The 57,671-nt window shown below is 72.9% G+C and carries 38 protein-coding genes (1 of these 38 running past the window's edge); 17 read left to right on the top strand and 21 right to left on the bottom strand.

The window, feature by feature from the left end; all coding sequences use genetic code 11:
* The 9 genes in view from ACIBD9_RS14485 to ACIBD9_RS14445 are tightly spaced (at most 17 nt apart) and all read left to right on the top strand, a layout consistent with a single transcriptional unit that may run on beyond the window.
* A protein-coding gene (locus tag ACIBD9_RS14485) for an ABC transporter substrate-binding protein (protein WP_396717636.1) crosses the window boundary here: on the top strand, nt 1-799 show its final stretch. Its footprint begins 845 nt before the window's first position; only the last 799 of its 1,644 coding nucleotides appear in the window; its start codon lies off the left edge, out of view; the stop codon is at nt 797-799.
* 1 nt (nt 800) lies between these two features.
* Entirely contained in the window at nt 801-1,736 is a 936-nt protein-coding gene (locus ACIBD9_RS14480) for an ABC transporter permease (RefSeq protein WP_396717634.1), read from the top strand.
* Between the two features lie 5 nt (nt 1,737-1,741).
* Entirely contained in the window at nt 1,742-2,629 is an 888-nt protein-coding gene (locus tag ACIBD9_RS14475; protein WP_396717632.1) for an ABC transporter permease, read from the top strand.
* Nucleotides 2,629-4,272, top strand: coding sequence for a dipeptide ABC transporter ATP-binding protein (locus ACIBD9_RS14470; RefSeq protein ID WP_396717630.1), 1,644 nt, complete (start codon nt 2,629-2,631; stop codon nt 4,270-4,272). Before ACIBD9_RS14475 ends, ACIBD9_RS14470 begins: the two co-directional genes overlap by 1 nt.
* A complete protein-coding gene (locus ACIBD9_RS14465) occupies nt 4,269-5,474 on the top strand; it encodes an LLM class flavin-dependent oxidoreductase (RefSeq protein WP_396717629.1) in 1,206 nt (401 codons plus the stop codon). Before ACIBD9_RS14470 ends, ACIBD9_RS14465 begins: the two co-directional genes overlap by 4 nt.
* 15 nt (nt 5,475-5,489) lie before the next feature.
* Entirely contained in the window at nt 5,490-6,845 is a 1,356-nt protein-coding gene (locus ACIBD9_RS14460) for an NtaA/DmoA family FMN-dependent monooxygenase (protein WP_396717627.1), read from the top strand.
* Nucleotides 6,842-7,183 carry a GNAT family N-acetyltransferase gene (locus ACIBD9_RS14455; protein WP_396717625.1) on the top strand — a complete coding sequence of 114 codons (342 nt, stop codon included), beginning with the start codon at nt 6,842-6,844 and terminating at the stop codon, nt 7,181-7,183. Before ACIBD9_RS14460 ends, ACIBD9_RS14455 begins: the two co-directional genes overlap by 4 nt.
* On the top strand, nt 7,180-8,247 hold the full coding sequence (locus tag ACIBD9_RS14450; RefSeq protein ID WP_396717623.1) for an LLM class flavin-dependent oxidoreductase: 1,068 nt from the start codon (nt 7,180-7,182) through the stop codon (nt 8,245-8,247). The genes ACIBD9_RS14455 and ACIBD9_RS14450 overlap by 4 nt, the downstream gene beginning before the upstream one ends.
* A gap of 17 nt (nt 8,248-8,264) precedes the next feature.
* On the top strand, nt 8,265-9,389 hold the full coding sequence (locus tag ACIBD9_RS14445) for an LLM class flavin-dependent oxidoreductase (RefSeq protein ID WP_396717621.1): 1,125 nt from the start codon (nt 8,265-8,267) through the stop codon (nt 9,387-9,389).
* 24 nt (nt 9,390-9,413) lie between these two features.
* On the opposite strand, the gene ACIBD9_RS14440 is transcribed toward ACIBD9_RS14445, so the two are convergent.
* The 4 genes from ACIBD9_RS14440 to ACIBD9_RS14425 all read right to left on the bottom strand — a co-directional run bounded on the left by ACIBD9_RS14440 (nt 9,414) and on the right by ACIBD9_RS14425 (nt 14,599).
* Entirely contained in the window at nt 9,414-10,532 is a 1,119-nt protein-coding gene (locus ACIBD9_RS14440; RefSeq protein WP_396717619.1) for a sulfite oxidase, read from the bottom strand.
* Nucleotides 10,533-10,644: 112 nt separating this feature from the next.
* Entirely contained in the window at nt 10,645-11,301 is a 657-nt protein-coding gene (locus ACIBD9_RS14435; protein ID WP_396717617.1) for a response regulator, read from the bottom strand.
* The gene (locus tag ACIBD9_RS14430) at nt 11,298-12,593 is read right to left on the bottom strand and encodes a sensor histidine kinase (RefSeq protein WP_396717615.1); all 1,296 of its coding nucleotides are present in this window, start codon (nt 12,591-12,593) and stop codon (nt 11,298-11,300) included. The genes ACIBD9_RS14435 and ACIBD9_RS14430 overlap by 4 nt, the downstream gene beginning before the upstream one ends.
* A 41-nt stretch (nt 12,594-12,634) precedes the next feature.
* Nucleotides 12,635-14,599: a serine hydrolase domain-containing protein gene (locus tag ACIBD9_RS14425; RefSeq protein ID WP_396717613.1), complete on the bottom strand. Its 1,965-nt coding sequence runs from the start codon at nt 14,597-14,599 to the stop codon at nt 12,635-12,637.
* Nucleotides 14,600-15,007: 408 nt separating this feature from the next.
* Here ACIBD9_RS14425 and ACIBD9_RS14420 point away from each other — a divergent pair, with 408 nt between their 5' ends.
* Nucleotides 15,008-17,029, top strand: a complete 2,022-nt coding sequence (locus ACIBD9_RS14420) for a PQQ-dependent sugar dehydrogenase (RefSeq protein WP_396718026.1) — start codon at nt 15,008-15,010, stop codon at nt 17,027-17,029.
* Here the strand turns inward: ACIBD9_RS14420 and ACIBD9_RS14415 are convergent.
* The 4 genes from ACIBD9_RS14415 to ACIBD9_RS14400 form a co-directional block, all read right to left on the bottom strand.
* On the bottom strand, nt 17,026-17,895 hold the full coding sequence (locus ACIBD9_RS14415; protein ID WP_396717611.1) for a hypothetical protein: 870 nt from the start codon (nt 17,893-17,895) through the stop codon (nt 17,026-17,028). The two genes, ACIBD9_RS14420 and ACIBD9_RS14415, sit on opposite strands and share 4 nt — an antisense overlap.
* A gap of 26 nt (nt 17,896-17,921) precedes the next feature.
* Nucleotides 17,922-23,195: an AAA family ATPase gene (locus ACIBD9_RS14410; RefSeq protein WP_396717609.1), complete on the bottom strand. Its 5,274-nt coding sequence runs from the start codon at nt 23,193-23,195 to the stop codon at nt 17,922-17,924.
* Between the two features lie 3 nt (nt 23,196-23,198).
* Complete coding sequence (locus ACIBD9_RS14405) at nt 23,199-23,570, bottom strand: hypothetical protein (RefSeq protein WP_396717607.1); 372 nt, start codon at nt 23,568-23,570, stop codon at nt 23,199-23,201.
* A 220-nt stretch (nt 23,571-23,790) separates the two neighbouring features.
* Entirely contained in the window at nt 23,791-26,094 is a 2,304-nt protein-coding gene (locus ACIBD9_RS14400; RefSeq protein ID WP_396717604.1) for a BTAD domain-containing putative transcriptional regulator, read from the bottom strand.
* 299 nt (nt 26,095-26,393) lie between these two features.
* Here ACIBD9_RS14400 and ACIBD9_RS14395 point away from each other — a divergent pair, with 299 nt between their 5' ends.
* From ACIBD9_RS14395 to ACIBD9_RS14380, 4 genes are read left to right on the top strand one after another with little or no spacing between them, the layout of a single operon-like run.
* Nucleotides 26,394-28,952 (top strand): amino acid adenylation domain-containing protein, encoded by a 2,559-nt coding sequence (locus ACIBD9_RS14395; protein ID WP_396717601.1) that lies wholly within the window; start codon nt 26,394-26,396, stop codon nt 28,950-28,952.
* Nucleotides 28,949-32,245: an amino acid adenylation domain-containing protein gene (locus ACIBD9_RS14390; RefSeq protein WP_396717599.1), complete on the top strand. Its 3,297-nt coding sequence runs from the start codon at nt 28,949-28,951 to the stop codon at nt 32,243-32,245. Before ACIBD9_RS14395 ends, ACIBD9_RS14390 begins: the two co-directional genes overlap by 4 nt.
* A complete protein-coding gene (locus ACIBD9_RS14385; RefSeq protein ID WP_396717597.1) occupies nt 32,242-35,328 on the top strand; it encodes a type I polyketide synthase in 3,087 nt (1,028 codons plus the stop codon). The genes ACIBD9_RS14390 and ACIBD9_RS14385 overlap by 4 nt, the downstream gene beginning before the upstream one ends.
* A complete protein-coding gene (locus ACIBD9_RS14380; RefSeq protein ID WP_387165550.1) occupies nt 35,321-35,527 on the top strand; it encodes an MbtH family protein in 207 nt (68 codons plus the stop codon). The genes ACIBD9_RS14385 and ACIBD9_RS14380 overlap by 8 nt, the downstream gene beginning before the upstream one ends.
* Before the next feature lie 36 nt (nt 35,528-35,563).
* On the opposite strand, the gene helR is transcribed toward ACIBD9_RS14380, so the two are convergent.
* The 13 genes from helR to ACIBD9_RS14315 all read right to left on the bottom strand — a co-directional run bounded on the left by helR (nt 35,564) and on the right by ACIBD9_RS14315 (nt 55,383).
* Nucleotides 35,564-37,699 carry an RNA polymerase recycling motor ATPase HelR gene (gene helR, locus ACIBD9_RS14375; RefSeq protein ID WP_396717595.1) on the bottom strand — a complete coding sequence of 712 codons (2,136 nt, stop codon included), beginning with the start codon at nt 37,697-37,699 and terminating at the stop codon, nt 35,564-35,566.
* 145 nt (nt 37,700-37,844) lie between these two features.
* Nucleotides 37,845-39,053 carry a 2-oxo acid dehydrogenase subunit E2 gene (locus ACIBD9_RS14370; RefSeq protein WP_396717593.1) on the bottom strand — a complete coding sequence of 403 codons (1,209 nt, stop codon included), beginning with the start codon at nt 39,051-39,053 and terminating at the stop codon, nt 37,845-37,847.
* The gene (locus tag ACIBD9_RS14365; RefSeq protein WP_396717591.1) at nt 39,046-40,059 is read right to left on the bottom strand and encodes an alpha-ketoacid dehydrogenase subunit beta; all 1,014 of its coding nucleotides are present in this window, start codon (nt 40,057-40,059) and stop codon (nt 39,046-39,048) included. The genes ACIBD9_RS14370 and ACIBD9_RS14365 overlap by 8 nt, the downstream gene beginning before the upstream one ends.
* A complete protein-coding gene (locus ACIBD9_RS14360) occupies nt 40,052-40,990 on the bottom strand; it encodes a thiamine pyrophosphate-dependent dehydrogenase E1 component subunit alpha (RefSeq protein WP_396717589.1) in 939 nt (312 codons plus the stop codon). Before ACIBD9_RS14360 ends, ACIBD9_RS14365 begins: the two co-directional genes overlap by 8 nt.
* Complete coding sequence (locus ACIBD9_RS14355; RefSeq protein ID WP_238661465.1) at nt 40,987-41,235, bottom strand: phosphopantetheine-binding protein; 249 nt, start codon at nt 41,233-41,235, stop codon at nt 40,987-40,989. Before ACIBD9_RS14355 ends, ACIBD9_RS14360 begins: the two co-directional genes overlap by 4 nt.
* A complete protein-coding gene (locus ACIBD9_RS14350) occupies nt 41,228-43,111 on the bottom strand; it encodes an HAD-IIIC family phosphatase (RefSeq protein WP_396717587.1) in 1,884 nt (627 codons plus the stop codon). Before ACIBD9_RS14350 ends, ACIBD9_RS14355 begins: the two co-directional genes overlap by 8 nt.
* Nucleotides 43,112-43,192: 81 nt before the next feature.
* Nucleotides 43,193-44,224 carry a 3-oxoacyl-ACP synthase III family protein gene (locus ACIBD9_RS14345; RefSeq protein WP_396717585.1) on the bottom strand — a complete coding sequence of 344 codons (1,032 nt, stop codon included), beginning with the start codon at nt 44,222-44,224 and terminating at the stop codon, nt 43,193-43,195.
* A complete protein-coding gene (locus ACIBD9_RS14340) occupies nt 44,221-45,792 on the bottom strand; it encodes a hypothetical protein (RefSeq protein WP_396717583.1) in 1,572 nt (523 codons plus the stop codon). Before ACIBD9_RS14340 ends, ACIBD9_RS14345 begins: the two co-directional genes overlap by 4 nt.
* Nucleotides 45,789-46,019: an acyl carrier protein gene (locus tag ACIBD9_RS14335; protein WP_396717581.1), complete on the bottom strand. Its 231-nt coding sequence runs from the start codon at nt 46,017-46,019 to the stop codon at nt 45,789-45,791. Before ACIBD9_RS14335 ends, ACIBD9_RS14340 begins: the two co-directional genes overlap by 4 nt.
* Nucleotides 46,016-47,404 carry an MFS transporter gene (locus tag ACIBD9_RS14330; RefSeq protein ID WP_396717578.1) on the bottom strand — a complete coding sequence of 463 codons (1,389 nt, stop codon included), beginning with the start codon at nt 47,402-47,404 and terminating at the stop codon, nt 46,016-46,018. The genes ACIBD9_RS14335 and ACIBD9_RS14330 overlap by 4 nt, the downstream gene beginning before the upstream one ends.
* Before the next feature lie 11 nt (nt 47,405-47,415).
* The gene (locus ACIBD9_RS14325) at nt 47,416-54,042 is read right to left on the bottom strand and encodes a condensation domain-containing protein (protein WP_396717575.1); all 6,627 of its coding nucleotides are present in this window, start codon (nt 54,040-54,042) and stop codon (nt 47,416-47,418) included.
* Entirely contained in the window at nt 54,039-54,887 is an 849-nt protein-coding gene (locus ACIBD9_RS14320; RefSeq protein WP_396717573.1) for a thioesterase II family protein, read from the bottom strand. The genes ACIBD9_RS14325 and ACIBD9_RS14320 overlap by 4 nt, the downstream gene beginning before the upstream one ends.
* A 115-nt stretch (nt 54,888-55,002) precedes the next feature.
* Entirely contained in the window at nt 55,003-55,383 is a 381-nt protein-coding gene (locus tag ACIBD9_RS14315) for a YccF domain-containing protein (protein WP_387166802.1), read from the bottom strand.
* 130 nt (nt 55,384-55,513) lie between these two features.
* Between ACIBD9_RS14315 and ACIBD9_RS14310 the strand changes: the two genes are divergently transcribed.
* The 3 genes from ACIBD9_RS14310 (at nt 55,514) to ACIBD9_RS14300 (ending at nt 57,543) form a co-directional block, all read left to right on the top strand.
* Nucleotides 55,514-56,281 carry a glycerophosphodiester phosphodiesterase family protein gene (locus tag ACIBD9_RS14310; RefSeq protein ID WP_396717570.1) on the top strand — a complete coding sequence of 256 codons (768 nt, stop codon included), beginning with the start codon at nt 55,514-55,516 and terminating at the stop codon, nt 56,279-56,281.
* 1 nt (nt 56,282) lies between these two features.
* A complete protein-coding gene (locus tag ACIBD9_RS14305) occupies nt 56,283-56,831 on the top strand; it encodes an SLATT domain-containing protein (RefSeq protein ID WP_396717568.1) in 549 nt (182 codons plus the stop codon).
* 124 nt (nt 56,832-56,955) lie between these two features.
* A complete protein-coding gene (locus ACIBD9_RS14300) occupies nt 56,956-57,543 on the top strand; it encodes a hypothetical protein (RefSeq protein WP_396717566.1) in 588 nt (195 codons plus the stop codon).
* Nucleotides 57,544-57,671: the final 128 nt, after the last annotated feature.

Below are 57,671 nucleotides of genomic sequence, written 5' to 3'. Positions count from 1 at the left end.
GCGCCTGAGCCGCGAACTCAACTCCGGCTCCGCCTACTCGTACTACTTCAACACCTCGCACGCGCCCTTCGACGACCTGCGCGTCCGGCAGGCGTTCCAGGAGGCCGTCGACGTCGAGACCGTTCTGAGGTCCGTCTACCGCGACACCGCCACCCGCGCCTGGAGCGTGATCAGCCCGTCCAGCCCGCTCTACGACAAGCGCCTCGAAGGCGGCTACAGCGGCGACACCGCCACGGCGAACACCCTGCTCGACCAGGCCGGCTGGGCTGCCCGGGACGCCGACGGCTACCGGGTGAAGGCGGGCAAGCGGCTCACCGTACGGCTCGTGCAGTCCGCACCCTTCGTCCGGGACCGCCGCGACGTCCTGGCCCAGGCCGTGCAGGCCGCCGTCAAGCGGAGCGCCGGCATCGACCTCAAGGTGTCGCTTGTCGACCAGGGCACCGCCACCGACGCGTTCCAGCGCAACGAGTACGAGGTCTTCGACAACTCCCGCGCCGACACCGACGCCGGCGCCGCGCTCAACCTGCTGCTGCACTCGAAGGGCGGCATCAACCGGACCCAGGTCAACGACCCGCGAATCGACCGGCTCCTGGAGGCCGGTCAGGCCGCCGCCGACCCGACGAAGCGCGCCGGCATCTACGCCGACCTGCAACAACAGGTCGTCGCCGACCAGGCCCTCCTGCTGCCCCTGTACGCGCCGGCCGACCAGATCGCCGCCAGCACCGGCGTCGGCGGAGTGCGCTTCGAGCCCACCGCCGGGGTGCCCGCCAGCGCGTACGACCTGTGGATCGGCAAGTGACATGAGCCGCCCACCCGTACGTGCCGTGGCTCGCCGGCTCGGTGCCGGCCTGGTCGTCCTCTGGGTCGCGGCCACCGCCGCCTACCTGGCGCTGCTGGCCGCCCCCGGCGAAACCGTGGACAACATCGTCGGCGACGGTGCCGACACCCCGCAGATCCGTGCCGAGATCATCGCCGAGTGGGGCCTGCAGCGGCCGGCCGTCGTGCAGTACCTCGACTACCTCGGGCGACTCGGCGGCGGCGACCTGGGCCGCTCGTACCTGTTGCAACGCCCCGTCGCCGAGGTGATCGGGGAACAACTCGCCCCGACCCTCACCCTCGCGGTCGCCGCCGCCGGCCTCGGGGTGCTGCTCGCCCTGCTCGTCGCGGTGGCCACCGCCGGTGACCGGCGACCGTGGCTGCGCCGGGTCAGCTCCGGCACCGAACTGCTGCTGGTCTCCTCCCCACCGTTCCTGATCGGGCTCCTGCTGCTCAGTGTGCTGTCGTTCCGGTTCGGGCTCTTCCCGGTCTCCGGTGACCGGGGGATCGCCGCGTTGGTGCTCCCCGCCATCACCCTCGCGCTGCCCATCGCCGGACTCCTGGCCCAGGTGCTGCGCGACGGCATCGACAGAGCCCTCGACGAGCCCTTCGTGCTCACCGCCCGCTCCCGGGGCCTACGGGAACGAACGGTGTTGGTGCGACACGCGATGCGGCACGCCCTCCTGGCGGCCGTCAGCCTGGCCGGCTGGGTCTTCGGCATCGTGGTCGGCGGCACCGTCATCGTCGAACAGGTCTTCGGCCGGCCCGGCCTCGGCCAGGTCACCCTCACCGCGGTCACCACCCGGGACATGCCGGTGGTGCTGGCCGTGGTCACCCTCTCCGCCGCCGGCTACGTCGTGGTCAACACCGCAGCCGACCTGGCTTACCTGCTGGTCGACCCGCGTCTGCGAAGGAGCTGACCACGATGACCGTCACCCTGGGCCCCCCACTCACCGACGCCCCGGCGCCGACCCTCGCCGACCCGACCGAGCGGGCCGTACGCCGACGGCCCCGACCCCGGCCCGGCCTGCTCGCCGCCGGGGCGTACCTCACCCTGCTGGTCGTCGCCGCGGCCTGGCCGGCGGCGCTCGCCCCCGGCGACCCGCTCGCGGCCGACCCGCTCGCCGTGCTCAGCCCGCCCGAGGCGGCGCACTGGTTCGGCACCGACCACCTCGGCCGAGACGTCTGGACGCGGGTGGTGCACGGCGCCGGCCACTCGCTCACCATCGGTGTGGCCGCCACCGCCATCGCGGTGACCGGCGGGGTGCTGCTCGGCCTGCTCGCCGGTCTCACGCACCGGGTCGCCGACGAGGCGCTCAGCCGCACGTTCGACGCGCTGTCGGCATTTCCCATGCTGCTGCTGGCCCTGCTGTTCATCGCCATCGCGGGCCCCGGCACGGCCAGCCTGATCGTCGCCATCGGCATCGCCACCCTGCCGCACCACGCCCGCGTGGTCCGTGGTCAGACGCTCGTCGTCCGCCGTTCCGGCTACGTCGAACAGGCCGTCACCTTCGGCCGGTCCCGGCCCCGGCTGGTGCTGCGGCACGTGCTCCCCAACGTGGTCGGCCCGGTGCCGGTGCTCGCGGTGATCGGGCTCGGTGAGGCGATCCTGGCCGCCGCCGGGCTCAGCTTCCTCGGCATGGGTCCGCAGCCGCCGTCGCCGGAATGGGGCGCGATGCTCTCCGAGGGCCGCAACTACCTCCAGGTGGCCTGGTGGATCACCATCCTGCCCGGTCTGGCGGTCACCGCCACCGTGGTGTCGCTGACCGTCGTCGGCCGGCGCTGGCAGGCCCGCTTCGACGGGAGGCGCTGATGGCACCCCTGGTCACGGTCGAGGACCTGCACGTCGACTTCGACACCCCGACCGGCCCGGTGGCCGCCGTACGCGGGATCAGCTTCACCGTCGAACGGGGCGAGTGCGTGGCCGTCGTCGGGGAGTCCGGCTCCGGCAAGAGCGTCACCGCTCGTACCCTGGTCGGTCTCGCCGGCCCGGGCGCGCGGATCCGCGCCGCCCGGCTCGAACTGGCCGACCAGGACGTGCGGGGCCACCGGCCGCGGGACTGGCGGCGGGTCCGTGGCCGCCTCGCCGGGCTGGTGTCGCAGGACGCGCTCGTCTCCCTCGACCCGTTGCGCACCGTGGGCGCCGAGATCGGTGAGGTGCTCAGCACGCACGAGATCGTCGGTCGCCGGGAACGGGCCGGCCGGGTCACCCACCTGCTCGACGAGGTCCACCTACCGGAGCCGGAGCGCCGGGCCCGGCAGTACCCGCACCAGCTCTCCGGTGGGCTGCGGCAGCGCGCGCTGATCGCCTCGGCGATCGCCGGGGAGCCGGCCCTGCTGATCGCCGACGAGCCCACCACCGCGCTGGACGTCACCGTGCAGGCGCAGATCCTGCGGCTGCTCGCCGAGCGGCGCGCCGCCGGGGTGAGTCTGCTGCTGATCAGCCACGATCTGGCGGTCGTCGCCCAGGTCGCCGACCGGGTCCTGGTGCTGCGTGACGGTCGGATCGTCGAGCACGGCCCCACCGAGCGGCTGCTGCGGGCACCGGCACACCCGTACACCCGGCAGTTGCTGGCCGCGGTGCCCTCCGCGACCTCGCGGGGCCGCCGGCTCGCCGCGACGTCGCCGGCCGGGGACGCACGGGCGGCGCTGCCCGCCCGGCCCCAGGTCCGCGCCGACGACACCGTGCTCGACGCGGGCGGCCTGACCAAGAGGTACGGCGAGCACACCGTCGTGCGCGACGTCTCCTTCACCATCGCGCGGGGCGAGACGCTCGGCCTGGTCGGGGAGTCCGGCTCCGGCAAGAGCACAGTCGCCCGGATCGTCGCGGGCCTGCTCGACGCCGACGCGGGCACCGTCACCTTCGAGGCGACGCCGTGGGCCGGCGTGCCGGAGCGGGCCCGCCGCCCGCTGCGGCGCAGGTTGCAGCTCATCTCGCAGGACCCGCTGAGCTCCTTCGACCCCCGCTACACGGTGGGGCGGGTCGTCGCGGAGAACCTCGACCCCGACGTCGGTCGCGCCGACCGTCGCGAGCACGTCGTCGACCTGCTGCGTCGCGTAGGTCTCGGCGCGGACCTGTTCGACAGGCACCCCCGGCAGCTCTCCGGAGGGCAGCGGCAGCGCGTCGCCATCGCCCGCGCCATCGCTCCCCGACCCAGCCTGATCGTCTGCGACGAACCGGTCTCCGCCCTCGACGTCTCCGTGCAGGCCCAGGTCCTCGACCTGCTGGCCGAGCTGCGCGCCAGCGACGGCACCGCCCTGCTCTTCATCTCCCACGACCTGGGCGTGGTGCACCACCTCAGCGACCGGGTGCTGGTGATGCACCAGGGCGCGGTGGTCGAGCAGGGCCCGGTCGGCGACGTCTTCACCTACCCCCGACACGACTACACGCGGTCCCTGCTGAACGCGCTGCCCACGCTGGTCACCGCCGGCCGACCGGAGGAGAGACACCCATGACCGAGAAGAGCCTGCACCTGGCCGTGGCCCTCGACGGCCTCGGCTGGCACCCCGCCGCCTGGCGGCTCTCGCACGCCGACGCGACCGCGCCGTTGACCGCCCGCTACTGGACCGCCCTCGCCGGCGAGGCCGAACACGCGGCACTGGACCTGCTCACCATCGAGGACAGCCTCGACCTCCAGTCGTCGCGGCCCGACGGCCCGGACGACCGCGCCGACGAGGTCCGGGGCCGCCTCGACGCGGTGCAGATCGCGTCCCGGCTCGCCCCGTTGACCCGGCACATCGGGCTGATCCCGACCACCAGCACCACCCACACCGAACCGTTCCACCTCTCCACGGCGATAGCCACCCTCGACCACATCAGCGGCGGGCGGGCCGGTTGGCGGCCCCGGGTCTCCGCGCGCAGGGCCGAGGCCGGGCACTTCGGTCGCCGCGACGTCCCACCCCTGGACCTGGCCCGGCTCGACGAACCGGAAGCCGTACGGGTCGTCGGCGACCTCTTCGCCGAAGCCGGCGACGCCGTGGAGGTGGTCCGCCGGCTCTGGGACAGCTGGCAGGACGACGCCGTGATCCGGGACGTGCCGACCGGCCGCTTCGTCGACCGCGAGCGGCTGCACTACGTCGACTTCACCGGCCGGTGGTTCTCCGTCAAGGGCCCGTCCATCGTGCCCCGGTCCCCGCAGGGGCAACCGCTCGTCGCCGCGCTCGCCCACTCGTCGGTGCCGTACGCGTTCGCCGCCCGGCACGCCGACATCGTCTTCGTCACCCCCACCGACCGGGAACACGCCGCCGCGATCGTGGCCGAGGTGCGGGCGACCGAGGAGACCGTCGGCCGGGCGGGCCCGCCGCTGCGGGTCCTCGCCGACCTGGTCGTGCTGCTCGACGAGACGTCGACGCTGGCCCGCCACCGCGGGACCCGCCTCGACGAGCTGCACGGCGCGCGGTTCACCTCCGACGCGTCCATCGTCACCGGCACCCCGGGCGAGTTGGCCGACCTGCTCGCCGAGTGGCACCGCGCCGGAGTGGACGGTTTCCGGCTGCGACCCGCCGTGCTCCCGGACGACCTGACCGCGATCACCCGCGCACTGGTGCCGGCGCTGCGCGACCGGGGCCTGTTCCGGGCCGGCTACCCCGGCGGGACGCTGCGCGACCTGCTCGGTCTGCCCCGACCGGCCAGCCGCTACGCCGTCGCGACCGCCTGAGCACTGGAGACCATCATGCCCAAGCAGATCATCCTGGCCGCGCACTTTCCCGGCGTGAACAACACCACCGTGTGGAGTGACCCCGCCTCCGGAAGTCAGATCGACTTCTCGTCCTTCGTCCACCTGGCCCGCACCGCCGAGCGCGGCAAGTTCGACTTCTTCTTCCTCGCCGAGGGGCTGCGACTGCGCGAACAGCGGGGCCGCATCCACGACCTGGACGTGGTCGGACGCCCGGACACGTTGACCGTGCTCGCCGCCCTCGCGGCGGTCACCACCCACCTCGGGCTGGCCGGCACCCTCAACGCCACCTTCCGGGAGCCGTACGAGCTGGCCCGGCAGTTGGCCAGCCTCGACCACCTCTCCGGCGGGCGGGCCGCCTGGAACGTCGTCACCACCTCCGACGCGTTCACCGGGGAGAACTTCCGCCGGGGCGGCTACCTCGACCGCGCGCTGCGCTACGACCGGGCCGCCGAGTTCGTGCGTACCGCGCGGCAGCTGTGGGAGTCGTGGCCGGCCGAGGCGATCGCCGGCGACCGGGACGGAGGCCGGTACGTCACCGAGGCCGCGCCCGGCGCCTTCGCCCACCACGGCGACCAGTTCGACATCGCCGGGCACTTCACGGTGCCCCGCAGCCCTCAGGTGCACCCGGTGATCCTGCAGGCCGGCGACTCTCCCGACGGTCGCGAGTTCGCCGCGTCCAGCGCCGACGCGATCTTCTCCCGGCACGGCACCCTGGAGGACGGCCGGGAGTTCTACCGGGACGTGAAGTCCCGGCTCGCCCGGTACGGCCGCCAACCCGGCGACCTGTTGGTCATCCCCGGTGTCACCTTCGTGCTCGGCGACACCGACGCCGAGGCGCAGGAACGCGCCCACCACATCCGCCGGCAGCAGGTCAGCCCGCAGACCGCGATCCTGCTCCTCGAACAGCTCTGGAACCGGGACCTGTCCGGGTACGACCCGGACGGCCCGCTGCCCGCCGAGGACCCGGACGTCTCCGGTGACGCGATCAGCCAAGGCCGGGCCGGGATGTATCCCGACCCGGTCGGCACCGCCCGGCAGTGGCGGGCCCTGGCCGAGGAGAAGGGGCTGGGCATCCGCGACCTGATCATCGAGGTGACCGGCCGGCAGTCCTTCATCGGCACCCCACAGCAGGTCGCCGAGCGGATGAACCACTTCGTGCAGTCGGACGCCGCCGACGGGTTCATCCTGGTGCCGCACCTGACCCCGGGTGGGCTCGACGACTTCGTCGACCGGGTGGTTCCGCTGCTCCAGGAACGTGGCGTCTTCCGTGCCGAGTACACCGGCACCACCCTGCGCGACAACCTGGGCCTCGGCCCTGCCCGCCCGGTCAGCCAGGCCGGTGCGGTGTGACCCCGCCGGCCACCGTCTGCCAGCGACGCTGGAACGACCCGGACGCCATCGCGCTGCGCGCCGCCATGACCGGGGAGATGCGCCAGCGGTACGCGGACCGCCTCGCCGACCCGATCCACCTGCCGGACGCGCAGGCGATCGCCCCGACCTCGGTCGCCTGGACCGGCGTGGCGTACACCGCCGACGCCACCCCGGTCGGGCACGCCGCGCTGCGCTGGCACGGCGCCGACCTGGAGCTCAAACGGATGTACGTGCTGCCCGCACATCGGGGGCGCGGCGTCGCCCTGGTGATGCGTCCGGCCCTGACCCTGCCCGCGAAAGTGACGGTCCCGGCGTGAAGTTCCTGCTGATAACGCTCATCACCCACCTGCCCGACCCGGTCACCGGCCACCAGAGGAGCACCACCGAGCGCTTCCGGGAGGTGGTCGACACGGCCGTCCTCGCTGAGGAACTCGGGTTCGACGGGTACGGCGTCGGCGAACGACACGAGCGCCCGTTCATCTCGTCGTCGCCGCCGGTGGTGCTGAGCCACATCGCGGCCCGCACCTCCACCATCCGGTTGTTCACCGCGGTCACCACGCTCAGCCTGCTGGACCCCGTCCGCGCGTACGAGGACTACGCCACCCTCGACCACCTCTCCGACGGCCGACTCGAACTGATCATCGGTAAGGGCAACGGCACCGCGCAGGCGCAACTGTTCCACGTCACCGCCGAGGACCAGTGGGACCGCAACCGGGAGGGCTACGAGCTGTTCCGCCGGCTCTGGCGAGAGGAGAAGGTCACCTGGTCCGGGAGGTACCGACCGTCGCTCACCGAGGCCGAGACCTGGCCACGCCCGCTCCAGCAGCCCATCCGGGTCTGGCACGGCAGTGCCACCAGCCGAGACTCCGTCGACCTCGCCGCCCGGTACGGCGACCCGATCTTCTCCGCCAACGTCACCAACCCCATCGAGCCGTACGCCGAACTCATCCGGCACTACCGGGAACGGTGGGCGCACTACGGGCACGACCCGGCTGACGCCCTCGTCGGCGCCGGCACCGCCGGCTTCTACGTGGCCCGCACCTCGCAGGAGGTCATCGAGCGGTACCGGCCGATCTTCGACGCCCGGCTGGCCGCGTTCCGGCGGCTCGGCGTGCCACCGGTCTTCGACACCCTGGAGGACGCCCTGGACCGCAGCTCGATCCTGGTCGGCAGTCCACAGCAGCTCGTCGACAAGGTGTTGCGCTACCACGAACAGTTCGGCCACGAGGTCATCCACCTCCAGGCCGACCACGACGGGCTGACCGACAAGCAGCACCGGGAGAGCCTGGAGTTGTTCCAGGCCGAGGTGGCGCCGGTGCTGCGCCGGGAGATCCCCAGCCGTCCCTTCCACCCGCCGGTGACCGCAGCCGCCACGGCCTGAACAGAACGGGGACCACCATGCCCTCCACGCCCCTGTCCATTCTCGACCTCTCTCCGGTGCCCGCCGGCGGCACCGTCACCGACGCGCTCCGCAACACCGTCGACCTGGCCCGTCGGGCCGAACAGTCCGGCTACCACCGCTACTGGCTGGCCGAGCACCACCTCGCCGCCGGGGTGGCCAGCTCCGCGCCGGCCGTGCTCATCGGGCAGGTCGCCGCGGCCACCAGCGCGATCCGTGTCGGGTCCGGGGCCGTGCAGGTCGGTCACCGTACCGCCCTGTCGGTGGTCGAGGAGTTCGGCACCCTCGCCGCGCTGTACCCCGACCGCATCGACCTCGGGCTCGGTCGATCCGGTCAGCGGCGCGTCGAAGCAGCCCGGGAGATCGCCGCGCCCACCGCGGCACCGGTCGAGGCCCGGGTGGTCAAGGGACTGCTCATCCCGCCGCCGTTCTCGTACGCCCAGGTGCTCGCCTCACCACGCTTCGCCCTCAGCAGCGCCCTGCTGCACCAGCCAGGTGCCCAGCCGCCGCCCTTCGCCGAACAGGTGGCCGACGTGCTGGCTCTGCTGCGCGGCGACTACACCGACGCCGACGGTCTGGACGCGCACGCCGTGCCGGGGGAGGGCACCGATCTGCAGGTGTGGCTGCTGGGCAGCAGCGGAGGGGAGAGCGCCCAACTCGCTGGCGCGCTGGGCCTGCCCTTCGCGGCCAACTACCACGTCAGCCCCTCCTCGGTGCTCGACGCGGTCGCCGCGTACCGGGCCGCGTTCCAGCCTTCGGCCGCGCTCACCGAGCCGTACGTGGTGGTCTCCGCCGACGTGGTCGTGGGCGAGACGGACGACGCCGCACGACGGCTGGCCGCACCGTACGGCCCGTGGGTGCGCAGCATCCGCGGTGGCGAGGGAGCGATCCCGTTCCCGAGCCCGGAGCAGGCCGTCGCGTTGCCGTGGACCGACGACGACCGCGAGCTGGTCGCCGACCGGGTGGACACCCAGTTCGTCGGATCGCCCGCGACGGTGGCCGAGCGGCTACGGACCCTGCGGGACGTCACCGCGGCCGACGAGCTGCTCGTCACCACGATCACCCACGCCCACGTCGACCGGGTCAGCTCCTACGAACTGCTCGCCAAGGAGTGGAACGACTGATCCGGACGGGTGGGGCGGCGGTGGTCAGTAGACCGTCACCGGGTGCCGGACGACACCGTCGAACAGGTACCCGAGCGCGTTGGGGCGGGCCTGGTCCGGCTGGCCGGCCCCGGTGACGTCGGTGGCCCGAGCCCGCAGGGTCCACCGGCCGGGCCGCGGCGGGCGCCAGAGCGTCGTCCAGCGCTGCCAGACGCCGCCCTCGTCGTCGGGGTCGAGGTCGGCGGGTCGCCAGGTCGCCCCGTCGTCCGTGCTGACGTCGACCCCGCGGATCGGACCGTTGCCGGACCAGGACCGGCCGGCGACCAGCACCTGCTCGCCGCTCGGGAAGCGCACGTCCCATGGCAGCTCGAAGGCGCTCTTGACCACCGGGGTCGTCACGAGCCTCCCGTCGACCGGGTGGCCGGGCCCGAACATTCGGTAGAACCGGGTGCTCCACGGTGAGGACAGGGGAGTCGCCGAGACCTCGATCGGGCCGACCCACTTGATGGAGGAGATGCCGATCCAGCCCGGCACCACCACCCGCACCGGGAAGCCGTGGTCGACCGGCAGCGTCTCCCCGTTCATCTCGTACGCCAGCAGCACGTCGTCGAGGGCCTTGGCGATCGGTATCGGGCGGCGCACCCGGCCGAGAGTCTCCCCGCCGGTCACGAAGTCCGGGTCCAGGCCCTCGGGCTGCACGTCGACCGCGTCGTCGGTCAGCCCGGCATGACGGAGGACGGTCGACAGCCGTACGCCCCGCCAGCGCGCCACCCCCACCGCGCCCAGACCCCACGGCACCCCCGGCGCGGGGTCGGCCTGCTGGGAGGCGAAGAAGCGGCGACCGTTGCCCGCGCACTCCAGCAGGGCCGCGGTCTCCTCGGCCGGCATGGCGCGCAGGTCGCCGTAGTCGAACTCGACCGCGTCGGCCAGGGTCGGCGAGCCCCGCAGGCCGGTGCCGAACAGGCGCAGACGCCACGTGTCGACGTCCAGCAACGGACTCCGGGTGTGGTTGCGGACGAAGAACCGGTCGGTGGGGACCGCGAAACCCTGCCCGGCCAGGGCCTCCCACCGCATCTCGGCGTTGCCGTCGCGGAGGGTGAGCAGTCGGGGGGACAGCGGCTTGACGATCGTCGCGGCGGCGCGGGACGGGAGGGAAAGCGTCACCCGGATCCTCCCTACGAATCGTTTGTTGGCAAGTCCTATTGAATCAATAGGACTTGCGGCCTGGCCAGCATGGCCCCGACGTGCGCGTGGCGAGACCTGTGCGGGGTCGCTGTCACCGGTGCACCACCCCGTTCTGGTACGCCCACACGACGGTCTGTAGCCGATCCCGTGCGCCGATCTTCGCCATGGCGCGCCCGAGGTGCGACTTGACCGTGCTGGTCTCGATGAAGAGCCGCTCGGCGATCTCGACGTTCGACAGACCCTGCGCGAGCAACTCCACGATCTCGGTCTCCCGCGCGGTCAGCTGGTGCGCCGCCGCCGCGTCGGAACGGGGAGCGGGCGTACGCCTGGCGAACTCCGAGATCACCCGCCGGGTGACGGCCTGGTCGACGAGCCCATACCCGCTCGCGAGGCGACGGATCGCCTCGATCAGGTCCTCGGGCTCACAGTCCTTGAGGATGAACCCGCTGGCGCCGGACTCCAACGCGCCGAAGACGTACTCGTCGAGGTCGAAGGTCGTCACGACCAGCACCGCCGGTGGCGTCCCGGTCGCCTCGGCGACGATCTGCCGGGTCGCGGTGAGCCCGTCGCCGTGCGGCATCCGGACGTCCATGCAGATGACGTCCGGTTGCAGCCGGCGGGCCAGCTCGACGGCTGCGGACCCGTTCGACGCCTCCGCCACGACCTCGATCTCGCCGGCCTGCTCCAGGATGACGCGGAAGCCGGCGCGCACGACCGCCTGGTCGTCGACGAGCATCACTCTGATCATGCCGGGGCCTCTTCCTTCGGTCGCGGGGTGGCGGGACCGTTCGTCGGGAGGGTGGCGGCGACCGACCAGCCACCGGCCGCCGTCGGGCCGGCGGTGAACGTCGCCCCGATCAACTGGGCGCGCTCGCGCATACCCACCAGGCCGACGCCGCCGGTCCGTGCCGCCGGTACGCGTCGCGGCGCGGCGGGTTCGTTCACCACCTCCAGCGACACCGAGCGGGGCGCGAAGCGGAGCACCACCCGCGCCGGCGCGCCAGGGGCGTGCTGGCGGGCGTTGCTGAGCGACTCCTGCGCGATCCGGTAGAGCGCGACGTCGGCGATCGGCGACACCTCGCGCTGTTCGCCCTCCCGGACGAACTGCACCGGGCCGGCGAGGTTGCCCGCGGTGCGGACGAGGTCGTCGAGCATGCCCAGCCCCGGCACCGGGGCGGCACCATCGCCGCCCTCGTGCCCGGGCCTGCCGCGCAGCACACCGACGACCAGCCGCAGGTTGTCCAGGGTCTCCTTGCCCTGGCTGCGGATCCAGGCCACACCGGCCTTCGCGGCCGCCGGGTCCCGGTCGATCAGCCGCTCGACCGCCGCCGCCTGCACGACCATGCCGGAGAGGTGGTGGGCCGCCACGTCGTGCAACTCCCGGGCCATCCGGGAGCGCTCCGCGCCGATCGCCGCCTGGACCTTCGTGTGCTGCTCCCGGATCGCCTCGTCCGCCCGGACCCGGACCAACTCGACGTAGCGCCGGTAGGTGGCCACGTAGCCGCCGACGAAGGTCGCGCTGGCGTAGGTCAGGGCGCTCGCCGAGACGTACGCGATGGCCGTCAGCAGATCCGGGGTGACCACGACGGCCGCCGCGACCGACTCCACCACCACGACCGCGCCGACGGCCAGCAGTGCACGCCGAACCGGCAGCAACGACCCGACGGTGTACGCCACGACGAACGGTGCGAGGCCCCGGATGGTCGCCTCGGGCAGGGAGAAGCCGATGATGGGCAGTTGGAGGCCGACGACGAGCGCGAGGCAGAGCAGTGGCCGGACCCGGCGCAGGCACAGCAGCATCGCCTGCGCGCAGCAGATGGCGACGAGCAGCCAGGCCCGCGCCGGGTCGAACGACACCCCGTCCTCCGGTGCCACGAACCAGAACAGCGCGGTGAGCAGCACGAACGTCAGGACGGTCAGCACTGCGGCCAGCAGGCAGTCCCGTGGGAACACTCCGGTCACCCCGAGCCGGGTGAGCCGTCCGTCGAGCCACTTCGTCAGTCGTGGTGTGCCGGGTTCGGTGTCGGCGTGGTCCCTCATGGGGTGCGCATCCTTGCTCCGGATCGTCCCGGGTCGGGGGGTCAGTAGGAGATGCTAGGCGCGAGCAGGTGGAACTCCACGGCGAACCAGCCCGCGCCGGCGAGAGCCGACAGGATCAGGCCGCTGGCGGTGATCCGCCGCCAGCCGAGGTGGCGTCGCACGTCGTCGACCAGCCGGACCGCGGCGGGCAGCACTCCGAGCAGACCGACCAGTTGCAGCACCTGGATGGCGCGCAGGACGGGCCCGGGAACGTCCTGCAGGCTCATGATGCTGCCGATGCTCAGCACCCAACCGGTGAACGCGAGCAGCGTGCCGGCGACGGCGGTGCGGCTCAGGATCCGCGCGGTGCGCCCCGCCCGCTCCCGGGGAGCACGGCCCAGCCGACGGCGCACGATCGCGCCGACCGGCCAGGACAGGACGGCGAGCAGCAGCACGACGGTGGACAGGACCAGCACCGGAACGGCCACCATGGAGGCGCGGGCTGGCTCGACGGGCAGCAACGCGAACGCCGAGTCGAAACTGATCGCCTCGACCCGGTCATCGGTCGCCCGCATGGCGATCGTGCGTTGGCCGCCGACCTCGCGCCAGACCCAGGGCGCCACCTCCTCGTAGAGGGCGGGGGAGTCCGACAGCGGGCCCGGCTCCACCAGCAACCGGTCACCGTCGGTGACGCTGACAGTGGTCCGACCGACCAGGCCGATCGCCGTCAGGAAGTTGCTCTGTATCGCTCGCGAGGACTCGTACGTGCCGGCGGCCAGCGCGGCGTGCCTGGCGGTGGTCGCCGGGTCCACACCGGCGGTCGGCTGGTCGTCGCGGGCGGGGAAGTAGCGGTCGGCGAAGCCGTTCACGACCGACTCGCGAAGCTCGTGGCTGTCCAGGGCGCCGGAGCCGTTGCTGTTGAGGGACAGGAAGATGCCGGCCCGGTCGTCGGGGTAGATCTGCAGGTGGGAGTGGAAGTACTTGGTGTCGCCGCCGTGACCGAGGATCCGGTGGCCGTTGCGGTCCTCGGCGAAGAATCCGAGGGTCATCCGGGGCCCGTCGGCCAGCGTGCCCAGCGACGTCGCGTCGAGTGCCGGCCGCTGCATCAGCTCGCGGGTCGGTTGGTCCAGCAGGGGCGCGAAGCCCACCGGCTCGCCGAGCTGGGCGAGCATGAAGCGCGCCATGTCCGTCGCCGGGGCGGTCAACGCACCGGGCGGGGGCGTGCCGACGATCTCGAACGGCGCGGCGGGCCCGGCGGAGGTGTCGTACCCGTTGGACATCCGGTCGCGCAGCGCCGCCGGGAGGGGCTGCTCGAAGGTCGACGACGGCATGCCGGCACGGTCCAGGATGTTGCGCTGGACGTACTCCTCGAAGCGCGTCCCGCTGACGCGTTCGACGATGTAGCCGGCGAGCGCGTTGCTGTAGTTGGAGTAGGCGGGGACGGTGCCGGGCTGGTAGATCTGCTCCGGTGGGTCGGTCATCAGGGCCCGACGCAGGTTGAGGTTTCCGCCGTCGGTGCCGATGAGGCCGGCGATCCGCTCCTCGAAGCCGGCGGTGTGCGTCAGCAGGTGCCGCAGGGTCACGGCCCGCTCGTAGCGGAGGGGCAGTTCGAAGTCGAGGTACGTCTCGACGTCGGCGTCGAGGTCGAGCTTCCCGCTCTGCACGAGTTGCAGCACCGCGGTGGCGGTGACGAGCTTCGACACCGATCCCATTCGGAACAGGTGCCGGTCCGGGTCGACCGGTACGGCCTCGTTGCCGCCGGTACCGGTGTCGGCGTACCCGTACCCCCGGGTTGTGATGATCTTGCCGTTGTTGACGACGGCGACCGTGGCCCCCGCGATGCCGGTGCGGTCGAGCGCGGCCGGCAGCAGCCCGTCGAGCCAGGCGTTGACGTCGGTGTCGGTCAGGGCGGAACCCGCCCCGCCCGCGACGGGCGCCGCCGGAGCGGCGATGGGCGGTGCGGGGTTGTGCTGCGGCGCGCCGCAGCCGGCGGCGCTCACGGCGATGACGAACGCGGTCGCCAGCACCGCGCCGAGTCGGACGAGAGGCTGGTGTCGCCGGGGTGCGAGAAGAAAGAGTGGGCGCATTGTCTGCCAGTGCCTTCCCAGGGGAACGGGTGTCCGGAGCAGGTCCGTACGGCGTCACCCGCTGCCCTGGAACAAGCCTGTTCGAGGAATCGCGCTGATCCATCTGGCGCAGGACGGCACTGCGCCTACGACCTGAGGAGGAGAAGCGTCTGCACCGTTCGCCCCCGATCGGGGGACATCGTTTGACATGTGCGCCGAACGCATCTTTGATGGTCGATGTACTTGTTCGGGGTGGTCGGACGCTTCGTCGTCCGGGTGGCCCGTCGACGCCCCGAGCCTGGAGGACGGATGCGAGTCGTCGCGCTGAGAAATTCTCGTCGCCCACGACGGCGGCTGTTGCCGGTGGCGATGGTTGCGGTGACGCTGCTGAGCCTGGCCGTCGGGGTGCCGGCGGCGGCCGCGGCACCGTCGACAGTCGTCGGCGTGGCCAGCGGTCGTTGCCTGGACGTGGTCGGCAACGTCAGGACCGCCGGTGCCGGCATCAACATCTACGACTGCAACGGGCAGGCCAACCAGGCGTGGACCCTCACCTCAAGTGGTGAGCTACGGGTCTACGACGACACCATGTGCCTGGACGTCGTCGGCCAGGACACCACCGCCCCGGCCGCGCTGCAGATCAACGGTTGCAACGGCGGCGCCAACCAACGTTGGCGTATCACCACCTCCGGGACGATCGTCGGCGTCCAGTCCGGCCTGTGCCTGGACGTGACCGGCGCGGGCACCGCCAACAGCACCACCGTCGGTCTCTGGACCTGCAACGGGCAGTCCAACCAGCGGTGGACGACGTCTCTCGGCAGCGCCGACAGTCAGCCGCCGACGGCACCGGGCAGCCCGCGGGTCAGCGGCCTGACCTGCAACTCGGTGACGTTCGCGTGGAACGCCTCGACGGACAACGTGGCGGTGGCCTTCTACGACATCTACCACGACGGCCAGCTGATGACGTCGGTGAGTGGAACGACGCTCTCCACCAACCTGACGGTGGTGGCCGGGGCGACCTGGGGCCTGTACGTCAACGCCCGCGACGCCGCCGGCAACGTGTCGCAGGCGAGTGCCACCGTCTCGATCACTCCGCCGCCCTGCCAGGCCGACAGCCAGCCACCGACGGCGCCGCAACAGCTCACCGGCACCGCGTCGGGCACCACTGTGACGCTGCGCTGGACGGCGTCCACCGACAACATCGGCGTGCGGGCGTACGACATCTATCGGGCCGGCGCGAAGGTGGGCACGGTCACCGGCGCGCCGCCGGCGACCACGTTCGCCGACAGCGGTCTGGCGGCGAACACCGCGTACCAGTACTACGTGGTGGCCCGGGACGCGCAGGACAACGCCTCGTCGCGCAGCGGCACCGCGACGGTGACCACCGGCGCGGCGTGCGCCAACCCGGTGTGCGGAGTGCGGCAGGTCACCACCGACACCGACATCCCGTGGGGCCTGGTGACGTTGCCGGACGGCAGCGTCCTCTACAACCGCCGCGACGCGCACGACATCATCCAGCTCAACCCGACCACCGGGGCCAAGACCAACCTGGGCACGGTGCCGAACGTGCAGAGCACCGACGGTGAGGGCGGCCTGCTGGGGCTCGCCATCTCGGCCAGCTACTCCAGCGACCGCTGGCTGTACATCATGCACACCTCGCCGAGCGACAACCGCATCGTCCGGATCAGGCTGGAGAACGGGCGACTCAACACCGCCAGCGAGCAGGTCCTCCTCACCGGCATCCGGCGGAACAAGTACCACGACGGTGGTCGCCTGCGGTTCGGCCCGGACGGCAAGCTGTACGCCAGCACCGGCGACGCCCAGAACGGCAACTACGCCCAGGACCGGTCCAGCCTCGAAGGCAAGATCCTGCGGCTCAACCCGGACGGCACCGTCCCCTCGGACAACCCGTTCGGCAACTACGTCTGGAGCTACGGCCACCGCAACCCGCAGGGGCTGGCGTTCGACTCGCAGGGCCGGCTGTGGGAGCAGGAGTTCGGCAACTCGATCATGGACGAGACCAACCTGATCACCAAGGGCGGCAACTACGGCTGGCCGGCGTGCGAGGGCACCAGTGGCACCTGCGGTACCGCCGGGTTCATCGCGCCGGCGCGCACCTATCCCACCGCCGAAGGGTCCTGCTCCGGCATCACGATCGTGCGCGACGCGCTCTACGTGGCCTGTGCCCGGGGCGCTCGGATGTACCGCGCGGTGATCAGCGGCAGCAGCCTGACGAACGTGCAGACGTACTTCAGTGGCACCTACGGTCGGTTGCGGACGGTGGAGCCGGCTCCCGACGGAGGGTTGTGGCTGACCACCACCAACGTCGGCGACAAGGACAGCACCCCGAACAACAGCAACGAGAGGGTCTTGCACGTCACGCTCGGCAACTAGCCCCCGGTCAGTCCGTCGGCGACGGCCCGCTGTGCCTCCTCGGTGGTCAGATACCGGATGCTGTCGTGTGCGTGCGCGCCGTTGTCGACCAGGAAGGAGCGCACCGCGGGCCCGAACGTGGGTCGCAGGTCCTTCGCCAGCGCCACGACGTCACCCGCGTCGGCGATGTTCGTCCAGTCCCGGACCGATCCGGGCCAGTGGCCGCGCGGCACACCCCGCTCGTCGGCGTGTGGTGGCGGTCGCAGCCGGTCGAAGAACAACTGGCGGACGCCAATCGGTGAGCCGAGCGTCACGAAGGCGCGGACCTGCCATTCCGGGTGCGCGCAGAGCGCCTCGTAGGCGACGATGCTGCCAAGCGAGTGCGCCACGACCACCCTGGTGTCGGGTGCGACGGTCGCCTCGACCCGGGCCAGCACCTCCCGTCGTAGATCCGGATCGAGCATGTATCGGCGTACCTGACGCAGATCCGCCACCAGGAGGCGGTCGAACGCGGCTGGAACCCGACGGTAGGCGGCGGCGAAGAAGCGCGAGTTGCTCAACGCCCGCAGCGCCGTCTGCACCCCTCCGGGTGTCCGCGCCAGGGTTCGGGCCTCAGGGGGCACAACGGCGGCGTCGACCGCGGAGGCCCCGTGCCACCAGGCCCGGAGCAGCTCCGCTTCGTACTCGCTCTCCGACACACCACCGACATCCACGGCTGCTGCGCCGAGGAGCCGCCCCGGCGCACGGAACAGATCTCCGTAGAAGGCGCAGGCGAGGTCCGCGGAGCCGGGCAGGAACTGCCGGAGCGGCGGCATCCAGGCCTGCTGCATCGTGCCGGCGTTCGCGTACTGCTGCCCGATCCCGTGCACCCCGACGATCAGCGGCACAAAAACTCCTAGGTCAGGTGGCCCGCTCACCCGGGCGTCAACGCGAACGCGACAACGCCCGCCGCGCATCCGGCGAGCAGGGTCGACGGCGCGCCGAACTCGACCGCCGCGACCGGTGAGTTCAGTTCGATCCGGTGCCGCTCACGGCCCTCGTGCGACAGGACCACGATGATGTTCTGCAGACCGACCGCGACCGTCGACGTCTCGGCCTCGACACAGACGGCCGTGACCAGTTCGTTCAGGACCCGCCAGGGCTGCGCGAGGCCGCCCCGGCCCCAACGAGTTCGTCCGGTGCGGCACTCGCTCAGAGACCACCGGAACACCGCCTGGCCGCTGCCGCAGTAGACGGTGTCCCGGCCGAGGTCGACCGCGAGGCAGGTCACCGGTTCGTCGAAGCGAAGCCCCCCGAGGCGACGGCCGGTGGCCACATCCCACCACTGGACCATTGCGCCCGCGCTGACCGTGAACCCGATGGTGAAGTCCTGCCCGGTCACCACCCGGACGGCCAGAACCGGATCCCGGTGCTGCCATGGACGGCCGAGCCGTCGAGGTGCGTCCTCGATGTTCCACGCCTCTATCGCGTACTCGATGATGCCGAGCCACGGCGACGACAGATCGGCCGCCGGGCAGACGAGTACGCGTTGCCCGTCCACGACTGTCAGGTCGGCAGTGAGCTGTGGCCGGTTCGGACTGTGGAAGAACCGGCGCAGGCGGACCTCACGATCCAGATCCCAGATCTGCACGTACCCGTCGTCGCCACCGGTCACCGCGTGCGTCGCACCGTCGATCCGATGCACCGCCAGCGAGCGGATCCAGCCGTCATGGACCGTCCACGGCGTCTTCACCTCGACACCGTCGGAGAACCGGAAGAAGCGCATCTCGCCGAACTCGCCGACGGTCATCACCGCCAGATCCTCGCCGATTTGGACGCGGGCCATTGCCTGCACACCGCCCTGGCGGGGTCCCGCTCCCGACGTCGGTCCGTCCGCGCTGGTGGGTCGCCACACCGCCAACGCCGCTTCCTCGGTCGCCGCGACGACGACCATGCCGTCTCCCACGTCGAAGGTCGCGATGGCGTCGATGCGTCCCTCGACCGACCGCTGCTGAACGCTGCCCTGGTCGGTCGGGTCCTTCAGCTCCTCCACGACGCCGCTGGCGTAGCCCAACAGGACCCGACCGCCGACACCCACCGCCAGGCAGGTGACGCCGGGTAGATGGCGCCGGTACCCCTTACCGCTGGCCACGTCCCAGATGGTCAGGTCCTCGCCGGCGAGGACCAGAACGGAGAACGCCGCGTCGTCGTCCAGGATCCCGAACGCGGTGATCCTTCCACGAGCGACCTGATCGACGTACTCGACCGAGTCGAGGCGCTGCCCGTGGAAGACCGTCACCCGACCGTGTGCGTCACCAACGAGCACCATCGGCCCGTCCGCCGTGGACAGGACGGCCAACCGCTCGACCCGGGCCGGTCTGGGCAGGGGCCGGCTCTCGAGTGCCTGGCCGTCGTCCAGACGCCAGGTGTGCACGGTGCCCTCCGCGTCGCCAGCGCAACCGAAGTCGCCCTCGTCCGACGTTCCGGCGGTCAGCGCTGTCACGATGGAACCCTCCAACACGAACGGCTCCGCGACGAGGTCGGCCGTGGACAGGTCCCAGACCCGGGTGCCACCGCCACGGCCGGCGGTGAGAGCGACAGGCAGGCCCGATCGTTGGCCGATCGCCAGGCAGGTGACGCCGCCGGTGTGGGCGAACCAGCTACGCAGCATGTGCCCGGACTCACCGTCGAAGATCCGGACGATCCCGTCACTGCTAGCGGTGACGAGAACGGTGCGTCCCTCGACGGTGGTGGCCACCATGTCGATGATGGTTCTGGTGTGTCCCTGCCAGGCGCCGGTGACCCTCGGTCGAGCGTCCAGGTCCCACATCCGCACCGTGCCGTCGGCGGAGCCGCTGATGATCAGCTGCCGCTCCTCCACCACTCCCGTCGTGACCGCGTGGATCACGCCGGTGTGCCCCCGCCAGGGCGGGCCGAAGGGGCGGAGCGAGTCGAGATACCACGGGCGGAGAAACCCGTCTGCGCCACCGGTGACGATGACCTCCTCGCCCCCGACCCGTAACGCAGTCATCGCGTGAACGGTGTGGGCGTGTGCTTTCCTGCTCGCCACCGGCCCCGTCCAGAGCACCCGGGAACTCCACCTCTCCAGCCGCGAGCTGGAGACACGACCGTCGGAGAACCCGCGCACCACCACCTTCGCGTCCCCGTCGTCGATGACGAGCAGAGCCGTGACCGCCGACGTCACCGACCTCAGGTCGGCTTCGTCCGACGTCGGGGAGTCGTCGTGGCGTAGCGAGGCGATCTGCTCCCCGGTGAGCGCGTCCCAGAGATAGCTGTAGCCGTTCGACGCGCCGGTCACGATGACCGGTTCGCCGGCGAGGTGGGTGGTGGCTATCGCCGTCAGCTCGTACGGGTGCACGAATGGTTTGATCAACTCTGGTACGTCGGTGGGAACGCGCCGCAGTCGTGGGAACCAACTGCGCCTACTCCGGTCGATCGTCTCCATCTCCGGCTCGGTCGAGTTGTCTGCCGAGATGCGGACAGCGCGAATGCGACGGCCCAGCGCCGCCACACCGATCAGTGTTCGGCCGACGCGCAGGGCGGCCCCCGACTCGATCCAGCCCAGCCAGGTGAGTCGCTTCTGAGCCACCGGGCGCAGGGTCGGCAGGTCGTGCAGGCCCATCCGCCCCTGGGACTCGCTGACCAGCAGGTGAGGGCGGTCGTTCAGCTCGACCACGTCCAGTCCGACGACCTTGAAGCCGTACGGTCGGGCGACATGCAGCTGTGACGGGTTGCGCAGCGGATCCCAACAGTGCAGCGCGCCCCGTCGGGTTCCGGCGATCACGAGGTCCGCCGGGTTGCCGGGGACCAGGGTCAGCGCGGTCACCCCATCGACCGGTGAACCGAGGATCCGGTGCGGGTGTGGTGGCCTCCACGAGGCCCACAGCGTCCGCCAGGGCCGCTGCACCCCCTGTTCGGCGATCCGCTCGGCCAACGCGCTCGCATCGTGCTGCCGTGCGGCGAGTTCGAGATAGCTGAGTCGCTCCCGGAGGTCGGCGCGGCCGAAGTGATGGACGGCCTCTCGGTATGCCCGTCCGGCGGCGTGGCCCTCCTCGGTCATGGCGCTGTCGCATACCGCGAGCAGCCGGTTCTGGTCCGCCTCGGTCAGGAAGGCAGGATCGAGCAGGAGCCGGTCGAGGTTTCCGGCGGCCGCGGCGTGGCTGGCCAGGTTGGCCAGCACATAGGGGTGGGCCTCCGACCAGCGCGCCCGACCCGTCGTCGCCGAGAACTGGGACCGCTTCTCGAAGAAGGTGAAGATCGTCCGCTGGACCGACCGGTTCGACCTGTTCGAGCGGAGGTACGACGCGAGGGCCTCGTGATAGAGCCGGTAGACCGAGCGCTGGTTGGCCAGGGCCTCGACGACGTAGTAGCCGGCGTGCTCGATGAGCCAGTCGATGTCGGCGTCCGTGTACGCCTTGCCGCTGAGCCTGGTGGCCAGCGGCGCCCAGATGTCCTCCCACGGCAGGCCGGCACCATCCGCGTACGCCAGGGGCAGAAGTAGATCGCGGGCCTTGTTCGCCGACTCGCCCAACCGGTCCTCAAGGTCGCGGCGCATCGCTTCGGCCGCGAATCGGGGCAGCGCGCGTCGCCACGCGGCGTCGCCCGGGTCGACGACATAGTCGCGCAGCGCGAGACTTCGGGCGGAGATCAGCGCGACCAGGAACGAGTGACCGGCCGCGTTGCCGACGGCGCTGGCCACCTCCTGTGTGAGGTTCGCGGCGACGGAGAGGTAGGGGCTCGGGTTCCCCAACTCGCGCAGGCACCGCTCGGCGTAGCGCCGGACGCTCTCCTGGTCGGCGTACTCCGCGTCGTCGAGGTTGAGCACGACCACGTCCCGGCCCAGTCGGTCCACCAAGTGCCGTCGCGTGCCGATGAGGATCCGCACGTTGGTCTTGCCGGCGCCCCGCACCAGGGGCTGCATGACCTCCCGCATGACGCTTTCGACGTCTGCTGCCTCATCAAGTGCGTCCAGGATGATTGCCTGGTGCTGGTCCCGGGACGCCACCTCCGACAACAGTTCCTCGATGTTCGCCGCCTGGTCGACATCGAGCGCCTGGCAGAGTGCCGCGAGCAGTTGGCCGACAGTCTGGCCACGCACGTGCACGAAACAGGTCAACACGTTCTCCGGGACGTCCACCTCGTCGTTCCCGGGCGTCACCGGGATCCGGCTGCGCAGTCGCCGGTTTCCGAGCATGTAGAGCCGGGACAGCAGAGCGGACTTGCCGGATCCTGGATTTCCGGTCACGACCAGGGTCGACCGGGGCGTGCCGGGCGGCCGACGGAGCCAGGCCGCGCAGCTGCGGAGGGCCGCCGTACGCCCGGTGAACAGCCACACGCCCTCCACCACGACGTCGAGGCCCTGCGCGCGGGGCAGGACGTGGCTGAGGAACTCCACCCGCCGGGCAACCTGCTGCTCGTGGTCGCGTTGGGCACGGAGGTTCAGCCCGTGCAGGGTCTGGTTGTACCGGGGGTTCGGCAGGAACTCGGTGACCGTGTCACCGTCGTCGGCCTGCAGGATCCGCGCCCGCTGCCACGGCGGCAGCTCGTGGCGGACCACGTTGTACACGGCGTTCAGAGCCAGATAGCGCGGTTCGTGACCACCGCTGGCCCGGTGCCGTACCGCCGCGTCGAGTGCCCGGCTGAACGCGCCCGATCCGGCGCTCTCGTGCGGGCGGGCGGCGGCAAGGACGGCGATGCTCGGGTTGACGGCCCGACCGCCGAGCAGGTCGAGACGATCGAGCGCGCCCTTGCTCAGGTCCCGGGTGGCCGCCGCGGCGAAGCAGGTGTCGAGGATGACCAGAAACCGCTGCACGACGGTCCCACGAATCAACCAGTTCGTGAGTTCACTGGCCCACACTCCGGTCCGGGACAGGTCCGAGGTGGTCCCGGGGAAGGGGAGGATCAGGTCACCACCGTCCGTCTCGCCGTGACCCGTGTAGTAGAAGACGACGATGTCGTCGGGATGCCGGTCGGCAGCGGTCAGGAAGCGGCTGAGTTGTCCGGTGAGTTCGTCCCGGGACAGGTTCGGCCCGAAGCCCGGCACCGGCTCGTATGGCAGGTAACGGGTGAACAGGTCGCTCATGCGCCGGATCTCGTCCACCAGCTCGGGTCGATCCTCGAAACCCGACTCCGGCGAGTAGGCGCTCGTTCCGCATCCGATGAAGAACCGTCGCGACGAGGTCGCCATCCGTCAGCCCGCCGGGATCACGACGATGGCGAGGACCAGGAGAACGATGGTGGCCATGGTGAGCATGACCCAGGGCAGCCACCGCCGGTGCGCGGTCACGATGCCGACCGAGACGGCCACGATGACGAACGCGGTCATGGTGAGGAAGGTGACCGCGAACCGGTCCGACGCACCGGTGAAGACGCGCCACACCCCGCGCGCCACCAGCATGATGAGTTCCAGGCCGATCAGTGCCGCCCACCATGAGAACACCGCGATGCGAACGCCGTCGACCTCGATCGTGCTGGTCGGCAGCAGCTCCTCGGGCCGGCATCCAGGCGGTAGCGCGGCAGCGTCCCGCGTACCGTCCGGCTCTTCGGCAGCCCTCGACCTCATCAACGTCCGCCGTCCGTCCGCTCGGCTGCTTACTCAGGAGAGCCAGTGAATCACCTTCGGTGGACACCGGGTAGATGACGGACGTGCGTCGTCGATCGCTGGTCCGACAGCTCCACCTACCCCGAAATGCCCGGCGGAACGACGAACATCCGAAGTGGAGCGGACGCGAGGCCAGTCACCGGTAGGAGGACTGGGCGGCCCGTTCGGCGCTCACCTCGGGTCAGACCGGGTGCTTGCTCAGACTCTGGAAGCTCAGTGCCCGCTGGGTGGGGATCTCGGCACCCCCGAACTCCGTCGTCCAGGGCCGGGACAGCGTGGCCGGCGCCCGCCACCGGGCCACCCGCGACTCCGGGCCGGCCGACGAGTCGGCGCGCGAACCGGAGCCGGTCGACGTGCCCGGGGCGTCGGTGTGCGCCGGGTCGATGCCCAGCTCCCGCATCCGCTCGACGTACGCGCGGTAGCGCCGCTGTGCCTCACCGTGCCGGCCGGCGGCGCGTAACACCTCCACCAACTCCAGGTGCGCGTCCTCGTCGTACTGGTCACGGTGCACGAGCCGCATCAGGTAGACGAGCTTCTGATCGGTGTCCGAGGTGTGCTGTGCCAGGGCCCGCAACACGCGGGTGTGCGCGACCTGTGCCTCCTCGCGCAGCGGTTGCGCCCAGTCCTCGTACGGGTCGTCGGCGAGGAAGTCCCCGCCGTACAGCTCGTCGGCGCGGATCAACATCCCGGCGGCGGTCGGGTGCCCCGCGCGCTGTGCGGCCTGCGCCTCCTCGGCGGCGGTGAGGAACGACTCGACGTCCACGTCGATCACGTCGAGGTCGATCGCCACCGAGCCCCGGTCGGCCAGCACCGCTCCCCGCCCGCTGGTGCGTTGCCCGGTGCCGAGCACGCGACGCAGGGTGGACAACAGCACCGAGAGCCGGTTCGCGGTCCGCGACGGCGACTCGTCCGGCCAGAGCAACTCCATCAGCCGGGCGCGCGGCACCGCCCGGCCGCGATGTGCGACGAGGATCTTCAACAAATCCCGGGCCTTCTTGGACTGCCACTCGCCGTACGGCACCACGGCACCGGCCCGGAACACCCGGAAGTCGCCGAGGGTGTGGATGACCACCGCCGGTACGCGCAGCGTGATGGCGGTCAGCCCGTCGGCGACGCCCGGGTCGAGGCGTACCCCGCAGCGGCGCAGCTTCTGCTCGGCCCCCTCCGCGCCGCGCCGGGCCTGCCGGCCCTGGAGTCGGGCGGCGATCAGTCGGACCGCGGCCTCCTGGGCCGGGTCGCCGAGATCCCGGCAGAGCGCGGCGGCGTCGTCGAGCAGGCCCGCGGCGGCCCGGGGGTCCTCCGCCGCCAGGACGGTGAGTTGCAGCGCCTCGATCAGGGTCGCTCGCCGCCGTCCGACGGTGGCGCCGGTGCGGGCCTCGGCGGCGTCGAAGTGGGCCGCGTCGGTGTCGCCGCGCAGCAGCGCCACCCAACCGCGGGCCAGCAGCGCGTACGGCCGGTCGGGTTCGCGGGCCATGGTGACCGCTCGTTCGGCCAGGTCCCGGGCGGCACGCAGGTCGTCGGCGGCCCGGATCCGCGCCAACTCGGCCAGGATCAGGGCGCGGGACATCGGCCGGTGCTGCCCGTTGCCGAGGATGGCCAGGGCGCTCTCCAACGCCTTGCGGGCCTGGCGCGGCTCACGTCGGCGGCGGTGCACCATCCCGAGCGTGGTGAGGGAGAACGCCTCATCGGCGCCGATCCCGGCCAGCTCCCGTAGACGTTGGCCGGCGGCGCTGTCGGCGAGCGCCTCCTCCAGGCGGCCCAGCAGGCACTTCGCCGAGGCGGTGAGGGCCAGCGCGTAGGGCTCGTAACCGGTGTCCCCGGTCACCTCGGCCAGCCGGACGGCCGCCTCGGCGTGCCGCAGTGCGTCGGAGGCATCACCGACACCGAGCAGGTAGCCGGCCAGGTCCAGGTGGATCATCAGCCGGAACAGGCCGACGTCGGCGTGCCGCAGCCCCTCCGCCGGCTGCGCTCGCCGCCGTGCCGCCGACGCGTCGCCGGTCGCCGCGTCCAGCAGCATGGCCAGCCGGGCGTACGCCTCGTGGGCGGCGGGGGAGTCGCACCCGTGCGCCGCCTGGGCGGCCTCCTCGGCGTCGGTGGTGGCCCGCTCGATGTCGCCCTCGATCAGGTGGTGCACGGCGGCGTGGCAGTGCACCTGGACGGCGTGCGGGCCGGCCGCGTCGATCGGGATCATCGCCAACCGGGCGGCGGCCAACTGCGGTTCGCCGTCGAGGTGGTGCTGGAGCGCCACGCGCCAGATGTCGGCCAGCGGGGCGTCGGCCGGGTCGGGGGTGGTGGTGAGCAGGTCCGGCTGGATGGTGAGCCACAGGTGCGCGGCCGTGCGGTCGCCGACGTCGGCGAGGCGGCGCAGCGCACGCCCCGGATCACCGCCTCGGTGCGGTTGACCCGGTGCCGATGCCTCGCCCCCGCGGTGGTCGCGAACGGGCGCTGACGGGCGCAAGGCATGGTTGAGTCTGTCTCCGGACATCCACCACTCCTGTTTTCTCTCGTGGAGGCTCAGGTGAGTGAAGAGACAACCGGTCGTCCGTAGCCGACGCCCGGCGTGGCTTCCCCCCGGCACGATCATTGTCTTCATTGAGCATCATCGCCATAACCAAAAGAGTCGGTGTACTTACTGACTGCTATGCGGTATCGGCATAATGCCGCCCTCAGGATTCCCTCAGGCAGCCCCCACAGCACGTGCACGGCCCGTACAAGCAACCGGCACGGGTCCGCCGCAGAATTCCGGGCATTGCGTTTCGCCTGCCCGATCGGAGCTGAGATCCGATGTCCGAACAGATCGTCGCGCCCGACCTCGTCGCCTTCTGGCAGCGACAACTCGACGCCCTTCCGGAGCCACCGGACCTGCCCTTCCCGCCCGTACCCGGAACGACGGCGGACGGCGGCACTGCCGGCGTGACGCTGCCGGGTGGCTCGTCCGAGGTGCTGGTCGACGCGCTGGCCGGTGTGTTCGGGCTGCTGCACCGCTGGACCGGGGGCGGCGACCTGCTCGCCGAGACACCGGCCGGCCCGACAGTGCCGGGACGATGGCTGCCCGTGCGAGTGCGGGTCCCCGAGAATCCCACCTGGACGGAGTTGCGGAGCCTGGTCCGGACGGCGCTGCGCGAGGCGCGGGCCCACGAGTCGGGGCTACCCGCGACCGAGCACCGACCGGTGGTGTCGGTGGGCCTCGGGGCGCTGCCGCCGGGGGCGCGGGGCGTGCTGCGGCTGCTGGTCGACGACACCGGATCGCCGACGGTCACCCTGACCCATCCGAACGCGGCGCTGATCGGGGCCACGCTGACCGTCCTGCTCGCACGGGCCGGGGAGCGGCCCGAGGCGCGCCTGTCCGACCTGCCGCTGCTCGACCCGGTGACGGAACGGCGGGTGCTGGCCGAGTGGAACGCCACCGAAACCGCCTACCCCCGCGACCGGTCGGTGCCCGACCTGTTCGCCCAGTGGGCCCGGGAGACGCCGGACGCGCCGGCGCTGCGCCACGGCGACGAGGTGCTCAGCTACCGGGAGCTGGAGCGGCGGGCCAACCAGTTGGCGGGGCACCTGCGGCGACTGGGCATCGGCCCCGAGGCCCTTGTCGGACTCTGCCTCACCGACACCGCCGGCTGGGTGATCGCCGCCCTGGCGACGCTCAAGGTCGGTGCCGCGTACCTGCCGCTGGACCCCGGGTATCCGCCGCAACGGCTGGCACTGATGTGCCGCGACGCCGCGCCGGGAGCGATCCTGCACACCGCCGCGCTGGCCGACCGGCTGCCGGACGACGGGACACCGCGCATCGTCCTGGACCGGCTGCCGGCCGCCGCCGACCCGGCCGGCCCGCCGGAGGTGAGCATCCAGCCCGACCAGCTCGCGTACGTCATGTACACCTCCGGCTCGACCGGCCGGCCCAAGGGCACCGGGGTCAGCCACCGCAACATCGTCCGGCTGGTCCGCGACACGAACTTCGTCGACGTACGCCCCGACGACGTGATGGGGCAGGCCGCCACGATGTCCTTCGACGCCGCCACCCTGGAGGTGTGGGGGGCGCTGCTCAACGGCGCCTGCCTGGCCGACCTGGACATCAACGACGTGATCGTGCCGGACCGGCTGCGCGAGCGGCTACGCGCCACCGGCGTGACGATGATGTTCCTGGCCACCTCCGTGTCCCGACAGTTGGCGACGGAGGCTCCGGAAGCCCTGGCCGGGTTGCGTTACCTGACCTTCGGCGGGGAACAGGCCGACCGGGTGGCGGTCAGCCGACTGCGGGCCGCCTGCCCGGACACGACACTTGTCAACGGGTACGGCCCGACCGAGGGCACCACCTACACCACGACGTACGACTGCGCCCGGCTCACCGCCGACGACCAGGTGGTCCCGATCGGTGGCCCGGTCGCGAACACCCGGGTGTACGTGCTGGACCGGTTCCTCCAGCCGGTGCCGCCCGGCGTGCTCGGTGAGCTGTTCATCGGCGGGGACGGGGTGGCTCGGGGGTATCTCGGCCGTCCGGAGGCCACCGCCGACCGGTTCGTGCCGGACCCGTTCGGGCCGCGCGGCGGGGGTCGGCTGTACCGCACCGGCGACCTGGTCCGGCAACGTGTCGACGGGTTGATCGAATTCATCGGGCGGTTGGACCACCAGGTCAAGATCCGTGGTTACCGGGTGGAGCCGGGCGAGGTGACCGAGGTGCTTCGCGGCAGCGGGCTGCTGCGCGACGCCATCGTGCGCGCCGACCGCGACGGGGCGGGCGACGCCCGACTGGTCGCGTACGTGGTGCCCGCCGACGGGGTGGACGTCGAGGCGGTCCGGGAACGCGCCCGGGAGCAGTTGCCCGATCACCTGGTGCCGGCCGTGTTCGTGGCGTTGCCCCGGCTGCCGCTCAACCGCAACGGCAAGGTGGACACCAAGGCGCTGCCCGCACCCGACGCGCTGGTCGTACCGGACGACAGGCCGGCCCCCGACGTGCCGCCCGCTCCGGAGGCGGCCCGGGCCGACGACGAGGACACCGGCCCGCGGGCCGGGACCGAGCGGACCGTGGCCGAGATCTGGCGGGAGGTGCTCGGTGTGCCGGTGCGTCGACGCGACGACGACTTCTTCGACCTCGGCGGCCGGTCGTTGAAGGCGACAAGGGTGCGGTCCCGGCTGTCCGCCGCGATCGGCGCGGAGGTGCCGTTGCGACTGATCTTCGACCACCCGACCGTCGCGGCTCTGGCCGCCGCGGCGGACGAGATCACCGGGGTCCGCGAGGCGGCGGTCCAGCCCTCCGGGCCGGTCGACGCGCTCCCGCCGGACGCCGCACCGCCCGCCGACCTCGCCGGCCTGCTCGACCAGTACGAGCACGGGAGCGCGAGATGAGTGCCGCCCTCACCCCGACCGGGCTGCGACAGCGGGTGGACGCGTTGCCGCCCGAGCGGCGGCGTGCCTTCCTCGCCGCTCTGCGCGCCGACGGTGACCGGTACGGGATCCACCCGCTCACCGCCGCCCAGGAGTGGATGCTGCTGCTGGCCCAACTCCACCCGGAGAGCCCGGCCTACCACGTCCCGTACCGGCTGGACCTGCGTGGCGACCTGGACGTGGGGGCCCTGCGCGCCGCGCTGGACCTGGTGGTGGCGCGGCACGAGGCGCTGCGCACGGTGTTCGTTCCGTTGGACGGGGAGCCGTACCAACTGGTCCTGCCGCCGAACGGCGTGCCCCTCGAGGTACGCGACGTCGCGGCGGACCGGATCGACGAGTACGCCGCCGCCGAGGCGGTCCGCCCGTTCGACCTGGCCCGGGGCCCGCTGCTGCGCGCCACGCTGTGCCGCACCGGCCCGGCCGACTGGTCGCTGCTGCTCTCCCTGCACCACGTGGTCTGCGACGGCTGGAGCATGGGCCTGCTCTTCGAGGAGTTGTCGGCGGCGTACGCGGCGGCGCGGGACGGACGGGTAGCGCAGCTACCGCCGGTGCCGCGCGACGTGCCGGCAGCCCTCGCCCAGGACCGGCTGCTCGCCCCGACCGAGCTGGCCCGGCGGTTGGGCTGGTGGCGCGACGCCCTCGCGGGTGCGCCGCCGGGACTCGACCTACCCACCGACCGGCCCCGACCGGCGGAGCTGGAGGACGCCGGCCACGAGATCGACTTCTCCTGGCCGCCCGAGCTGGCCGACCGGGTCGCCGAGGCGGGCCGACGCACCGGCGCCACCCCGTACATGATCTTCGCGGCGGCCTGGGCGGCGCTGCTGCACCGGCACAGCCAACAGCCGGACCTGTTGCTCGCCACCCCGGTGGCGAACCGGCAGACCCTCGACAGCGAGACGGCGGTCGGCTTCTTCGTCAACACGCTGGTGCTGCGCAGCCGGGTCGACGGGGAGCTGACCTTCGCCGGGCTGCTGGACCAGTTGCGCGACACGGCGCTCACCGCACTGACCGACCCGGTGCCCTTCGACGCGCTGGTGCAGGAGATCCGACCGGTCCGCGACCCCGGCCGGCACCCGCTCGCCCAGGTGATGTTCGCCGTCGAGGACGGCTGGGAGCAGCGCCTGACGCTGCCCGGGGTCACCGTGCTGGCCAGCGGCGAGACCCACACCGGCACCTCCATGTTCGACCTGACGCTGACCGTCATCCCGTACGAGGGTCGGATCGACGGGCGAATCGAGTACCGGACCCGGCTCTTCGACGAGGCCACCGCCCGGGGGCTCGCCGACCAGCTCGCCACGCTGCTCACCGCCGCCCTCGTCGACCCGGACACCCCGGTGGCCGGGTTGCCGCTGCTGCACCCGGACGCCGGTCGGGACCTGGTCGACAGGTGGGCCGCCACCGCCACCCCGTCGGCACAGCAGCCGCTGCTTCCCGAGTTGGTGACCCGGCAGGCCGTCGCCCGCCCCGACGCGGTTGCCGTGGCGTACCGAAAGGAGACGCTTACCTACCGGGAGCTGGACGTGCGGGCGGACCGGCTGGCCCGCGCCCTGGTGGCCCGGGGGGTACGGCCCGAGACCACGGTCGGGGTCTGCCTGCCCGCCGGCCCGGACTGGGTGGTCGCCCTGCTCGCCACGCTTCGGGCCGGCGCGGTCTACCTGCCCCTGGATCCACAGTTGCCGGCCGCCCGGCTGGCCTACCTGCTCACCGACTCCGACGCCGCCCTGGTGCTCACCGGGGCCGACGCGCAGCTCGCGCTGCCCGCCAGCGACGTGCCGCTGCTGCGACTCGACGAGCCGCTGCCGCCCGCCGCCGGCCCGCTGCCGGGAGCCGTCCACCCGGACGCCGCCGCCTACCTGATCTACACGTCCGGCTCGACGGGGCTTCCCAAGGGCGTCGTCGGCACTCATCGCGGGCTGTGCAACCTCGCCGAGGCGCAGGCCCGGCTGGTCGGTGTCAGCGCCGACGACCGGGTCCTCCAGTTCCACTCGATCAGCTTCGACGTGTCACTGTCCGATGTGGTCACCGCGTTCACCGTGGGTGCGACGCTGCGCCTGCTCGGCCCGGACGAGCGCACCCCCGGCCCCGACCTGGCCGCCGCGCTCGTCCGGCACGGCGTCACCGTGGCCGACCTGCCCCCGGTGGTGCTCGACGCCCTGGACCCGGCCGAGGTGCCGGACCTGCGGGTGCTCACCGTCGGCGGCGAACCCTGCGCGCCGGACGTCGCCGCCGCCTGGTCGCGCAACCGGCTCCTGATCAACGGGTACGGCCCGACCGAGGCCACGGTGACCGCCACCGCCGCGCGCTGCGCCCCGGACGGCACCGAACTGCCCATCGGCCGACCCCTGACCGGGGTACGCGCCTACGTGCTCGATGCCGAGCTGCGGCCGGTGCCTCCCGGCGTCCCCGGTGAACTCCACCTCGGCGGCGTCGGGGTGGCCCGTGGCTACCACGGCGACCCGGCCCTCACCGCTCGGCGCTTCGTGCCCGACCCGTACGCCCCGACGCGCGGGGCGCGGATGTACGCCACCGGCGACCTGGTCCGCTGGCGCGCCGACGGGCAACTGGTCTTCCTGGGCCGGGCCGACAACCAGGTCAAAATCAACGGCTACCGGATCGAGTTGGGCGAGGTGGAGGCCCGACTCCGGCAGTGCGCCGGTGTGCGCCGCGCCGCCGCCGTGGTCCGCACCGACTCGCCCGGCGGGCGGCGGCTGGTCGGCTACCTCGTCGGCGACGACCTGCGGGTGGACGAGCTGCGCCAGGACCTGCTCCGGCAACTGCCCCGATATCTGGTGCCGACGGCCTTCGTGGTGGTCGACGACCTGCCGGTGAACGCCAGCGGCAAACTCGACCCGTCCCGGCTGCCCGCCCCCGCCGTGACCCGCGCCGACCTCGGCGCCGCGTACGTGGCACCGAACGGGGACATCGAGCGGGCCGTCGCCGAGGTGTGGCGCGACGTGCTCGGGCTCGCCGACGTGGGCGTGCACGACAACTTCTTCGACCTGGGCGGCACCTCACTGCTGCTGGCCCGGGCGCAGGTCCGGCTCACCGACCGGCTGGGCCGCCCGGTGCCCGCCGTCGAGCTGTTCCGGTACCCGACCATCGCGCTGCTGGCCCGGTTCCTCGACGGCGGACCGTCGGTGGTCTCGCCACCCGCGGATCCGGCCGCCGGTCGCCGCCGCGACGAACGCAAGCAGGCCCTCGCCGAGCGGGCCCGACGTGCCCGTCCGGTGCCGGCAGGGGAGGGACGGCCATGACCGATCAGGAGACCGGACTGGAGATCGCCATCGTCGGCATGGGCGGCCGGTTCCCCGGCGCCGCCGACGTGGACGAGCTGTGGCGGCGGGTCCTCACCGGCGCGGAGACCATCACCCGCTTCACCGACGCGGAACTGGCCGCCGCCGGGGTGCCCGAGGACGAGCGGCGCCACCCCGACCACGTACCGGCGCACGGCGCGCTGTCGGACGTCGACCGGTTCGACGCCGGCTTCTTCGGCTACTCGCCCCGCGACGCCCGGCTGCTCGACCCGCAACAACGACTCTTCCTGGAGTGCGCCTGGACTGCGCTGGAGCGCTCCGGTCACCTCACCGGCGACCCGGACCGGCTGGTGGGGGTGTACGCCGCCGCCGCGGCCAGCGGCTACCTGCTGCACCACCTGTTCCGCAACCCACAGCTTGACTCGGTCAGCGAGTACGAGCTGATGCTCGCCAACGACAAGGACTCGCTGCCCACCCGGGTGGCGTACCACCTGGACCTGCGCGGCCCCGCCGTGGCGGTGCAGACGGCCTGCTCGTCCTCGCTGGTCGCGGTGCACCTCGCCGCGCAGGCGCTGCTGGCCCGGGAGTGCGACGTCGCGCTCGCCGGCGGCGCGCACGTGCTGCTGCCGGCCGGCACCGGCTACCGCCACGAGGTCGGCGGCATCATGTCCCGCGACGGGTACTGTCGACCGTTCGACGTGCGGGCCAGCGGAACCGTCGGCGGCGACGGCGTCGCAGTGGTCGTGCTGCGCCGGCTGGCCGACGCCCGCCGCGACGGCGACACCGTGTACGCGGTGATCCGCGGCTCGGCGATCAACAACGATGGCCGGGTGAAGGTCGGTTTCACCGCGCCCGGGGTGGACGGGCAGGTCGCGGTGATCCGGGCCGCCCAGGAACTGGCCGAGGTCGAACCGGCGAGCATCGGGTACGTCGAGGCGCACGGCACCGGCACCGAACTGGGCGACCAGATCGAGCTGCGGGCCCTCGCCGAGGCGTTCCGGGGCACCGCCGACGGCCGGTGCGCGCTCGGCTCGGTCAAGGCGATCCTCGGGCACCTCGACGTCGCGGCCGGGGTGACCGGCCTGATCAAGGCGGCGCTGGCGCTGCACCATCGCGTCGTGCCACCCAGCCCGTACTGCACCGAGCCGCATCCCGAGTTGACCGGCGGTCCGTTCCGGGTACCCACCGTCGCGCAGCCCTGGCCCGACCTCGACACGCCGCCCCGCGCCGCGGTCAGCTCGTTCGGCATCGGCGGGACGAACGCCCATGTGGTCCTCCAGGCCGTCGAGCCCGCCGAGCCCGGTCCCCCCACCGACATCGACACCACCCAACTGCTGGTGCTCTCCGCCCGGGACGCCGACGCGCTCGACCGGGCTCGCACGCAGCTCGCGACCCACCTGGCCGAGCACCCCGACCTCCCGCTGGCCGACGTCGCGTACACCCTGCGCGGGTCCCGGCCGGAGCTCGGACACCGGCTGGTCACCGTCGCCGCCACCGCGGCGGTCGCCGCAGCCCAGCTCGCCGACCGGGGTTCGGCGCTGGTCCGTACCGGCGTCGCCACCGGCGCCCCGGCGGGAGTGGCGCTGCTCTTCCCCGGCCAGGGCGCGCAGTACGCCGGCATGGGCCGCACCCTGTACCACACCGAACCCGTCTACCGGGCCGCCTTCGACAGCTGCGCGGACCTGCTCCGCCCGCACCTCGACGTGGACCTGCGCACCCTGCTCTGCCCACCCGGTGACCCGATTCCCGCCGCGCCGGAGCTGGACGAGACCTGGCTCACCCAACCGGCCCTCTTCGCCGTCGAGTACGCGCTCGCCGAGCTGCTGCACCACGACGGCGTACGCCCGGCGGCCCTGGCCGGACACAGCCTCGGCGAGTACGTGGCCGCGTGCCGTGCCGGCGTCTTCACCCTCCCGGACGCGCTCGCCACCGTCGCCGTACGAGGCCGGCTCATGCAGGCCCAGGCGCCCGGGTCGATGCTCTCGGTGGACCTCCCCGCCGACGAGGTCGCGCCCCTGCTGCCCGCCGGCGTCGAGGTGGCCGCCGCCAACGCGCCCCGGCTCACCACCGTGTCCGGCGCGACCGCCGCCGTCGCCGCGCTCGCCGTCGAACTGCGCGAGCGCGGGGTGGCCTGCCGGGAGGTACGCACCTCACACGCCTTCCACTCAACCATGATGGAACCGGCCCTCGCCGGCTTCGCCGCGCACCTGCGCGAGGTGCCGCTGCGCCCGCCCACCCTGCCCGTGGTGTCGAACGTGACGGGCGGCTGGCTCACCGACGACGAGGCCACCGACCCCGCCTACTGGGTGCGGCAGCTGCGTCGACCGGTCAACTTCACCGCCAACGCCGACCTGCTGCTGCGCCAGCGGTTCGCGTTGCTGGAGGTCGGCCCCGGCCGCACCCTGGCCACCCTCGCCCGCCAACACGAGGCGGCGCGCGGCGTTCCGGTGTCGACCACCCTGCCCGCCGACCGCACACCGGCCGGCGAGGACGCCACTGTCGCCCTGGCGGTCGGCCGGCTCTGGCTGGCGGGGGTGCCGGTGCGCTGGCCCGACGGCCGGACCGACGGACGACGGCGGGTGCCCCTGCCCACGTACCCGTTCGCTCGTCAGCGGCACTGGGTCGAGCGGTTCCAGCCACAGCGGTCGGCACCCCTCGACCCCAGTGACGTCGCGCCGCAGCCCACCCCGGCGGCCCCGCCACCCGCGCCGACCGACGAGCCGTACGAGGTGGTGCGGCGGATCTGGATGGATCTGCTCGGGGTGGACGAGATCGGCCCGCACGACGACTTCTTCGAGCTGGGCGGGCACTCACTGCTCGGCACCCGGGTGGTGGCCCGGCTGCGCGACGCGCTCGGCGTGGACCTGCCACCGGCCGCGATCTTCGAGTCACCCACCCCTACCGCGCTGGCCCGTACCGTCGCCGCGCTGGCACGACCGACCGCCGACGTACCCCCGGCGGGTGCCCCACCCACGGACGGCGACCTGGCCGACCTGCTCGCGGAGATCCGGGCGTTGTCCCCGGAGAGTCTCGCCCGCGAGTTGCACCTGGCCCGACACGAGGAAGGAAACCGTGATGGCTGACGAGCAGCGCGTTCTGGTCAACGACGAGGAGCAGTACGCCCTCTGGCCCCGCCACAAGGAAATCCCGGACGGCTGGCGGGACGCCGGTTGCGCCGGCAGCCGCCAGGAGTGCCTGGACTTCGTGGCGCGGACCTGGACCGACATGCGCCCCCGCAGCGTCCGCGAACACCTGGCCGCCGAGACCGCCCGGCTGGGCTGAGCGGGCGTTTCCCGAACCTGGCGCGGCGGCATGCCATCAGCCGCTGGTCAGGAGCACGAGTTGCTGGGTTGCCCGGGTCATCGCGACGTAGCGGTCGACCGCCCCCTCGATTCCGGTGCCGAACGTCTCCGGGTCGACGAGGACGACCAGGTCGAACTCCAGCCCCTTGGCCTGCTCCGGGCTCAGTGACCGGACGCGGGCCGTGGGCGGGAACGTCGGGTCGCCGATGACGCAGGCGATCCCGTCGGTGTGCGCGGCGAGCCAGGTGTCGAGGATCGACCCCAGGTCGGCGACCGATCCGTGGACGACGGGGAGCCCGTTGCCGCGGATGGAGGTCGGCACGTTGGCGTCGGGGAGCACGGCCCGGATGACCGGCTCGGCCTCCGCCATGACCTCCGCTGGTGTCCGGTAGTTGATGCTCAGCGAGGCCAGCGTGACCCGGTCCAGCCCGACCCGCTTGAGGCGTTCCTGCCACGACTCGGTGAACCCGTGCCGGGCCTGGGCGCGGTCTCCCACGATGGTGAAGCTGCGCGACGGGCAGCGCGCCAGCAGCATCTGCCACTGGGCGTCGGTCAGCTCCTGCGCCTCGTCCACCACGATGTGCGCGAACGGGCCGGCCAGCAGGTCCGGGTCGACGTCCGGCAGCGCGGAGTCGTCGACCAGGACGTCGCGCAGGTCGGGTTGGCGCAGCATCGACAGCAGGCCCTCGCCGTCGTCGTAGGTGTCGGCGGCGAGCAGTTCGTCGACGACCCGGGTCATGTGCTCGCGTTCGACGGCGGCGGCCGGGTCGTGCCGGCGGGTGCGCCCCGCCCGTTCTGCGTCGCCGAGCCGTTGCCGGGCCGCGTCGAGCAGCGGCAGGTCTGACACGGTCCAGGCCCGGGGCTCGTCGCGTTGCAGCGTGCGAACCTCCGCCGGGCTGAGCCACGGCGCGCACCTACGCAGGTACGCGGGCACCGACCACAGGTCACCGACGAGTTCGGCCGCGTCGAGCAACGGCCAGGCGCGGTTGACCGTCGCTCGCAGTCCCCGGTTGCGTAGCAGCGAGTCGCGCAGCACGTCGTCCGGCTCGTCGCCGTCGTATCTGTCGATGAGGATGGTGAGCAACTCCTCCCAGATCTCCTCGCGCGCCTCGTTGTGCGGGGTGCCCGGACCGGGCGCCCGGAACGCGTCGGCCCAGTCGTCGGCGCTCAGCCGGACGTCGGCGTCACCGACCGTGATCGTCATCGGGGCGGTCGGCGGGTCCTCGTAGAACCGGACGGCCGCGTCGATCGCCCGGACCAGCTCGGCCGAGGACTTCAGCCGGGCGACCTCCGGGTCGGTGTCGACGGTTGCCGTGGCCCCTTCGGGCACGAGGTCGTGCAGGGTGCAGGTCTGCACGTCCTCCTCTCCGAGGCTGGGCAGCACGTCGGAGACGTAGGCCAGATAGGGTTGGTGCGGCCCCACGAAGAGCACCCCACCCCGGCGCTGACCGAGGCGCGGGTCGGAGTAGAGCAGGTACGCGGTGCGGTGCAGGGCGACGACCGTCTTACCGGTGCCCGGACCGCCGTCGACGACGAGGGCGCCGGCCGAACCCGCCCGGATGATGGCGTCCTGGTCGGCCTGGATCGTGCTGAGCACGTCGCGCATCCGGGCCGACCGGGCGCTGCCGAGGCTGGCGATGAACGCGGACTGGTCGTCGAGCGCGACGGCGTGCCCCACGAACCCGTCGGGGGTGAACACCTCGTCCCAGTAGTCGCTGATCCGGCCGCGGGTCCAGCGGTACCGGCGGCGGCTCGCCAGGCCCATCGGGTTCGCGTGGGTCGCGCCGAAGAACGGCTCGGCGGCGGGTGAGCGCCAGTCGAGCAGCAGCCGCCGGCCGGTGCTGTCGGTAAGGCCGCGACGTCCGACGTACACCGGCTCGGGGTTGTCCGCCTCGACCACGTGGCCGAGGCACAGGTCCAGTCCGTAGCGGCTCAGCGAGCGCAGGCGGGCGGTCAGCCGGCGGACCTCCTCGTCCCGGTCGACGGCCTGCCGGCCCTTGCCGCCGGGCGCCCGGCGCGCGGTGTCGAGGCGGTCGGACAGCTCGGCGGTCAGCTGCGCCAGGCTCGCCGCCATGGCGGTGAAGTGCCGCTCGTCGTGGGCGATGAGCGCCGGGTCGGCCTTGGGGGAGAGGTGATCGGGAAGTGCGAACACGGAGGTAGGCAAAATATGACGTCCATTTCGGCAGAAACTGGCCTCGGCCGACGATTCTGCGTCATAAACGGGGTCTTGCCGCAAGCCCCCCAGTGCGGTATAAGTTAGAAGTGGCGGGAGACCGGGTGTCTCCCGTTTTCCGTGTTCAGGGCAGTTCCTCGGCCAGTTGGGCCGGCGCCTCCAGCGCCGCCTTCACCGCCTGGAGGAAGGCGACCGCCTCCCGCCCATTGACCACGCGGTGGTCGTAGACGGCGCTGAGGTTGACGAACCGGCGGGTGACGACCTGGCCGGCGGCGTCCAGGGCCAGCTCGTCCTGGGTGCCACCGATCGCCACCACGCAGGTCTGGCCCGGGAAGACGATCGGCCCGGCGAGCACCACGTCCGGGTCGGTGTGCAGGGAGACCACGATGGTGCCGCCGGCCAGCTCGCCGGCGCGGAAGCCGGTCCCGCCGGCCCGGGAGCGGAAGTCCATGAGCGTCTCGGCGATCTCCGCGCAGGTCAGCTCCTCCACGTCCCGGACCACCGGGATGAACAGCCCGGTGCCGACATCGATGGTGACGCCGACGTGCGCCGACTCGGCGAGCCGTACGCTGCTGCCGTCGCCGGGGGCGGCGAACAGCAACGGGTGCTCCTCGCGCAGCTCACCGATCGCCTTCACCAGAAGTTCCGGCAGGCCGACCAGCGTGCGGGTGGTACGGGTGAGCTGCCGGGCCACCGCGAGGGCGGCGTCGACGCGTACCTTGATGACGGCGAGTGCGGCCGGCACCTCCCGGTGCGACTCGGTGACCACCGCGGCCACCGCCCGTTGGGCCCGGGAGAGCGCGTGCACCGGGCGGGGGTCGTCCGGCTCCGGGCCGTCGCCGGCCGCGAGCGCGGCGGCCGCGGCCACCACCACCGGCTCGGTCGTCACCGCGGGCGCCGCCGACCGGTCGGCCAGCAGGCGTTCCACATCGGTACGCCGCACGACCGCCTTGCCGAGCGCGCGCAGCTCGTCGTCACCGAGACCGTGTGCGGCGGCCAACTCCCGGGCCGAGTCGGTGAGCACCGGCCCGCCCGGGTGGGCGTCGGGCGCCGGCCCGGCCGGGGCGACCGTCGAGGCGAGGAAGCGCTGTCGGGCCTCCTCGCTGTCGAAGACGTGGCCGATGACGTCGCCGGGGGCGCACTCCTGGTTGACCTCGGTGACCCGGTGCAGCACGCCGGTGTGGTCGCTGAGCAACTCCTCGGCCGCCTTGGAGGTCTCCACCTCGGCGATCGGCTCACCGGCGCGCACCTGCTCGCCGTCCGCGGCCAGCCAGTCGATCAGCACGTACGTCGTGTCGTTGTTGTTGAGTTTGGGAACGACCAGGTCAGTCACCGCTGACGACCTCCTTCACGGCCCGGTGGATGTCGGCGTCCTGCACCAGCACGGTGCGTTCGAGATGCGCGGCGGTCGGGATGACGCTGTCGGCGGAGTGCACGAGCCGCACCGGTGCCCGCAGGGCGCCCCAGAGCCGCTGGTGCACGACGTGCGCCAACTCCGCGCCCCAGGTGCCGCCGGCCGTGCTCTCCTCGGCCACCACCACCCGGCCGGCACGGGCGATCGGCGGCAGCAGGGTGTCCGCGTCCACCGGCCAGAGGCGTGACGGCACCAGCACCTGGCAGACGATGTCGTCGCGCAGCAGCAGTTCCCGGGCCACCGACACGGCCCGCGCGGCCAACCCGCCGGGTACGACGAGCACGCAGTCGGCCTGCCCCGGGTCGTCCACCCAGACCCGGGCCACGTCGGCGTCCGGACCGATCAGGTCGTAGCGGAACAGCTCGTCCACCACGCCGTCGGCGTACATGCGGTTGGTGTAGAGAACCTTGTCCTCGAAGAGCAGCCCCGGCCGCCCGGTGGCGAGCATGCCGGCGAGGACCGCCCGGTTGTCGTGGAACGGCGACACCTCGTGCAGGCTCAGACCGGGGATGCCGACGAAGTGTTTCTGCGGGCTCTGGCTGTGCGTCGGGCCGTACCCCCGGTTGCCGCCGGTGGGGCAGCGCACCACCAGCCGGATCGGCACCCGCCGGCCGTACATGGCGGTCGACTTGCTGGCGAAGTTGAGGATCTGGTCGAACGCCAGCGCCACGAAGTCACTGAACATGATCTCGACGATCGCGCTCTGCCCCGCCAGCGCCAGGCCACCGGCCACGCCGACGATGCCTCCCTCGCTCAACGGGGTGGACCGCACCCGGTCCGGCCACCGCGTCGACAGCCCTCGGGTCACCTTGAACGCCCCGCCGTACGGGTCGACCACGTCCTCCCCGAGCACTGTCAACCCGGGATCGTCGGCCAGCAACGCGTGCAACGCCTGGTTGAGGTTCTCCACCACCCGCTCAGCCACGGTCCGCCTCCGCCCAGCGACTCTCCGGTCGACCGGTGACCTCCCGGACCACCTGCGCCACGTACGCGCGTTGCCGCTCGTCGTGCGCGGTGAACTGCTCCGGGTACGCCTCGGCGTACCGGGCGTACCAGTCGTGCGCCCTCGCGTACGCCAGCTCGTCGGGGCGGCGGTTGTCGTCGCCCTTGCTGTGCGGCCCCACGCGGTGGGTGAGCAGTTCCACCACGTACGGCGTGCAGCGTTCCCGGACCCGGCGCAGCACCGGCGCCAGCGCGGACCGGACCACCGCGGTGTCGGTGGAGGTGACCCGGAGGTGGTCAACCCCGAACGCCCGGGCCCGCCCGCCGATGCTGCCGGCGAGCTGCGCGGTGGTCGGCGTGGACTGGGCGATGCCGTTGTTCTCCACCACCAGTAGCAGCGGCAGGCCCCACAGCGCCGCCATGTTCAGCGCCTCGTAGACCGCGCCCTCGCCCCAGGTGCCGTCGCCGAGGTAGACCAGCGCCAGCCGGCCCGGCTCGGCGCGCTTGAGGTGCAGCGCGACCCCGGCGGCCACCGGCGCGCTCTCGCCCTGCACCCCGGTCGACAGGTAACGGTCGCGCAGGATGTGCTGGCTGCCGCCGACCCCGTGGCAGACCGCGCCCTCGCGTCCCATCACCTCGGCGAGCAGCCCGTGTGGGTCGTCGAACCGGGCCAGGTAGTGGCCGTGGCCCCGGTGGTTGCTGAACACGAAGTCGCCGTCGGTGAGCAGGGGCTGCAGCGCGACCGGCACGTACTCCTGGCCGAGGCAGGTGTGTGTGGTGCCGTGCAGTTCGCCCCGGCCGAACATGTCCAGCAGCGCCAGCTCGAAGTGCCGGATCAGCAGCAGCAGGTCCAGGTCGACGTCGGCGAGCCGGGTCGGCGCGGCCGGCGGCGCCTCGGTGCGGGTGGCGGTCACCGCGCTGCCCCGTCCAGCTCGCCGGCGACCAGGCCGACCAGTTCGCCGACGGCGGTCACCGCCAGGTACGCCCGCAGGTCCAGCCGGACCCCGAGCTCGTCCTCCAGCGCGGCGAGCAGCCGCAGAGCCTCCAGGCTGGTCCAGTTGGTCAGCGTCGCGAACCGGACATCGGGCGAGAGCCGCTCGGCCGGTACGTCGGCGACCTGTTCGATAAGGTCCGCGACGGTGGTGAACAGATCAGGCACGGACGTCTCCCTCCTCCAGGGCGATCCACGCCGGCAACAGCCGGGGCGGTGGGTGCAGTGGCAGCACGTGCCGGGTGGTGCCGTCCTGTTCGGACGCCACGGTGAAACCGGCGGCCGGCCAGACCGCCCCGCCGGGCTTGTTGCGGGTGGTGGGTCGGAACAGCGCCTCCAACCGGGTGGCGCCGGTCGAGCCGGCCAACTCCGCCACCCGGTGCAGCGCGGCCTGTTCGACGCCACGGGAGAAGACCCGGCAACTGAGCACGAAGTTCTCGATCACCCAGGCGTCCGGGTCGCTCCGATCGAGCCACACGCCGCCGACCAGCCCTTCGGCGCCGAACCGGTCGGTGACCTCGACGGTGAGCACCAGGTGGTCGGGTGAGGCGGCGCGCTGGCGGGTCTGCGCCTCGGTGTGCGCCCGTTCGGTCATGGTGAACTGGTTGGTGCGCAACCCGAGCTGGGTGACCCGGGGCAGGCTGAGGTCGTCCACCGGGCGGACGGCGACCCGCAGTTTCAGCTCGTGCAGGTAGTCCGTCGCCGAGTCGAAGGTGGCGGCGAAGCGTTCCCGGCCGCTGCGGGCCCGGTACAGCTCGGTGCGCTCGCGGTCGGTGGCGCCGGTGGCCAGCACGGTGAAGTGCCCCTCGGCGAGCAGTCTTCCGGAGAAGCCGGCCGGGTCGCCGGCCAGCTCCACCACCCGTACGGCCGGCAACTCGTGGCGTACCAGCTCGCACTCGAAGGGGCTGTCGTCGGCGAACACCACGGCGTCCAGGCCGAGGTTGAGGGTGCCGGCGAGCTGACGCAGGTTGTCGTCCTTACGCCCCCAGTTGACCGCCTGCGCCACGAAGTCGTCGGCCCGCAGCAGCAGATCCGGGTGCTGTGCGAACGCCTCGGTCACCAGGTCGGGGTCGTTCTTGCTGCACACCGCCAGCAGCACGCCCTGCCGGCGCAGCGCCAGGGCACGTCGCTGCACGTCCCGGTGGCAGTTGCCGGGGTAGTCGGTGCCCAGCATGATGCCGGCCAGCCCGTCGTCGCCCAGCACGCCCGCCCAGAGCGTGTTGTCCAGATCCAGCGCGAGTACCTTCGCCGTCCGGCCCAGGACCGCCCGGCAGAAGGCTGCGGCCTCGTGCGCGTAGCGGCGTTCCACTGTGGGCGTCCAGGCCATGCTGGCGAACCGGTACAGGCGCTCGTCGCGCACCGGGCCGTCGTGGTCCACCAGCAACGTCTCCAGGTCGAGGGTGTACGTCGTGTCCCGCTCGCCCAGCTCCAGCAGTCGCCCGTTCAGCTCCCGCCAGACCCGTCCCAGCGCGGCCCGGCCCCGGAAGCTGACCAGGCTGCGGTGCTCCAACGGGGACAGCGGCACGGTGTGCAGCAGCAACGCGCCGTCACTGCGGGCGGCGTAGCCCCGAACGGCGGCCTCCAGTACGGCCGCCCGCTCGCCCAGCGCGTCGGCCAGGCCGCCCAGGTCGCCGGGGTCCCACTCGGCGGGCAGGAACCAGCCGTCGTGCAGCAGGCAGAGCGTGACGTCCGGCCGGAACTCGGCGAGCGCGGAGCCCGGGTCGCTGAGGTCGAGGACCACCTGGTCGAAGCCGGAGACGTGGATCTCGGCGGCGATACCGATGCGCAGCAACGCCACCCGCAGCAGTGGCTCGACCGTGCCCGGGGTGAACGTGCCGGTGATGGCGACCCGCAGCGGCCGGAGCGGGAAGTTCGGGCTGGCCAGCTTCTCGGCGGGCACGTCGGCGAGCAGTCTGCCGGCGGACGCGACGGTGGTGACCGCCGCGTCGTCCAGGTGGACCAGGCCGGGTGCCAGCTCCGGGTCCGCGGGCGCGTCGGGACGGCGTAGCCGGCGGATCCGGAGGAGGACCTCCTCGACTCTCATTCCGTCTTCCTTCCTCTCCCCGCCGGGCGGGGTCGTTGTCGGCGCGCCGGTCACGGCGCCGCCGTCGGTGGACACGGCCGGTCAGACCCGCAGCAGGGTGCAGACCCAGTGCATGCCACTGCCGGTGCTGGTCAGGGCGACGAGATCCCCGTCGGTCAGCTCGCCGGTGCCGAGGTGGTGCTCCAGCCCGATCAGTTGGTCGGCGCAGCCGACGTGGCCGTGCGTGAGGGCCAGCTCGACGTTGGTCCGCTCCAGCTCCACGCCGAGGTCCTTGGCCAGTTCGGCGAACTGGCGGGCGTTGTCGTGAAAGTGCAGGAACCGGCGGACGTCGGCCAGCGTCACGCCGGCCCGGCCGCAGGCCGCCTCCACCACCTGCCGGTTGCGCTCCCGGATGGTGGCGACGAAGCCGAACATCTTCCGCACGTCACCGGCGAAGAACTCGTTGAGCCGGTCCGCCGGGTCACCGACGCGGGGAGTGTCGCCGTCCGGGGTGAACGGCCGCGCAGCGCCGCCGACCGGCATCCGCATGAACCCCGCGTACCGGCCGTCGCTGATCGTCTCGGTCGCCAACCAGCGGCACCGGCCGTGGTCGCGGACCAGCACCGCCGCCGCGGCGCCGTCGGAGAAGATGCTGGTGTTGACCTCCATCCGGTTCCAGTACGGCTCGGCGACCCGATTCGCCCCGATCAGCAGGGCGGTTCGATACTTCGGGTGGGTGGCGAACCGGCCGGCAACCGTGTCGAACGCGGCCACCCCACCGCCGCAGGCCTGGTTGAGCAGCACCGCCTCGGCCCGGTGCGCGCCGAGCCGCGCCTGCGTGTGGGCGGCCGGGTCCCAGTAGAGGTACTCGGCCAGGTCGGGAATGGCCAGCACCACCAGGTCCACGTCGGCGGCCGACAACCCGGCCCGGTCCAGCGCGGTGGCGCCAGCCACCACCGCGAGGTCGGTGACCCCGACGCCGGGCCCGGCCCGGTGAAACCCCCGGTACTCCCAGGACCGCACCCGGTCCAGATCCTCGGTGTACGCGGCGGCGGCCGCCGCCACGTCGACCTGCTCGCCGAGGACGTGCGCCAGGGCGGCCACCCCGACGCCGACCGGCGGCGGCGCGCTCATCGCCGCACCGCCGTGACCCGGTCCGCCGCCGCTGTCTCGTCGGCGCGGGCGGTGCGCAGCCGGACCCCCGGATCGGCGGGTACGACGGCGTCCAGGTCGGCCAGGAAACGTCGGGCGGTGCCGTTGCGACCGGTGTCGGTCCAGCGGACCAGCACCTCGTCGGCGCCGGCCAGCTTGGCGCGCCGGGTCAGCTCCCGGAGCACCGCCGCTTCGACGCCCTTGCCGAGCACCGGGCAGGAGAGCGAGAACACGTCGACCGTCCACCGGTGGACGGACCGGTCGAGCGCGACGAGCCCCGACGTGCCGTAGTCGCCGAGCCGGTCGCGTACCCGCACCGCCAGCAGGTCACCGGCCCGTTCGGCGAGCGCGGCGGCCGGCGGGGCCGGGGCCAGGGCGAAGTCGTGCGCCCGTGCGACCACCTCGGCGACCTCGGCGACGGCGTCGGCGGTCACCGGTCGGTAGTCGACCTGGACGTCCAGGCCGGCCACGAAGTCGTCAAGCGACAGCGCGGTCGAGGCGGTGGTCGGTGCGGGTGTGCCCCCGCTCCAGCGTCGGCTGGGCAGCCGGTGGGTGAGCCCCGCCGCGCGTAGCTCGTCCGACCAGTTCCGGGGGTCCGCGCCGAGCGCCACCCGGTACCCCTCGGTGGGGCCGGTGCCGGCCAGCACGAGCTGGTTCGGCGCGACGTCCAGCTCGGCGGCGATCTCGGCGAGCTGATCGGCCAGCGGACGGTCGTCGGTGACCCAGCCGTCCAGCACCGGCAGCAGCTCCACGGCGTCGCCGGTCGACCAGCACCCGGGGCCGCTGGCGCGCAGCGCCACGCGTACGCCCGCCTCGCGCAGCTCCCGCAGCGCCGGCAGCAGGTGCGCCGCACCGGCCAGCCCGTCGCCGTCGAGCACCAGCGCCCGGCAGACCGCGCCGAAGAAGACACCCACCAGCGTGGACGCGGCGGCGCCGAGCCGCCCGAAGACCTCCTCGACGTACGGCACCTTGGCGAACCGGAACAGCGCCGGGTGGTACGCCCGTCCGTCCCCCACCTCCCGCACCGCCTCGTCGGCGTCGACGAGCAGCACGCCCGGGTCCCCGGCCAGCCGGTCACGCAGTCGCTCCCGGACCGCCGTGGCGCTGGCCGTCACGCCGTCGGCGTGCATCCCGTCGGCCGGGCCGTACGGGCGGGCGGCGGGGACGGCAGGCAGCACGTACACCAGCAGTGCGCCGTGGCGACGCGCGGCGGTGACCGCCGCCTCCGCGCCGGCCAGCAGCTCCGTCGCCCAGTCGGCGCCGGCCGGGCCGGGGTCGCCGGCCTCCTCCAGCCGCTGCACCACCACCAGCACGTCCGGCCGGGTCTCGGCGAGGAAGCCGTCGGTGGCCAGGCACTGCTGCACGACCTGTTGGAACGGGCCGACGCTGAGGGTGGCGGGCAGCCCGGCGTCGTGCAGGCCCAACCCCAGGTACGGCACCAGCGGGTCCACCGTGTAGCTGGCCAGCAGCGCCACGCGCAGTACCGGCTCGGGGCGCTGCCGGGTGACGGCTTGCCAGCGGGTGCGCCGGGCGAGCAGGTCGGCGCTCATGCGGCCTCCGTGCCCTTGGCCCGCAGCACGGCGCGCAGGTCGGCGACGCTGCGGACGTCGCGGATGTCCTCGAAGGCGAAGGAGAGCCCGTAGACCTCCTCCAAAGTCACGACGAGTTGCAGGTGCCGCAGGCTCGTCCAGGTGCCGATGGTCTGCGGTCCGGAGTCGTCGGTGACCTGGGCCGGGTCGACCTCCAGCACCCCGGCGACCACCTCGGTGAGCGTCACTTCGCCACCACCGCGCGGTCGTCGGTCAGCTCGTCGGTGCCGGTCGGTGCCGGCAGCGGCGCGGGCACGGCGGGGGTCTCGTCGTAGTCGGGCAGGTCGACCTCCATCCGGCGGATGCTCGGTGAGGCGAAGCCGGCCGCCGCGACGCCGATGCCGAACAGGCCGACGATCACGAAGATCAGGCCCATGCCGGCGCCCGGTCCGCTCCCCACCAACCAACCGAAGTACGGCACCCCGGGCCCGCCGTCGCGCATCATCGGCTCGAACCAGCGGTCCGCGGCGATGCCGGCCAGCGCGGTGCCACCCGGGTACGCCAGGTCCTCGATGAACTGCCGCGCGGCGAAGACCCGACCCTGGTGCGACGGTTCCACCTTCTCCTGCCAGACCGACTGGGCGTACCCGTCGATGAAGGGGATGGACAGGTGCAGGAAGAGCAGGGCGACCGACCAGACGATGATGCTGTCCCCGACGCCGTAGATGATCCGACCGAGGACGCTGAAGACCAGGATGGCGACGAGCATTCGGCGGATCTTGTGCCGGGTGTTCGGTAGCAGCCCCAGCAGCAGGGCGCCGGCCACGCCGCCGACCGCGCCGATGGTCTGTACCAACCCGACCGCGTTGGTGCTGCTGTCGGTGCGGGCGAGGATCTGTGGCACCAGCAGGGCGAAGCCGACCGCCGCGAGCACGTTGATGGCGAACATGATCGCCTCCAGCCCGGTGAAGGCCCGGCTGGCCAGGATGTAGCGGAAGCCGTAGACCGTGTCGGACCAGAAGCCGCCGTCGTCCGGCTGGGTCGAGCGGGGCACCGGCGGCAGCTGCACGAGCAGCACCGCGCCGATCGCCACCACGTAGGACAGCGCGTCGATGAACAGAATGACCTTGATGTCCATCAGGCCGAGCAGCGCGGCGGCGAAGCCGGGGGCGAAGATCACCGGGATGGTCCGGACCGCGAACATCATCGCGTTGGCCCGCGGGTACTGGCCCTTCTCCATCATCACCGTGATGGTCGCCTGGTACGCCGGCAGCTGGAACGCGAGGAACGCGCCGGTGACCAGGTTGACCAGGTAGAGATGCCACACCTCGACCGAGCCGGTGAGGAAGAGCAGCAGCACGACGGCGGTGGTGACCGCGGACCCGATGTCGCTGAGCACGATGGTCAGTCGCCGCCCCCACCGGTCCACCAGCGCGCCGGCGATCGGGCTGAAGATGACTGTCGCGCCGAACGCGCACGCCATCAGCATGGTCAGGTCGAAGGCCCGGCCGGTGGCGTCCCACACCCAGATGCTCAGGGCGAAGTTCGTCATCCGGGTGCCGAGCGCCGACAGCAGCTGGCCGAACCAGATCGTGGTGAACCCGGCGAACCGGGTCGGGCGTCGGAACGCCATGGGGTCTCCTCCTACTGCCGTGGCGGTTGCCCGTGGTTTCCGGCCAGGCGCAGCAGGCTGGTCCGGATGCCGTCGAGCAGGTGTTCAGCGGACCCCGACCGGAAGGCCGGGGTGGCGTAACTCAGGTCGACGCGGAGCCGAGGGCCGGTGAGCGACCCGGTCACGTCGAAGGGGAAGGGCCAGTGCCCGTCGCTGTCCTCGGTCGGCCCGAACGGCGCCGCGCAGACGTCGAGGAGTTGGTTGGCCGGGGCGACGTCGTCGAACCCGAAGCCACCCATGTAGTTCACCGCGACCATCGGCGGTGCGGTCGCGGCCAGCCTGGTGCGTACCTCCTCGTCGGGGCAGAGGTGGCGCAGCAGCCCGTAGCCGATGCCGTTGTCCGGCACCCGGGCGAGCTGCCGGATCACCGAGCGCACCGAGCGGGTCGGGTCGGCGGTGGAGGGCAGCTGCAACCGCAGCGGGTAGAGCACCTGGAACCAGCCGGTCGTGCGGCTCACATCCAGGTCGTCGAAGAGCGCCTCGCGGCCGTGGCCGGTGGTGGCCACGGTCACCGCGCCGCCGTCGGTGCGCCCGGCGATGGTGTCCGCCACCGCCCACACCAGCAGGTCCCGCACGCTGGCCCGCAGGCGCCGTGCGGCGGCGTGCACCCCGCTGGTGGCTGCCTCGTCCAGCGTCACGGTGGCCAACCCCAGGTCGCCGAGGCGGAACGGCCCGGTCTCCGGCTCGTCCGCGAGTCGACGCAGCACACCGTCGTCGGCCTGGGCGAGCCAGAACGGCAGCTGTTCGGCGAGCCGCGTCGAACCGGCGTACTCGGCCAGCCGCCGTGCCCAGGCGCGGTAGGACGTGGTCTTCGCCGGCAGGGCCGGGTCCTCGGCGCGTTCCAGTTTGCCGCAGAGGGTTTCCAGGTCGGCCAGGAGCAGACCGCGGGAGACGGCGTCCACCACCAGGTGGTGATTGACGATCAGCAGCCGGTCGGGCAGCTCCGGGCCGAGCCGGAAGTGCACCACCCGGGTCAGCGGGCCGACGCCGAGATCCAACGAGGTCTGCGCCTCGGCGCAGCGCGCCTGCACCGCCGCCTCCCGCTCCTGCACCGGCACGCCGGTCAGGTCGTGACTGACGAACGGCACGGCGTCGGCCGGGTCGGCGTGGTGCTGCCGCCAGCTCCCGTCGGCGAGCCGGGTGAACCGCAGCCGCAGCGCGTCGTGCTGGGCGACCAGCCGGCGTACCGCCTCGCGGAGCAGCTCGGGCGGGAGCGGACGGGCCAGCTCCAGGTAGTAGGGGTGGTTGAAGAGGGCGGGCCGGGTCATCGTGGGGGCGAGCAGGTCGGTGAACCAGCGCTGTGCTCCGGTCAGCGGCGCGTCGCCGCGCACCTCGCCCTGCTCGGCGTCGAACGCGGTCGCCGCCGGCTCGCCGAGGCTGGCGGCCAGGTCGGCGACGGTGGGGTGGCGGACGAGCTGGCGGGGTGTGACGTCGATGCCGGCCGTCGCGCAGCGGGCCACCAGTTGCATGGCGAGCAGCGAGTCACCGCCGACGGCGAAGAAGTCGTCGTGGATGCCGAGCTGGTTGGTGCGCAGCAGCTCCGACCAGATCGCCACGAGCTGGCGTTCCCGTTCGGTGCGGGGGGCGGCGGCGGCTCGGTCGGCCGACCGGCGGTACCCGTCGGCGACGGCGGCCCGCACGGCCGCCGCGTCGGCCAGCTCGGTGGCCACCTCGGCAAGCAGACCGGGCGCGAGCGCGTCGACCGGTTCGTCGGGGTCGGTCGAGCTGGCCGCGTCGAGTGACCAGAGGCCGCGCAGCAGCGGCGCCGGCCCGGTCGCCGGGTCGAAGGACAGCGCCCGGGTGTCCGTGGGGCCGGGCTCGGTGGCCGGGTGCAGGAGCAGCGTCGTGGCGTCGACCGGCGGGGTCGGGGCGTACCCGATGATCCCGGCGGCGACCAGCGCGGACAGCTCCGGGGCCAGCGGCGCCGAGCTGAGCAGCACCTCGCGCCCGGTCCCGGCCTGGGTCGCGAGCAGCCGGGCCAGCTCCGCCTGGTGTGGCACCGGCCCGGCCGGTACGACCAGCCGGCCGACCGCCGGATGCCGCACCGCGCGCCGTACCAGCAGGGTCCCGGCGACCGCGGACAGCTCCGGTGACCACTCGTCGCTCGCGTTCAGCTCCGGCACCCGGTAGCGCCGCGCCCACGCCTGCACCGACACGACGTCCAGCTCGGGCCGGGCGTCGCGCAGCCGCCCGGTCAGCTCGGCGAAGAGCGCCTCCCACGGTGGCGTCCGGTAGGCGGGTGCGGCGGGGCAGACCACGATGGTCAGTGGGGCTGCGCTCCGGGCGCGGTAGACGTCCACTGCCGCCAGCAGCTCACCGTGAAAGTCGCGCAGCGCGACGGCCGCCGCGCCGAGCGGGCCGGGCACCAGCCGGTCGTCCCAGCGCAGCACCAGCACGTTGCGGTCCCGGGCGGTGGTCGCCAGGCCGGCGGCCGGATCACGGAGCAGCCGCAGCAGCGCCCCGGACGGAAGCTGGCCGAGGGCGTACGGCAGGCCGAGCAGCTGCGTCCAGAAGCGGACCGTCGCCGCCAGCTCGGGCAGCTCGACAGTGCCGCCGACCACCAGGCGGGGCGTCGCCGGCGCGGGCCTGAGCGAGGTCGCTGCGGGTCGCGTCCCGCCGCCCACCGGCTCGTCCGGCCGCCGCACCCCGTCGTCGAGCACCCGCCCCAGCCCGGTCAGCAGTCGGACCATCCGCTCCGGGACGAACAGGTCGGCGCGGTACGCCAGGTCGGCGTGCAACTCGTCGCCCTGCCAGGTGAGACTGAGGAACAGGTCGAAATCGACCCCGACGCTCGGCACCTCCACCCCGGTGGCGGTCAGCCCGGCGAACTCCGGCACCTCGTCGGGGCCGTCGATGACGTTCAGCACGCACTGGAACAGCGGGTGGTGCGCGGCCTGCCGGGGCAGCCCCAAGGCCTCCACGATGGACGCGAACGGCAACCCCTGGTGCCGGTACGCCTCCCGCGCCGTCCGGTACGCCCGGGCCACCAGCTGGCGGAACGTGGGCCGGCCGGCCACGTCGACCCGCAGTGGCAGCAGGTCGGCGAAGCAACCGATCAGCGGCGCGAGTTCGGCCCGTTCCCGGCCCGCCGTGGGTACCCCGAGCACCAGGTCCGACTGGCCGCTCTCGGCGTGCAGCAGGGCGGCGAAGCCGGCCAGCAGGACGGCGAACGGGGTGACGCCCTCGGCGCGGGCCAGCTCCCGGACGGCCGCACCGAGACCGGCGGCGATCCGCTGCGACTGGTAGCCGGCGACGTCGGAGCGCTCCTCGGGGCGCGGGTGGTCGGTGGGCAGCTCCAACAGGGTCGGTGTGTCCCGCAGCCGGTCCCGCCAGTACGTGAGGTGTGGCTCGACGGCGGTCGAGGCCAACCAGTCGCGCTGGTGGCGGGCGTAGTCGGCGAACTGCACCGGCAGCGGCGTCAGCGGCGCGTCGACGCCTGTGGCGTGGTGCGCGTACCGGGTGGCGACCTCGTCGAGCAGGATGCTCCACGAGGTGTTGTCGCAGACGATGTGGTGCATGCCCAGCAGCAGGTGCCAGCGGTGCTCGGGCAGCCGGACCAGGCGGGCCCGCAGCAGCGGGCCGGCGGCCAGGTCGTACCGGTGGGCGGCCAGGTCACCGGCCGCCCGGCGCAGCGCACGGGCCTGCTTCGACGTTGGCAACGCGGTCAGGTCCAGCGTCTCCAGCCACGGGTCCAGGTACGGCCGTACCACCGGCTCGGGCTCGCCACCCCGGTCCCGGAAGGTGGTCCGCAGCACCTCGTGCCGGGCCAGCACGTCGTCCAGCGCCCGACGCAGCGCCGCCTCGTCCAGGTCGCCGCGCAGCTCCAGGGCGGCGGTGGTGTTGTGCCGGACCACGTCGTCGCCGAGCTGGTCGAGCGCCCAGAGCCGGACCTGCGCCGACGACGCGACGGCGGGTGCGCCGGGTGCGGCGGGAGCCAGCGGCGCGAGGGCGGTGGCGTCGGTGTCGGCGTCCAGCAGCGCGGCGAGCCCGGCCACGGTCGGGTTGGTGAACAGCGTGTAGAGCGACACCTCCCGACCGAACTCGGCCTGCACCCGGGACAGCAGATGGGTGGCGAGCAACGAGTGGCCGCCGAGGCCGAAGAAGTCGCTTGTGACACCCACCTGCTCGACGCCGAGCGCGGTGGCCCACAGATCGGCGAGACGTCGTTCGGTCGGGGTGCGCGGCGCGACCGTCTCCGCGACGTCCGGCCCGGCCGTCCGGGTCGGCGCGGGTCGGCTCCGCTTGGCGACGGCGGCGGCCGTACTCAGTTCCTCGGCCAGGTACGCGGCCCGCTCCGGCCCGATCGGCGCGGCCAGTCCGGCGCCGGTCCGCGGCCCGGGCGGGTCCAGCGGCCAGATGTGGGCGAGAAATCGGCGCGCGTCGTCCCAGCCGGCGGGCACCGCCAGCGCCAGCAGGCCCGGGTGGTCGCGCCGGAGCGCCGCCACCGTCTCCGCGTCGGTGTCGAGCACCACAGTCGTCGCCGGGTCGGCGGCGGCCAGCGCGGCGGCCAGACCGTCGGGCGGGCAGGCCCGTACCTCGTGGCCGGGCAGCGCCTCGGTGAGCCGGTCGACCGGCAGCCGATCGCCGTCGACAAGCACCTGCCGGCCTGGCTGACCGGCGGCTCGGCGCAGCTCGCGCACCACGAGCGTGCCGAGGGCCGCGAAGTACTCGCCGGTGTACGGCACGTGCCCCAGTTCGTCGGCGCGCTCGTCGCTGACCTCGCTCACCGGGTAGGTGCCGGCGTGATCGGCGGCCCACACCGCGTGCACGCCCGGGGTACGCGCGGCCAACGCGGTCAGCCGGTCGTCGAGCCGACCGTCGGCCGTTCGCCGGTCGACACCCGGCGACGCGGGGCAGACCACCAGCAGCAGCGGGGCGTCACTGCGCCGCCGGTACGCCGCCACCGCCGCCGCCAGGTCGTCCATGGCGGCGTCGAGGGCCGTCTCGCCAACGCTGCGGTCCTGCCGGCGCAGCCAGTCCTCCCAGCGCAGCAGGCACACGGTGGCGTCGGCCGGCGGCCCGGCGAGCAGGTGCGCCAGCAGTTGTCCGTACCCGACCAGCTCGACCGAGGCGGGCACCCGCAGGAAGCGCAGCCAGAAGTCCACCGGGTCGCGTACCGGGTCGACGGTGAAGGTGGCCGCCAGCGCGATCCGCTGCCGGTGCAACCCCGGCACCTGCGTCAACGGCCGCTCCGGGGCGTCCGCCAGGGCGCGCAGCAGCTCCGGCAGCCGGCCCACCGTCGCGGCGATCGTCTCGTCCAGGTACAGGTCGGCGTTGAAGTCGACAGCGCCCTCGACCCGGTCGCCGTGCGCGGTCAGGCTGACGAAGAGGTCGAAGTCGGTGAGGCCGTTCTCGGCGGCCACCGGCGTGAAGGTGACGCCGGCCGCCTGCCGCCGCGCCACGCCACCGTCGGTCATCGTGGCCAGCACCTGGAACAGCGGGTTCACGCTCGGGTCGCGGACCGGGCGGACCTCCTCCACCACCCGCGCGTACGGGGCCTCCTGGTGCGCGTACGCCTCGCTGACCGTGCGGTGGACCCGGCGCACCAGCTCGCGCGCCGTCGGGTCGCCGCTCGCGTCCACCCGCAGCACCACCATGCTGGCGAAGCAGCCGATCAGCGGCTCCAGGTCGGTGCTCGCCCGACCGGCGGCCGGCATGCCGAGCAGCAGGTCATCCTGGCCGGTGGCCTGACGCAACAGGGCGCTGAGCCCGGCCAGGACGACCGCGTTGACGGTCGCGCCGGCCGACCGGGCCAGCCCGCCCAGCGCCGCCGTCGTCGCGGCGTCGACAGTGAAGGGCAGGCTGCGGCCGCGGTGGGTCTGCACCGGCGGCCGGGGGCGGTCCGGCGGCAGCGTCGAGCGGGCCGGCGCGCTGGCCAGCCGCTCCCGCCAGTGCGCCAGGTGCCCGGCTAGTTCCCGTTCGGCTTCCGGCCGGCGGCGGGCGGCGACGTGGGTGACGAACCGGGTGGGCAGTGCCGGCAGTCCGGCCGGCACGTCACCGGCGAACTCGCCGTACCAGCTCACCACCTCCTCGACGAACACGCCGGCCGACCAGGCGTCGAAGACGATGTGGTGCGCGGCGACCAGCAGCAGGTGCTCGTCGTCGGCCAGCGCCAGCAGCCGGACGGCGAGCAGCGGGCCGGTGGTGAGGTCGAACCGGATCGCCGCGTGGGCGGCGCTCTCCCGGTCGGCGGCGTCCCGCCGTTGCGCCGGCGGCAGCGCGGTCAGGTCGACCACCGGCAGCGGCACCTCGATGGCGTCGCGGACCCGCTGGGTGACGGCGACGCCATCCCGGCCGTTGCCGTCGGCCGGCACGAAGACGATCCGCAGCGCGTCGTGCCGGGCCACCACCGCGTTCACCGCCCGGTGCAGCGCCGCGACGTCCAGCCGGCCGGTGATCCGCTCGGCGAACGGCACGTTGTAGACCGGGGTGCCGGGCTCCAGGCGGTCGAGGAACCAGAGCTGCTCCTGTGTGAAAGAGAGCGGGTAGGTGGTGGCGGCGTCCGGGCGCTGTGGACGAGCCTGGCGCAGTCGCAGCGCCAGCAGCTCCCGCTGCTCGGGGGTGAGGCCGGCGAGGTCCGGGTGCAGGTCCTGGCTCACCGGGTGACCCCCTCGACGTCCGCGCCCACCGCCGACGGCGCACCGCTCAACAGGCGGGCCAGCGGGGGAGGGGAGTCGTGCAGGTAGAGGTGGCCGCCGGGCACGACGGTCAGCGAGAAGCCGGCGGCGGTGCAGGCGGCCCAGCCGGCCATCTCGTCCGGGCTGATCAGGGGGTCGTCGGCCGCCGCCACCGCGTCCACGGGCAGCGGCAGTGGCGTCACCGTGGTCGGTCGGTACGACGCGACGACGGCCAGGTCGGCCCGTACGGTGGGCAGGATCAGCGCCAGCAGGCCGGCGTCGGCGAGCACCTCGTCGGACACCCCGCCGAGCTCACGCAGCCACCGGGTCAGCGCCGCGTCGTCGAGTCGGTACGCTGAGCCCACGGGTGCGCTGTCCTGTGGTGGGCGGGCCGCGGAGACCACCAGCCGCTGCGGCGCCGGGCCGCCCCGGGCGAGCAGGCGGGTGGCCACCTCGTACCCGATGAGGGCGCCCATGCTGTGCCCGAAGATCGCGTACGGGGGCGGAACCCGCTCGACGATCGCGTCGACAAGCGGCGGCGCCAGGTCGGCCATCGTGCTCAGCGGCGGGTCGGCCAGCCGGCGTTCCCGGCCGGGCAGCTGCGCGGTCCACACCTCCACGTCGTCGCCCAGCAGCGTCGACCAGGGCCGGTACGCGCCGGCGCCGGCGCCGGCGTACGGAAGGCAGACCAGCCGCAGCCGGGCGGTCGGGCGTGGCGCGGCGCAACTCAACCAGGCGGCGGCACCGGTCGGTCGGGTGGCGGTCGTCGGCGGTGGCATGCGAACCCCGTTCCTGCTCAGCACGGCGACGACGGGTGGTGTCGCCATGCCCGCACACGCTAGGAACCGCCCGTGACGGCGGTCTTAGCGTCGGATGAGGGTTAGCTGCGGTGTGCGCTGCGGGTGGCCGGGCGAGGTCCGTTGTGGACCGACCCGGGGCGGGTCACGGCGCCTCGACGACCTCACGGCCGAGGGGCCAGAACGCGGCCGGCACGAGCTTGAAGTTGGCGATGCCGAACGGGATCCCGATGATCGTGACGCAGAGGGCGATGCCCGCGACGATGTGGGAGAGCGCGAGCCACCATCCCGCCAGCACCACCCAGAGGATGTTCGCCAGCCCCGAGCCGACGCCCGCGCCCGGCTTGGGCACCAGGGTGCGGCCGAAGGGCCACAGCGAGTAGACCGCGAGGCGCAGTGACGCGACGCCGAACGGGATGGTGATGACCAGGACGAAGCAGATCAGCGCGGCGATGCCGTAGCCGACCGCCAGCACGAGGCCACCGCCGAAGACGAGCCACAGCACATTCAGTACGAAACGAATCACCACTCCAGCATGAAACATGCTCGCCACCGGCCATGGCGGAAGCGAGTCGACGACGTCGCCCACCGCCGCCCCGGGGCCGGCCGCTGTAAGGTACGCGAAAACCCTTCCACGGCGTGCTCCGGAGGATCGCGTGTCGTCCGACGACCGTTGGCTGCTCGACACCCCGATCGCGCACCGCGGGCTGACCGGCGACAATCGACCCGCCAACTCGCTCGCGGCGTTCGAGGCAGCCGCCGACGCTGGCTACGCCTGCGAACTGGACGTGCAGCTCACCCGCTCCGGCGAGCTCGTCGTCGTCCACGACTACGACTTGACGGCGCTCACCGGTGCGGCGATCGCCACCGCGGAGCTGACCCCGGCCGATCGGCAGCGGCTCCGGTTGCAGGGCACCGACCAGCGGGTTCCCACCCTTTCGCAGGTGCTGGACCGGGTCGCCGGTCGGGTGCCCCTGCTGATCGAGCTGAAACGGCCGACGCTCGCTCTCAACTTCGACCTCGTCGACGAGGTGCTGCGGCAGACCGCCGACTACCCGGGGCGGTACGCGGTCGAGTCCTTCGACCCGTTGCTCGTGGCGGCGCTGCGGGTCGCGGTGCGGAAGCTGCCGGCGCACCGCCGGGTGCCGGTGGGGCGAATCTGCGGGCTGCTGCGCACCGCCGGGCCGCTGACCCGGATGGTGGGCCGCAGTATGGTCAGCAACCTGGTCACCCGACCCGATTTTCTGGCCTACGAGGTGGACGCATTTCCGTCCGGTCTGACGGCCTGGTGGCGTCGACGCGGTGTTCCGGTGATTGCCTGGCCGGTCGCTTCGCCGGAGCGGGAGATGTTCGCCCGTCAATACTCCGACAACATCGTGTTCTCGGGCTATAGACCGTCGCAGGGCCAGCATCTAGCATCGTGACGTGTCTGTTGACCAAGGACAGAGCGGGTTGCTCGCCGAGTCGCAGAACGCGGCTCCCGGCGATCCGTTGCAGGTCTACCGCGCCTTGGCCGAAGACAGCGTCAACAGGCTCCGGGACCATTACGACTGGCGGGCGAAATGGCACCGTCGACTGTTTCGTTCCACCGGCATCCTGGTCATCGTCGTCAGTGCGTCGCTGCCACTGCTCGCCGGCTTCAGCTACCCGGGTAAGAACCTCGTAATCGCGGTATCGGGCGTCGTCATCGCCACGGCCACCGCGCTTCGCACCTTTTATCAGTGGGATCAGATGTGGGCGCTGCTGCGGCGTACCCATTTCGGGCTCATCGAGGCGAGCAACCAGTGGAAGCTCGCTTTCGGTCGCGCCGAGGCGACAGCTGACCCGACCGAACGGGAGCAGCGGGCCTACGCGGCGACGGAGGCGCTGCTGGCGAAGATCGAAGGCCTCCGCAGTGCGGAGACGGAGAAGTTCTTCAGCTCGCTGGCCTTCCCGGAGGAATCCGCGCTGACCGGCAAGCCCTTCCGCCCCTGACGGCGACCCGTGGCGGTTGGTGGAGCCTCGGGGTTGCTCCGTGGAAGACCTGAGACGAAATCCAGGGCCCCCCGAGGGAAGCTCCCGGAGGTCGGCAGGCGTCGGCGGCCAGATGATGGCTGGCATGAAACGCGCTGCGCTCTACGTGATCGCCGGGCCGGTCGGCATCGTGGCCTACGGCCTGGTCCGGCTGTGGGGGAAATCCGACGGGGTGTACGGCCCCGGGCTCGACTGGCAGGCCGCGCACCTGGTCGCTCTCGCCGGCATGGTGTGTTTCGTCCCGGGTGTGCTCGCGCTGTCCCGCCTGCTGCCCCGCAGTCCATGGCGCAGCGGGGTGGTGGCCGGCACGTTGGTCGGCCTCGCCGCGACGATGGTGCAGTTCGGCGCGGACATCGTGGAAGGGCTCCTGGCCGAGGACCGGGCCGAGATGTCGAGGCTCGGCGCGGACTTCAAGGACATCCCCGGCGTCGAGGGGGCCTTCTACGACGTCGTACCCCAGCTCTTCTTCCTCGGCCTGCTCGTTCTCGCGGTGATGCTCGCCGTGCGACGGCGGCTGCCGTGGTGGAGTGTGCCGCTGCTCCTCGCCGGCATCGTCCTGCCGGCGGTCACCCTCGACCTGCTCCCCATCGGCGGCCTGTGCATGGCGTTGGCGCTGGCCCCGGCGTTGCCGCTACTGCGAGAGCGGGCCGAATCGCCCGTCGCCGTCCACTGAGGACTTTGGGTGGCGGGGGGGCCCGGGGCCCCCCCCCCCCCCGGCCCGCCGCGGGGGCCCCCCGGGGGGGGGGGGGGGGGGGCTGTCGCGGGGGCCCGCCGCCCGCCCCCCCGATGCCGCCCGGCCGG

This window comes from Micromonospora sp. NPDC050784 (assembly GCF_044456765.1).
GTDB classification, from domain to species: domain Bacteria; phylum Actinomycetota; class Actinomycetes; order Mycobacteriales; family Micromonosporaceae; genus Micromonospora; species Micromonospora foliorum.
This window is presented reverse-complemented; position numbering and strand designations above follow the sequence as displayed.

Bases quoted from the DNA above. Each gene is read 5' to 3' on its own strand.
- ACIBD9_RS14345 (WP_396717585.1), bottom strand. From the start codon at position 44,224: ATGAGCGCGCCGCCGCCGGTCGGCGTCGGGGTGGCCGCCCTGGCGCAC.
- ACIBD9_RS14340 (WP_396717583.1), bottom strand. From the start codon at position 45,792: ATGAGCGCCGACCTGCTCGCCCGGCGCACCCGCTGGCAAGCCGTCACC.
- ACIBD9_RS14435 (WP_396717617.1), bottom strand. From the start codon at position 11,301: ATGATCAGAGTGATGCTCGTCGACGACCAGGCGGTCGTGCGCGCCGGC.
- ACIBD9_RS14405 (WP_396717607.1), bottom strand. From the start codon at position 23,570: ATGAGGTCGAGGGCTGCCGAAGAGCCGGACGGTACGCGGGACGCTGCC.
- ACIBD9_RS14350 (WP_396717587.1), bottom strand. From the start codon at position 43,111: ATGAGAGTCGAGGAGGTCCTCCTCCGGATCCGCCGGCTACGCCGTCCC.
- ACIBD9_RS14410 (WP_396717609.1), bottom strand. From the start codon at position 23,195: ATGGCGACCTCGTCGCGACGGTTCTTCATCGGATGCGGAACGAGCGCC.
- ACIBD9_RS14390 (WP_396717599.1), top strand. From the start codon at position 28,949: ATGAGTGCCGCCCTCACCCCGACCGGGCTGCGACAGCGGGTGGACGCG.
- ACIBD9_RS14320 (WP_396717573.1), bottom strand. From the start codon at position 54,887: ATGGCGACACCACCCGTCGTCGCCGTGCTGAGCAGGAACGGGGTTCGC.
- ACIBD9_RS14470 (WP_396717630.1), top strand. From the start codon at position 2,629: ATGGCACCCCTGGTCACGGTCGAGGACCTGCACGTCGACTTCGACACC.
- ACIBD9_RS14420 (WP_396718026.1), top strand. From the start codon at position 15,008: ATGGTTGCGGTGACGCTGCTGAGCCTGGCCGTCGGGGTGCCGGCGGCG.
- ACIBD9_RS14300 (WP_396717566.1), top strand. From the start codon at position 56,956: ATGAAACGCGCTGCGCTCTACGTGATCGCCGGGCCGGTCGGCATCGTG.
- ACIBD9_RS14465 (WP_396717629.1), top strand. From the start codon at position 4,269: ATGACCGAGAAGAGCCTGCACCTGGCCGTGGCCCTCGACGGCCTCGGC.
- ACIBD9_RS14395 (WP_396717601.1), top strand. From the start codon at position 26,394: ATGTCCGAACAGATCGTCGCGCCCGACCTCGTCGCCTTCTGGCAGCGA.
- ACIBD9_RS14380 (WP_387165550.1), top strand. From the start codon at position 35,321: ATGGCTGACGAGCAGCGCGTTCTGGTCAACGACGAGGAGCAGTACGCC.
- ACIBD9_RS14400 (WP_396717604.1), bottom strand. From the start codon at position 26,094: ATGTCCGGAGACAGACTCAACCATGCCTTGCGCCCGTCAGCGCCCGTT.
- ACIBD9_RS14385 (WP_396717597.1), top strand. From the start codon at position 32,242: ATGACCGATCAGGAGACCGGACTGGAGATCGCCATCGTCGGCATGGGC.
- ACIBD9_RS14330 (WP_396717578.1), bottom strand. From the start codon at position 47,404: ATGGCGTTCCGACGCCCGACCCGGTTCGCCGGGTTCACCACGATCTGG.
- ACIBD9_RS14430 (WP_396717615.1), bottom strand. From the start codon at position 12,593: ATGAGGGACCACGCCGACACCGAACCCGGCACACCACGACTGACGAAG.
- ACIBD9_RS14445 (WP_396717621.1), top strand. From the start codon at position 8,265: ATGCCCTCCACGCCCCTGTCCATTCTCGACCTCTCTCCGGTGCCCGCC.
- ACIBD9_RS14475 (WP_396717632.1), top strand. From the start codon at position 1,742: ATGACCGTCACCCTGGGCCCCCCACTCACCGACGCCCCGGCGCCGACC.
- ACIBD9_RS14460 (WP_396717627.1), top strand. From the start codon at position 5,490: ATGCCCAAGCAGATCATCCTGGCCGCGCACTTTCCCGGCGTGAACAAC.
- ACIBD9_RS14480 (WP_396717634.1), top strand. From the start codon at position 801: ATGAGCCGCCCACCCGTACGTGCCGTGGCTCGCCGGCTCGGTGCCGGC.